General features: G+C 70.6%; 28 protein-coding genes. 15 read left to right on the top strand and 13 right to left on the bottom strand.

What is annotated here, in order from left to right:
* Positions 1–197 precede the first annotated feature (197 nt).
* Positions 198–887, top strand: coding sequence for a LuxR C-terminal-related transcriptional regulator (locus tag OG302_RS42130; protein ID WP_371524643.1), 690 nt, complete (start codon positions 198–200; stop codon positions 885–887).
* Between the two features lie 21 nt (positions 888–908).
* Here the strand turns inward: OG302_RS42130 and OG302_RS42125 are convergent, their stop codons facing one another.
* Positions 909–1,916, bottom strand: coding sequence for an aldo/keto reductase (locus tag OG302_RS42125; RefSeq protein WP_371524645.1), 1,008 nt, complete (start codon positions 1,914–1,916; stop codon positions 909–911).
* 190 nt (positions 1,917–2,106) lie between these two features.
* Here OG302_RS42125 and OG302_RS42120 point away from each other — a divergent pair, with 190 nt between their 5' ends.
* From OG302_RS42120 to OG302_RS42110, 3 genes are all read left to right on the top strand, one after another.
* Positions 2,107–3,459: an ATP-grasp domain-containing protein gene (locus OG302_RS42120; protein ID WP_371524647.1), complete on the top strand. Its 1,353-nt coding sequence runs from the start codon at positions 2,107–2,109 to the stop codon at positions 3,457–3,459.
* 67 nt (positions 3,460–3,526) lie between these two features.
* Positions 3,527–4,357 carry a transketolase gene (locus tag OG302_RS42115; RefSeq protein WP_371524649.1) on the top strand — a complete coding sequence of 277 codons (831 nt, stop codon included), beginning with the start codon at positions 3,527–3,529 and terminating at the stop codon, positions 4,355–4,357.
* Complete coding sequence (locus OG302_RS42110; protein WP_371524651.1) at positions 4,354–5,343, top strand: transketolase family protein; 990 nt, start codon at positions 4,354–4,356, stop codon at positions 5,341–5,343. Before OG302_RS42115 ends, OG302_RS42110 begins: the two co-directional genes overlap by 4 nt.
* A gap of 59 nt (positions 5,344–5,402) precedes the next feature.
* On the opposite strand, the gene OG302_RS42105 is transcribed toward OG302_RS42110, so the two are convergent.
* The 6 genes from OG302_RS42105 to OG302_RS42080 all read right to left on the bottom strand — a co-directional run bounded on the left by OG302_RS42105 (position 5,403) and on the right by OG302_RS42080 (position 19,921).
* Positions 5,403–6,578: an acyltransferase family protein gene (locus tag OG302_RS42105; protein WP_371524653.1), complete on the bottom strand. Its 1,176-nt coding sequence runs from the start codon at positions 6,576–6,578 to the stop codon at positions 5,403–5,405.
* Positions 6,579–6,603: 25 nt separating this feature from the next.
* Positions 6,604–7,863, bottom strand: coding sequence for an MFS transporter (locus OG302_RS42100; RefSeq protein ID WP_371524655.1), 1,260 nt, complete (start codon positions 7,861–7,863; stop codon positions 6,604–6,606).
* On the bottom strand, positions 7,860–8,111 hold the full coding sequence (locus tag OG302_RS42095; protein ID WP_371524657.1) for an MbtH family protein: 252 nt from the start codon (positions 8,109–8,111) through the stop codon (positions 7,860–7,862). The genes OG302_RS42100 and OG302_RS42095 overlap by 4 nt, the downstream gene beginning before the upstream one ends.
* On the bottom strand, positions 8,108–9,298 hold the full coding sequence (locus OG302_RS42090) for a cytochrome P450 (RefSeq protein ID WP_371524659.1): 1,191 nt from the start codon (positions 9,296–9,298) through the stop codon (positions 8,108–8,110). The genes OG302_RS42095 and OG302_RS42090 overlap by 4 nt, the downstream gene beginning before the upstream one ends.
* Before the next feature lie 72 nt (positions 9,299–9,370).
* Positions 9,371–18,694, bottom strand: coding sequence for an amino acid adenylation domain-containing protein (locus OG302_RS42085; RefSeq protein ID WP_371524661.1), 9,324 nt, complete (start codon positions 18,692–18,694; stop codon positions 9,371–9,373).
* 549 nt (positions 18,695–19,243) lie between these two features.
* Positions 19,244–19,921, bottom strand: coding sequence for a hypothetical protein (locus tag OG302_RS42080; RefSeq protein WP_371524663.1), 678 nt, complete (start codon positions 19,919–19,921; stop codon positions 19,244–19,246).
* 1,191 nt (positions 19,922–21,112) lie between these two features.
* Here OG302_RS42080 and ccrA point away from each other — a divergent pair.
* From ccrA to OG302_RS42025, 11 genes are all read left to right on the top strand, one after another.
* Positions 21,113–22,456: a crotonyl-CoA carboxylase/reductase gene (gene ccrA / locus OG302_RS42075; RefSeq protein WP_371524665.1), complete on the top strand. Its 1,344-nt coding sequence runs from the start codon at positions 21,113–21,115 to the stop codon at positions 22,454–22,456.
* A 347-nt stretch (positions 22,457–22,803) separates the two neighbouring features.
* Positions 22,804–31,500: an SDR family NAD(P)-dependent oxidoreductase gene (locus OG302_RS42070; RefSeq protein ID WP_371524667.1), complete on the top strand. Its 8,697-nt coding sequence runs from the start codon at positions 22,804–22,806 to the stop codon at positions 31,498–31,500.
* Positions 31,497–34,787, top strand: coding sequence for a type I polyketide synthase (locus OG302_RS42065; RefSeq protein WP_371524669.1), 3,291 nt, complete (start codon positions 31,497–31,499; stop codon positions 34,785–34,787). The genes OG302_RS42070 and OG302_RS42065 overlap by 4 nt, the downstream gene beginning before the upstream one ends.
* Positions 34,784–38,110, top strand: coding sequence for an amino acid adenylation domain-containing protein (locus tag OG302_RS42060; RefSeq protein WP_371524671.1), 3,327 nt, complete (start codon positions 34,784–34,786; stop codon positions 38,108–38,110). Before OG302_RS42065 ends, OG302_RS42060 begins: the two co-directional genes overlap by 4 nt.
* A gap of 5 nt (positions 38,111–38,115) precedes the next feature.
* Positions 38,116–43,860: an SDR family NAD(P)-dependent oxidoreductase gene (locus OG302_RS42055; protein WP_371524673.1), complete on the top strand. Its 5,745-nt coding sequence runs from the start codon at positions 38,116–38,118 to the stop codon at positions 43,858–43,860.
* Positions 43,857–44,627: a 3-oxoacyl-ACP reductase FabG gene (gene fabG / locus OG302_RS42050; protein ID WP_371524675.1), complete on the top strand. Its 771-nt coding sequence runs from the start codon at positions 43,857–43,859 to the stop codon at positions 44,625–44,627. Before OG302_RS42055 ends, fabG begins: the two co-directional genes overlap by 4 nt.
* 48 nt (positions 44,628–44,675) lie before the next feature.
* Positions 44,676–45,470 carry a thioesterase II family protein gene (locus tag OG302_RS42045; RefSeq protein ID WP_371524677.1) on the top strand — a complete coding sequence of 265 codons (795 nt, stop codon included), beginning with the start codon at positions 44,676–44,678 and terminating at the stop codon, positions 45,468–45,470.
* A gap of 46 nt (positions 45,471–45,516) precedes the next feature.
* Positions 45,517–46,491: a beta-ketoacyl-ACP synthase III gene (locus OG302_RS42040; RefSeq protein ID WP_371524679.1), complete on the top strand. Its 975-nt coding sequence runs from the start codon at positions 45,517–45,519 to the stop codon at positions 46,489–46,491.
* Positions 46,492–46,661: 170 nt separating this feature from the next.
* Complete coding sequence (locus OG302_RS42035; RefSeq protein WP_371524681.1) at positions 46,662–47,888, top strand: thiolase family protein; 1,227 nt, start codon at positions 46,662–46,664, stop codon at positions 47,886–47,888.
* The gene (locus tag OG302_RS42030; RefSeq protein ID WP_371524683.1) at positions 47,888–49,444 is read left to right on the top strand and encodes a class I adenylate-forming enzyme family protein; all 1,557 of its coding nucleotides are present in this window, start codon (positions 47,888–47,890) and stop codon (positions 49,442–49,444) included. Before OG302_RS42035 ends, OG302_RS42030 begins: the two co-directional genes overlap by 1 nt.
* A gap of 15 nt (positions 49,445–49,459) precedes the next feature.
* The gene (locus OG302_RS42025) at positions 49,460–50,302 is read left to right on the top strand and encodes an SDR family NAD(P)-dependent oxidoreductase (RefSeq protein WP_371524685.1); all 843 of its coding nucleotides are present in this window, start codon (positions 49,460–49,462) and stop codon (positions 50,300–50,302) included.
* An 85-nt stretch (positions 50,303–50,387) separates the two neighbouring features.
* On the opposite strand, the gene OG302_RS42020 is transcribed toward OG302_RS42025, so the two are convergent.
* The 6 genes from OG302_RS42020 to OG302_RS41995 all read right to left on the bottom strand — a co-directional run bounded on the left by OG302_RS42020 (position 50,388) and on the right by OG302_RS41995 (position 57,655).
* Entirely contained in the window at positions 50,388–51,389 is a 1,002-nt protein-coding gene (locus OG302_RS42020) for a ScbA/BarX family gamma-butyrolactone biosynthesis protein (protein ID WP_371524687.1), read from the bottom strand.
* 250 nt (positions 51,390–51,639) lie between these two features.
* Complete coding sequence (locus OG302_RS42015; RefSeq protein ID WP_371524689.1) at positions 51,640–52,254, bottom strand: ScbR family autoregulator-binding transcription factor; 615 nt, start codon at positions 52,252–52,254, stop codon at positions 51,640–51,642.
* 192 nt (positions 52,255–52,446) lie between these two features.
* Positions 52,447–53,115, bottom strand: a complete 669-nt coding sequence (locus OG302_RS42010) for a ScbR family autoregulator-binding transcription factor (protein WP_371524691.1) — start codon at positions 53,113–53,115, stop codon at positions 52,447–52,449.
* A 199-nt stretch (positions 53,116–53,314) separates the two neighbouring features.
* Positions 53,315–54,403, bottom strand: a complete 1,089-nt coding sequence (locus OG302_RS42005; protein WP_371524693.1) for a ParB/RepB/Spo0J family partition protein — start codon at positions 54,401–54,403, stop codon at positions 53,315–53,317.
* A 99-nt stretch (positions 54,404–54,502) separates the two neighbouring features.
* Positions 54,503–56,161 (bottom strand): BTAD domain-containing putative transcriptional regulator, encoded by a 1,659-nt coding sequence (locus OG302_RS42000; RefSeq protein WP_371524695.1) that lies wholly within the window; start codon positions 56,159–56,161, stop codon positions 54,503–54,505.
* A 3-nt stretch (positions 56,162–56,164) separates the two neighbouring features.
* Complete coding sequence (locus OG302_RS41995; protein ID WP_371524697.1) at positions 56,165–57,655, bottom strand: AMP-binding protein; 1,491 nt, start codon at positions 57,653–57,655, stop codon at positions 56,165–56,167.
* Positions 57,656–57,671 lie beyond the last annotated feature (16 nt).

Genomic DNA, 57,671 nt, shown 5'->3' with positions numbered 1-57,671 from the left:
CGCACCGTTTTCAGAAACGTGGGTTCGGAAATCCACTGCTCTGGGCGAGAATTGGGTTCTACGCTGCCCGGGATCGATTTCCGAGTGCCGGCAATTTCCGTGCACCGCGAGACCGGCATGCATTCCGCTCCCATGACGTACGAAGGTCCGGCGCGCCGCCCACCCACTTGCCCGGAAACACAGGAGTACTGCCTGCCATGTCCCACGCATCCGTACGCGTTGTGATCGCAGACGAGCAGAGACTGCTGCGCGAATCTCTCTGCGCGTTGCTGGACACGGAGCCCGGCATCGAGGTCGTGGGCCAGACGGGCCAGGTGGCCGACTTGCTCACGCTGGTCGCACGGACCAGGCCCGACCTCGTGGTGCTCGATGTCCAGATGGTTCCGGCCGACGATCGCGAGGCGATCGCCACGCGTCTGCTGCACGGCATTCCGGCCTGCCGTGTGCTTGTGCTGTCCATGCTGGAGCAACCGCGCCTCGTGCAGCGGCTGTTGGACCTGGGCATCCACGGCTATCTGCACAAGAGCGTCGGCTACGGCAGCGTCGTCGACGCCGTGTGCGCGCAACGGGGGGCCCGTTCCTACCAGACGGTGACGCTGCCGCTGCACCGGCGGTCCTTGCGGGCCGCGGGCAGCGGCCCGGTGACCGGCTCGGAGCTGTCGGCGCGCGAGCTGGAGGTCCTCACCCACGCGGCAGCAGCCCTGAGCAACCGTCAGATCGCCGTGCAGCTGGGGATCGCGGAGGGCACCGTCAAACGGCACCTGAGCAACATCTTCGAGAAGCTCAGCGCGGTCAGCCGCCTGGACGCCGTCAACAAGGCCTCCTCGATGCGGCTCATCCACCCCGGCGACACGCGTGCGGCCCACGGTCTGCGCGTGGCGACATGAGCGGTCACCTGGGCCGGCGGGTCACTCCGCGGCCCGATCCACCGCGTACGGCTCGATGGCGGCCAGCTCCCGCTCGGTGAGCGGCGGCGCGTCCAGCGCCGCCACATTGGCCTCCAGCTGGGAGACACTGCTGGCCCCGATCACCGCCGAGGTGACCTCCGGCCGGCGCAACACCCAGCTGAGGGCCAGCTGGGCAAGACTCTGGCCTCGTTCGCCCGCGATCACGTTGAGCGCCTTGGCCCGCTGCAGATACGTGTCGGTGATGTCCTCGGCGGAGAGGAACATGCCGGCCGCCGCGCGAGTGCCGGGAAGCACCCGGCCACTGAGGTAGCGATCGGTCAGCAGTCCCTGTGCGAGCGGGGAGAAGACCGTGCCGCCGGTGCCGAGCCGGGCCAGTTCCGTGAAGAGCCCTCGCTCGGGCGTCCTGTCGAACATCGAGTAACGATGCTGATGGAGCGTCAGGGGCACACCGGCGTCGGTGAGCACGTCGGCGGCCTGCCGCGTCGCCTCCGGGGAGTAGTTGGAGATGCCCGCGTACAGGGCCTTGCCCTGCCGCACGGCGTCGGCGAGGGCGCTCATGGTCTCTTCGACCGGTGTGTCCGGGTCGGGCCGGTGCGAGTAGAAGACATCGACGTACTCCACGCCCAGGCGGCGCAGGGTGCGCTCGAGCGAAGCCATCAGGTACTTGCGGGAGCCGCCGATGCCGTAGGGCCCCGGCCAGCTCTCGTAGCCGGCCTTGGTGGACAGGACGATCTCGTCCCGATAGCGGCTCAGGTCACTCTTCAGCACCTCTCCGAAGCGGGTCTCGGCGTATCCGAACACCGGTCGGCCGTAGTTGTTGGCGAGGTCGAAGTGTGTGATGCCCAGATCGAAGGCCCGCAGCAGCAGAGCCCGTTGGACGTCGGCTGCGCGGTCGGGACCGAAGTTGTGCCAGAGCCCCAGGGACAAGGGCGGCAGTCGCAGCCCGCTGTGCCCGGCGCGCCGGTAGCGCAGGCGGCCGTAGCGGTCCTCGTCGGCTGAGTAAGTCATCCCGCACCTTCCTCGGGGAATCGGCAAGAGCGCCCGGGAGATCACCATGCCGACGGCGTCGGGCCCCGGTTTCGGCTGTGTGCCTTTGGGGGTGCCCCCATGTGTCTCAAGTCGTATCACCCGCTTCCCCGCGTTTCCCAGCTCCTACGTTCTGAGCTCTGACCGCGATGACCCGAGGCGGGAGAATCCGATGACTGAGCTGATGGTGGACAGGGGTATCGAGGAGCTGGGGGACCGCTCCTCCGAGGTGGTGCGCAGGTCCAGGGGCCGCTCGGTCGGTGTCCTGGTCGACGCGTACGGGACGGGCAACTACTTGCCGGCGGCGTTCAACCGGCTGGGCTTCGACGTGATCCACGTGCAGAGCAGTGCCGAGCCGATCTCCCGGATGCAGCCGTGGGACCGGTCCGCGTATCTCGACTGGCTGGTCTACGACCCGGACGGCGGCACCGAGCAGGTTCTCAAAGAGGCCGGGGTGCGTTTCGTGCTGCCCGGCCAGGAGCCGGGTGTCCTGCTCGCGGACCGGCTGAGCGAGGCGCTGGATGTCCGCACCAACGGGACCACGCACTCCGATGCGCGTCGCGACAAGTACAAGATGATCGAGACCGTTTCCGCGGCGGGGCTGCGAACCGCCCAACAGCTGCTCACCGATGACGTGGAAGAGGCCGTTGCGTGGGTCGAGGCCAACGGGCACTGGCCCTGTGTGGCGAAACCGCTGGCATCCGCGTCCACCGACGGCGTCACCGTCTGCCGCAACGCCGAGGCGCTGCGCTCCGCGTTCCGGTCGGTGCTGTCCAGCACCACCGTGTTCAACGGCGCGAACACCGAGGTGCTCGTCCAGAGTTACCTGGAGGGCACCGAGTACATCGTCGACACCGTGAGCGTCGACGGCCATCACTACGTCTGCGGTGTCTGGCGGTACGAGAAGCGCCTGCTGGACAACGGCAAGCCCATCTACAACCGCGACATCCTGCTGCCTTCGGACACTCCGGTGGTCGCGGAACTGGCCGCCTACACCCGTACGGTCCTCGACGTCCTGCGCATTCAGCACGGTCCCGCGCACACCGAACTGATCGTGACCGATGCCGGTCCGGCGCTGGTCGAGGTCGGCGCCCGCGTCAACGGGCATCTGCATCCCGCCTTCCACGACCGGGCCATCGGCGTGAACAGCGCCGACCTGACGGCGTTGGCCTACCTCCGCCCCCAGGAGTTCCTCGCCCAGCACGCCGACGGGATCTACGAGCGGCGTCAGCCTGCCGCCGTCTACAACGCCCCGACTTCGCTGTCCGGCACCGTGGTCTCGGTCGACGAGGCCTTGGTCCAGGAGATCCGCGACCGGCCCTCGGTGGTGGACCTCGTGGTCAAGCGGGGCCCCGGTGACGTCATCGTGCCCACCCATGACCTGCTGACGAGTCCGCTGCGGGTGTTCCTGACCCATGCGGACCCGGTGACGCTGGAGATCGACTACCGGTTCATCGAGTCCGTTCGCGAATCGCTCTTCCAGGTGCGCCGGCCGGCCCCCCGGGCCGCCTGCGGCGTGGTGTGACCTTCGGGCACCGCAACCCGGCGGTCTGGTCAAGGCGCCGGCCGACTTACGGAAGGATCCATCCCCCATGCTCATACAGTCGCCTCCGCAGACCACGGCACGGCAGCTTTCCCTGCAGATCCGGCGCAAGATCATCGAGATGAGCGCCTCCCCCAACGGCGTACACATCGGCGGCAGCATCTCGATCGCCGACCTCCTGGCCGTGCTCTACGCGGAGGTTCTGCGCGACCCGGCGGGCGAGGGCACGTCGGGCGATCGTGACCATCTGATCCTGAGCAAGGGGCAGGCCTCCGCGGCGCTCTACGCGGTGCTCGCCGCCACCGGGGTCATCCCGGAGTCGGAGTGCGCCACCTACGCCGAGGAGGGCAGCCGGCTGGGCGGTCACCCGATGAAACGGCTTCCAGGGGTGGACTTCTCCACCGGTGCCCTGGGGCATGGGCTCCCCCTGGCCCTCGGTGTCGCCCTGGCCGGCCAGCGCTTCGGCCACGACAAGCGGGCTTTTGTGATCCTCGGTGACGGGGAGCTGCAGGAGGGCTCCAACTGGGAGGCGGCGATGGCGGCGGCCCATCATGGCGCCGACAACCTGATCGCGATCGTCGACCGGAACGGCTGGCAGATCAGCGGCCGCACCGACGAGTGCATGTCGCTGGAGCCCCTGGCCGACAAGTGGGGTGCCTTCGGCTGGCGCGTGCTCGGCATCGACGGGCACGACCACGACCAGATCCGTGCCGCGCTGACCGGGCCCGTCGAGCCGGGCCGGCCGACGGTCGTCATCGCCCGCACGGTCAAGGCGCGTGGAGTGCCGGGGCTGCAGGACACCAAGCAGAGCCATTCGGCGACCCTCGATGAGTCGGCACGGCGTCAGGCGCTGGCCGTCCTGGAAGGTGACCGGGCATGAGCACTGACATCGCGGTGCGTCGCACCGTGGCGGAGGTCCTCGACCACGTCTGGGAGAACCGCTCGACGATCGAGAGCCGCAACGCGTACGCCATGATGCTGCTCGCGCTCGCGCGGGAGAACCCGAACCTGGCGTGTCTGACCGCCGACATGAACTTCGAGGACCACTTCGCCGTCGAACTGCCGCGTCAGCACGTGGACCTCGGTATCGCGGAGCAGAACATGATGGGTGTGGCCGCCGGCATGACGGTGGCCGCCCGCCCGGTGTTCGCCAACGGCATGAGCCCCTTCGCCATCGCCCGTGCCTACGAACAGATCAAGATCGATGTGGCGGGTGCGAATCTGCCGGTCAAGATCGTGGGAACGCACGCGGGTCTCGCCTCGGGTCATTACGGCCCGACCCATCACTCGCTCGAGGACATCGGCATGACCCGGATGCTGCCGAACATGACGGTGGTGGTGCCCGCCGACGCCTGGGAGGCGGCGCAGGCCACCGTGGCGATCGCTGAGGACCCGGGGCCGGCGTACCTGCGGCTGGGGCGCAACGTCACGACGCCGCTGTACGAGGAGCGCGCCGCGTTCGTGCTCGGCAGGGCGAAGGTCCTGCGGGATCCCGGCCGGGTGCTGTTCGTCGCCACCGGCCCGCATCCCAACCTGGTCGCGGCCCAGGCGGCGCGGGAGCTCGCCGCACAGGGCGTGAGTGCCGGGCACCTGAACATGCACACGGTCAAGCCGCTCGACCGGGAGGCCGTGCTGCACGCGAGTGCCAACGCGGAGGTGGTGGTGACCATCGAGGACCACCGGGCGCTGGGCGGCCTTGGGGCGGCGGTGTGCGAGGTGGTGGCGGAGGTCGGCGGGCCCCCGGTGCGGCGGATCGGCGTGCCGGACATCCACTACGACCTGGTCGGCGGGGAGGAGTACCTGCTGCACCACGCCGGGATCACGGTGAGCAACGCCGTCGCCGAGGCGCTGGACGCTCTGGTGTGAGGCGAACCGCCCGCCGCCGGGGCGGCGTGGCGGAACGCATCGGGTGGTTCCCCTCAGGATCAGCCGCTGTGCTCCACGAGTTGGGGCCGGTCGGGTTCCGCGGCGGTCACCGTCCTCTTGGGGCCGCCGGCCCACCGGCGCATGATCGGGCGTTCCACGCCCTCGTAGAGCAGCCAGCTGAGCAGCAGGGTCACGGCGAAGGCGAGGGCGATGACGGCGAGGGCCGTGGCTGTGTCGAACTGCCTTCCCTCCAGCAGGTCGTGGGCGATGAGCAGCACCATGAAATGCACGAGGTAGAAGGCGAACGACACCTCGCCGAGCAGGGTGAGCAGGCGGCCCCGCAGGCCGGTGCGGCGTCCGGCGATGTCCGCGTGCGCGATGGCCGCCACCAGCAGGGCCAGCGGGACGGCCAGGACCGCGTTGAATCCGTACTGCCAGGGCACGGCAAGCGCGAGAACATACCCTCCGCCGGTCAGGGCCAGCGCGGGCGTGACGCCCAGGGAGACGCGGTGCCCTTCCGCCAGGAGCCGGGCGACGAGCATGCCCAGGACGAACTCGAAGAGGCGCAGCGGCGGGAAGTTGTAGCCGAGCCAGGCCTGCATCAGGGACACCGGCCAGTCCGGAAGCCGCGGGGTCCCGGATATCCATCCGTCGATCATCAGTTGGGTGCTCAGCAGCCCGGTGGAGGTGAGACCGAACCACATCCACAGACGGCTGCTCCTGATGGTGCGAATCCAGCGCCACAGCAAGGGAAAGAGGAGATAGAAGAGGAGTTCACTGCAGAGCGACCAGCTGGGCTGGTTGAGGGAGACGGCCGTGTCCGCACGCGGTATCCAGGAATGGACGAGAAAGAGGTTGGTCAGCCACACCCCTGGGCGCACAGGGGTCATTGTCGCGAAGAAGCAGAGTGCGACGGCCCACATCACGATGTGGTTGGGATATATCTTCAGCAAACGACGGCGGTAAAAGGCCCGCAGTGTGTCCTTCGGGCGTGCCGACCAGGCCAGCACGAACCCGCTGAGGATGAAGAAGAAGGACACTCCCGCGAAACCGACGCGGCTGAACGCCTGCGCGTATCCGTCGGCGAATCCCTGGTCCTCGAATCCGCCGAGGACTTCGGGGAGCGATGCGTGGAAGAGAAAGACCAGGGCCGCGGCGAAGAACCGCAGCCCGGTGAGCGAGGGCAGTTTCTGTCTGGACAGCTGTCCGGCCCCGCTGCCATGGTGATCCGGCATGAGCGCTCCTATGGGTGAGTGGTCATCAGGTCGGCTCCGCCGACTGTCGGGCGGGCGGTGTGAGGGCCGCCTCGGGGCCCGGCTGGGTGCGGCGCGCCAAGCCGACCAGCAGCAACGCGCAGAGGCTCGCCCCCACGGCGACCGCCATGAGGACGGTGCTCACGGCGAGGTGCTCGAACAACATGCCGGCCACGCCGTAGGCGATCGGGCTGGCGACGAAGACGGCGGCGCCGAACACGGGAACCACGTGGGGGCGCAGGTGTTCCGGTGGGCGCAGCATCATCAGCGCGACCGCCGGCGCGGTCACCGCGGGCAGGAACATGCAGCCGGCCGCCACGGTCACCGCCAGCGTGGTGACCGGCTGGTCCCACGGCAGGAACCACAGCACGACCGCCGCGCCCACGCCGCCCGCGGATGCCAGCCGTACGGGGGTGAATTGGCGGGCGAGCCGGGCGACGGCGACGGTGCCCAGGGCCGTGCCGCCGCCCCAGGCCGCAAGGAGCCATCCGGCGACGTGCGGGTCGGCGTCGTAGCGGTTCTTGGCGAGCACGGGCAGCGCGAGCATCACGACGGGCATGAGCATGCCGTACCCGAGGGCGGCGAACGCGAGGGTGCGCAGCACCGGGTCCCGGAAGAGGTAGCGCACGCCTTCGGCCATGTGGTGCGAGGACGATGGCTCCGAGGCCGGGGTGTGGCGTGGCAGCCCGACCAGCAGGGCGGCCGACACCGCGAACGAGGCGGCGTCGATCCACAGGACGTTGAGTGCGCCGAACTGCGCGATCAGGAAGCCCGCGATCGCCGGCCCGACCAGGCGCGCCGTGGAGGTCGCCGTCTCGAACAGGGCGTTGCCCGCGGTGACGACCCCCTCATCGAGTCCGATGGACTCGGTCAGCAGCATGCGCTGGGCCGAGAGGTAGGCCGACGCGACACAGCCGATGAGCGCCACGATCACCAACAGCGCCCAGAACGGCAGCATGTCCGCCACGTACAGGGTGGGGACCGCCGCCGTCAGCAGCGCGCTGGACAGGTCGCCCGCGATCGTGACGCGACGGGCGCCCCAGCGGGCGACGAGCAGCCCCGCCGGCATGGCGAGCAGCGGCACCGGCAGGATCTGGATCAGGAACACCAGTCCCATCCGGGCCGGTGAGCCCGTGGTCATGAGGACGAACCACGGCAGCGCGAGCGTGGTCATCTGCGTGCCGACGGAGGAGGTGAACTCCGCGGCGATGACCCTGCGGAACTGCCAGCTCCGCAGGGGTGAACGCCCTTCTGTCACGGTCGTCATCCGGCTGTCCGTATCGAGGCCGGACGCATGTCGCTCCAGTGGGTGTCCACGTAGTCGACGCAGGCGTCCCGGGTGTCGGGCCCGAACACCGGCGACCACCCGCCCGGCGCGGGCACGTCCCGGGGCCAGAGACTGTGCTGCTGCTCTTCGTTGACCAGCACCCGGTATGCGGCGTCGGGGGCGTCGAACGGGTTCGTCATCGTGCACTCCTCGTCGTCGGTGTCGTCGGTGTCGTCGGTGCCGTTCACCACGTCACCGGCAGCCGGTGCACGCCGTAGACGGCCATGTCGGATCGCATCGGGATCTCCTGCGGGTCCCCGGCCAAGCGCAGGTCGGGGAAGCGCCGCAGCAGGGCGGTGTAGCCGATGCGCAGCTCCAGGCGGGCCAGTTGCTGCCCCAGGCACTGGTGGATGCCGTGGCTGAAGGTGAGGTGGCTGTGGCCACCTCGTGTGACGTCGAGACGGTCGGGGTCGGTGAACTGGCCCGGGTCGCGGTTGGCGCTGGGAAGGTGGATCAGCACCGTCTCCCCCTTGCGCAGGGTCACCCCGTCGATCTCCACGTCCTCGGTCGGGGTGCGCTGTACGCCCACGTGGACGATGGTCAAAAAGCGCAGCAGTTCCTCGACCGCGCTCTCGACCAGTGATTCGTCCGCGCGCAGCAGCGCCATCTGGTCAGGGTTGTTGAGCAGTGCGTACGTGCCGAGCGAGAGCATGCTGGCCGTGGTCTCGTGCCCGGCGACCAGGAGCAGCAGGGTGGCTCCGATGGACTCCTCCACGGTGATGTCGTCGCCGGACACCAGCACGCTGAGCACGTCGTCGGCCGGTTCGGCCTTCTTGCGCATGAGCAGTTCACCGGTGAGGTCGACGAGGCTCTTCAGCGCGGCCTGGGCCTGCTGCGGGGCGATGTCCAGGCGCAGCAGGTCTTCCGAGTCGGCGACGAACCGCTCCCGGTCGGCGACCGGGACCCCGAGGAGTTCGCAGATCACCTGGGAGGACACCGGCACCGCGTAGTCCGTGACCAGATCCGCGGGCGGCCCCTTGCGCAGCATCGCGTCGCCGTAGTGCGCGGTGATCTCCTCGATCCGGGCGGCGAGCTGGCGCATCCGGCGCAGGGTGAACTGGCCGGCCAGGCGCCTGCGGAACCGGGTGTGGTCCGGCGGGTCCATGTGCTCGAACAGACCGGGTATGTCCGCCTCCAGGTCCGAAGGACGGTCGGAGGGGAACGCCAGGTGCTTGTGTGAGGCGGCCGAGCTGAACCGCTTGTCGGCCAGGATCTGCCGGCCCTGCTGATATCCGGTGACGAGCCAGCCCTCGTATCCGTCGGGGAAGGTCATCCGGCCGATCGGGCCCTGTGCGCGCAGCGCGTGGGGTGGGTCCAGGGGCCGCTCCCGGAGCGTCGGCAGCCCGTTCGTGACGACAAGTGTGGTCTCAGACATGCTCTCTGCATTCCGCCGCGTTGGGACCGCGGCTGATCTGGTGATGGATGAGGGCCTGCCGGTCGGCGCCGCTCAGCGGTCGCTGTCCGTGCCGGAGGTGTCGTCCTGCTCGGCGCGCAACCGCTCGCGCAGTTGGGACACCGTCAACTCGGGGTGGTGTGCGACCAGTTCGAGTACGCGGGGCCACTGGCGGACCAGTGCGCCCATGACGGGCGGCGCGATGTAGTCCGGCGAGTACACCCACAGGCCGTGCAGTTCGCCCTCGACGTCGCGGGCCACCAGATAGAGGTCGAGGTTGTGCGGCTCGATGGCGGTGATCAGCTCGGGGAGCGGTGTCACGTCGCCGACCCGCACGTCCAGCGGTGTCACGTCCAGTCCCGGCAGGGTCAGCGTCTTGGCGGGCACGCCGAGCAGATTGAGCATGACGCGCAGGGGCAGCATGTTGCCGTCCCCGACGACGCCGTCGTGCACCAGCGCGCGTACCGGCACGTTCTGGTGCGAGTAGGCGTCGAGCTCGCCGTGCAGGACCTGCTGGACCAGCTCGTGGAACGTGGGGTCGTCCGACATGCGCGAACGGTTGAGGATGATGTTGATGAACGGGCCGGCCATCGACTCGGTCTCCGGTCGTTCGCGGCCGGCCAGCGGGTGGCTCACGGCGATGTCCGTCGCGCCCGAGTAGCTGTGCAGCAGCACGTGGAACGCCGACATCAGCATCATGAACAGGGTCACGCCCTCGCTGCGGGCGGCCTCCTTCACCGCCGACATGACATCGGCGCCGACCACGACGCTGTGGCTGAAGCCCTCGATGAAGTCGTCGAGCTGGTGGTGGGGGGCTTCGAAGTCCAGCGTGCGCGCCGCCCCGTCCAGCTCGGTGCGCCAGTGCTCGACATGCTCGTCGAGTGCGCCGCTGGCCAGCAGTCCCTGTTCCCATGCCGCGTAGTCCAGGTGCTGGACCATGACCTCGGGCAGCTGCGGCCTGCGTCCTGCCGCGTGGGCCTCGTACAGCTTCGCCAGCTCGTCGAAGACCACGAGGAAGCCCCAGTGGTCCACCAGGATGTGGTGGGCGACGAGGACCAGCGCGTGCTCCTGGTCGGCCAGCCGCACGAGCAGACCGCGTACGAGGTTGCCGTCCTCGATGCGGAACGTCTTCTTGGTCTCTTCGGTGAGCAGCGCGTGCAGTTGCTCGCGCTGGGCCTGCCCCTGGTACCCGCGCAGCTCGATGGTGTCGAGCTGCCACTGGGGCCTGCCGTCGGCGAACTGCTGTGTCGCCGAGCCTCGCTGGACGTAGCGGGTGCGCAGGATGTCGTGGCGGCGCACCAGGTCGTCCAGGGCGCGGCGCAGGGCCGCGGCATCGAGCTCGCCGCGTACCCGGAACGCGGTGATGACGGCGTGGTGGGCGTGGTTGGGGCCCACCGGCTGCAGCAGGAATTCCAGCTGTCCGAAGGAGAGGCCGGTGCCGTCGCTGCGGTCCGCCTTGGGGATCGGGGCGTTCAGCAGGTCGGCCGCCCCGATGGCCGCGGCGGGTGCGTCCTGGCGGCGGGGCAGCTTGACGGTGCCGTTCTCGACGCCGTCCGCGCACCGGGTGAGGGCGCGCAGTGCGTCGAACCAGGCGTCCGCGAGCTCGCGGACCTCGTCCTCACCGAGCAGCGAAGTGGCCCAGCTCCAGTTGGCCACCAGCCGCGGTCCCTCGGGGCCGTCCTGGGTGACCGCGTTGATCTCCAGCGGGTGGGAGAGCGGTCGGTCCCCGGCGGGGGCGGAGGCGGTGTCCTCGCGCAGCGGCAGCCAGGGCCGCTCCTCGTCGGTGACGGGCACCCGGCCGAGGTAGTTGAACAGCACCTGCGGCCTCGCCGGTGCGGCGAGCAGGGGCGCTGTCTGGGGGTCCAGGTAGCGCAGCAGGCCGAAGCCCAGGCCGTTGTCCGGGATGGCCCGCAGGTCCTCGCCGGTGCGGGCGACGGCGGCCGCGAGCTCATCGCCCGCGTCGGTGACGTGGTGCCAGGGCAGCGCCGCGGCCTCCAGGCGCACCGGGTGGACGCTGGTGAACCAGCCCACCGTGCGTGACAGGTCGGTGCCCTCGACCAGGTGCTCGTGCCGGCCGTGGCTCTCCACGTCCAGGACCACCGGGCCGGTGCCCGCCGCGGCTGAACCGTCCCGGCGGGCTCGCCACTGCCCGGCAGCGAGGCCGAAGGCGGTCAGCAGCACGTCCTGGATGCCGCGGCGGAACACGGCGGGCACCTGTGCGAACAGCGGTGCGCAGTCCTCGGCGGACAGGGTCACCGAGAGGCGTCCCTCGGTGCCGGTGACGTCCCGCTCCCTGTCCAGCTCTCCGGTGACCAGGGGCTCGGCGTCCCGCAGGATGTCCTGCCACGCCGGCAGTTCCGCGCGGTGCCGGATGACGGCGGAGCCGGTGGCCACCCGCTCCGCCCAGCCGCGCAGTGACGTCGTCACCGGTGCCAGGACCGGCTCACGGCCCGCGGACACCGCTTCCCAGGCGACGGCGATGTCGGACAGCAGGATCCGCCACGACACGCCGTCGATGGCGAAGTGGTGTACGGCGAGCAGCAGTCGGCCGGGGCGTCCTGGTCCCGCGTCGAACCACACGGGCTGCAGCATCGCGCCCGCGGCCGGGTCGAGGCGCCGCTTGGCCGCGGTCGTCTCCTGGCTGATCAGGCGGTGTGCGTCCGCGTCGTCCAGGCCGCCGATGTCCACCCGGTGCAGCACGTCGGCGATGCGCGGCGTGCCGGGTTCCGCCGCGTGCAGCGACCACTGCCCCGCGGGCTCGGTCACCAGCCGGGTGCGCAGGGCGTCGTGCTGGTCGAGGACCGCCTGGAGCGTCGCGACCAGCCGGTCCTCGTCGATGTCGAGAGGCAGGCCGACGGTGGCGGAGAGGTCGAAGCCGACGGCGGAGCCGCCCAGTTGGCGCTGGCGTTCCAGGATGGGCAACGGCGCGATGGAGCCGGTGCCGATGTCCGCGACGCCCACCGCGGCCTCCTCATCGGCCGGCCGCGCCACCTGGGCTATGCCGGCCGCCGTCTGGTGCGTGAACACGTCCCGGACGGTGAACACGAGACCGGCCGTGCGGGACTGTGCGACCAGTTGGGTGGCCTGGATGCTGTCGCCGCCCAGGTCGAAGAATCCGGCTTCGGCGCCGACCTCGGGAAGCCCGAGCACGTCGGCGAACACGGCGACCAGGATCTCCTCGACCGGCGTCCGTGCGGCGCGGGACGCGGAGCCCGCGCCCAGGTCCGGTGCGGGCAGTGCGCGGCGGTCGAGCTTGCCGTTCGTGGTCACCGGGAACGCGTCGAGCACCATCACCGCGACGGGCACCATGTACTGCGGCAGCCGTTCCGCCACGAAGGAGCGCAGCTGAGCGGGTTCAGCGGCGGCTCCGTCGGCGAGCACGACATAGCCGACGAGGTCCTTGCCGCCCGAGGCCTTGTCATGGACCACCACGGCCGCGTCCGCGACGGCCTGATGGGCACCGAGCGCGTTCTCGATCTCGCCCGGTTCGATGCGGAAGCCGCGGATCTTGACCTGGTCGTCGGTGCGGCCGAGGTACTCGATGGTGCCGTCGGCGCGCCAGCGGACCAGGTCACCGCTCCGGTACATGCGCTCGCCGGCCGCTCCGTAGGGGCAGGCGACAAAACGCTGAGCCGTCAGGCCGGGCTTGGCGAAGTAGCCGCGGGCCAGGCCCGCTCCGGCGAGGTAGAGCTCGCCGGGGACGCCGACCGGCACCGGGCGCAGCCGCTCGTCAAGGACGTAGGCACGGGTGTCGTCCATCGGTGTACCGATCGGCACGGTGCCGTCGGTCAGCTCGCTCATGCTGTGCAGCACGGCGAACGTGGTCGTCTCCGTCGGCCCGTACCCGTTGGTGAGTACGGTCCGGGGCCAGGCGGCAAGTGCCTTGGCGACCACGGGTGGTGACAGCGCCTCGCCGCCGGCCATCACCTCGCGCATGCCCGAGAGGGCCGTGGCGTCGTACTCGACGAGCAGGTTGAAGAGTGCGGCGGTGAAGAACGCCGACGTCACGCCCCGTTCGCGGATGATGCCCAGCAGCACGTCCGGGTCGAGCTCCCCGGCCGGCGCGACGACGACCTCCGCGCCGGACAGCAGGGGGACCCACAGTTCGTAGGTGGAGGCATCGAACGCGGTCGGGGCGTGCATCAGCACGCGGGTGTGGTTGGCACCGCGCCAGGTGTGGTCGGCAGCCAGGCTCGCGACATTGCGGTGGGTGACCGCCACGCCCTTGGGCCGTCCGGTGGAGCCGGAGGTGAACATGATGTAGGCCAGCCGGTCCGGGTCGCTCGGGGGCGTCAGGGTGCCGGGCTCGGCCGCGGTGTCGGCGGCGGCCAGTTCGGTGGTCACGTCGAGCACGCGCAGGCCGTCGACGGCGGGGTGCGCCGGTCCGTCTCCGTCCACGAGGAGTACGTCCGCTCCCAGCTCCTCCATGATCAGCCGCATCCGGGATTCGGGGTAGCGGGGATCCAGCGGCACGTACACACCGCCGGCCTTGAGCACGGCCAGGATCGCCACGGGCACCCGCACCGACCGCTCCATCAACAGGCACACCGCGTCCTCGGCACCGTCGGCACCCACCCCCAGCGCCCGCAGCCGTGCGGCGAGCCGGTCCGTGGTCCGGGAGAGCTCGCGGTAGGTCAGCCGCTCGTCGCCGCAGCTGATCGCGACGGCGTCAGGAGTGCGGGCGCACTGCGCCTCGAAGAGCTCGGTCAGAGCGGCGGTCGGCTCCTTGGCGCCCGTTCCGTTCCACTCCTCCAGCACGCGGTGCCGCTCGGCCGGGGTGAGCAGATCGACGCCGCCGACCGGCTGGTCCGGGTCGGTGATCATCGCGAGGACCACCTGACGCAGCCTGCCGAGCATGGTGCGCACCGTCTCCGGGTCGAAGACGTCGGCGTTGTACTCGAAGCCGCCCTCGATCCCGCCCGCGGCGCCGTCGCTCGTGAGGCGCTCGTGCAGCAGGAGGACCAGATCCATGCGCGCCGTGCCGGTGCTCATCACCAGCGGCGACGCCTCGATGCCGGGCAGGTCCAGCGTCTCGTCGGCCACGCTCTGCCAGGACAGCATGACCTGGACCAGCGGGTGGTGGGACATGGTCCGGGACGGCCGCAGGCTGTCCACGAGGGACTCGAAGGGGATGTCCTGATGCGCGAGCGCGTCCAGGGTGCGTTCCCGCACCGCGGTGAGCAGTTGCCGGAAGGTCTGCTGGTGCGAGATCCGCGTCCGCAGGACCAGGGTGTTGGCGAAGAAGCCGATCAGGTTCTCGGTGGCCTGGTCGTCGCGGCCCGCGTTCGCGACACCGATGGGGATGTCCTGGCCGGCGCCGAGGCGGCTGAGCAGCACCGCGAGGGCCGCGTCGAGGACCATGAACATGCTGACGTCGCAGCTGCGGGCCAGTCGGGCGAGTCCTTCGTGCAGGTCCGCGTCCCACTGGAAGGTGACCGTGTCTCCGGCGTGCGAGGCCTCGGCCGGGTGCGGGCGGTCGACCGGCAGGGCGATCCGTTCCGGCAGACCCTCCAGCGCGCCGCGCCAGTAGTCGAGTTGTCGTGTCCAGGTGCTGTCGGGGTCGTCGGGCTCACCGAGGTACTGCCGCTGCCACAAGGCGTAGTCGGCGTACTGCACCGGCAGTGGTTCCCAGGAGGGAGCATGGCCGGCCCGGCGCGCCCGGTAGGCGGCGGCCAGGTCGTGGCGCAGGGGCGCGAGCGACCAGCCGTCCGCGGCGATGTGGTGCACGACGACGGCCAGCACGTGGGCGTCGGGGCCGACCGTGAACAGCTCCGCGTGCAGCGGGATCTCACGGGTCAGGTCGAAGGAGTGGCGGACCGCGTTCGCCACCGCGTCGTCCAGGCCTCCTTCGGCAACCTCGGTGACCGGAAGTTCGGGGCGTGCCTGCCCCGGTTCGAGAATGAGCTGGCAGGCCGGTGAGCCGGTGTCCGGGAAGACGGTGCGCAGCGCCTCGTGACGGGCGACGACATCGGCGAGGGCAGCCCGCAGGCAGTCCACGTCCAGCGCCCCGTTCAGGCTCAGCACCACAGGAAGGTTGTACGTGGGCGATGGCCCCTCGATCTGGTGCAGGAACCACAGCCGTCGCTGGGCGAACGACAGCGGCAGCGGGTCCGGCCGGGTGGCCCGGACCAGCGCGGGCCGCGCGTCGCCGCTGCCCTGACGCACGAGCTCAGCCAGTTCGGCCACGCTCTGCTTCTCGAACAGGGCGCGTACCGGCAGCTCGACACCGAGCGTGGAGCGGATCCGCGCCACCAGGCGGGTGGCGAGCAGCGAGTGCCCGCCGAGGGCGAAGAAGCCGTCGTCGATGCCCACCGCAGGCACCGCGAGTACCTCGGCGAACAGGTCGCACAGGGCCTCCTCCTCGGCGTTGCGAGGCGCGATGTAGGCCGCCGCCGTACGGGTCTCCTGCCCGTCGGGCGCGGGCAGGGCGCCGCGGTCGGTCTTGCCGCTGGGGGTCAGCGGCAGCGCGTCGAGGAAGACGAACGCGGACGGGACCATGTAGTCGGGCAGTTTCCCGGCCAGTGCCGAGCGCAGTCGGCGGCGCAGCTCGTCGTCGGCTCCGGCGGACGCGGCGGGCACCGCGTAGGCCACCAGACGCTGATTGCCCGGCTGATCCTCGCGGACCACGACGACGGAGTCCTTCACCTGGTCCTGGCGCATGAGCACCGATTCGATCTCGCCGAGCTCGATCCGGTAGCCACGCAGCTTGACCTGGTGGTCGAGCCTGCCGAGGTAGTCGATGGTGCCGTCGACCCGGCGCCGTACCAGGTCACCGGTGCGGTACAGACGATCGGCGAGGTCGGACGGGAAGGGGTTACGGACGAACTGCTGCGCCGTCAGTTCCGGCCGGTTGATGTAGCCACGGGCGAGACCGCTGCCGCCGATGCACAGTTCGCCGGGGACGCCGGAGGGCACCGGGCGCCCCTCGGGGTCGAGGATGTGTACCTCGGTGTTGGCTATGGGCCCGCCGATGGTGATCGTCTCGTCCACGATCCGGGTGCCCAGGGAGTAGATGGTGGTCTCGCTGGGGCCGTACATGTTCCACAGTTCCACGCCGCTGTCCAGCAGGCGCCGCGCGACATCGGGGGGCAGCGCCTCGCCGCATATCAGCCCGCGCAGTCCCGGGCGGCCCTGCCATCCGGCATCGAGCAGCATCCGCCACGTGGAGGGAGTGGCCTGCATCATCGTGGCGCCGGTGGCGGCCATCTCGGCGGCCAGCAGCTTGCCGTCGGTGGCCACTTCGCGCGTGGCGAGCACCACGCGGGCGCCTTCGACGAGCGGGAGCAGCAGCTCCAGGGTGGCGATGTCGAACGACAGGGTGGTGACCGCGATCAGGCTGTCGCCGGCGTCGATGCCCGGCCACTGCTTCATCGCCCAGAAGAGGTTGCGCAGCGCGCGGTGGGGCAGTTGGACCCCCTTGGGGCGGCCGGTCGAGCCCGACGTGTAGATGACGTAGGCCAGGTCCGCGCCGTCGACCGGCGCGCCAAGGGGCTCGGCGGACTCGGCGGCGAGCTCCTGGCGCAACTCGTCCACGCACAGTGTCGCGGCCGCGGTCTGCGGCAGGCCCGGTGCCACCGAGCTCTGAGTGATCAGGACGGGCAGTTCAGCGTCCTCGATCATGAACGTGATGCGGTCCTTGGGCAGCCCCGGATCGACGGGCACGTAGGCGCCGCCGGCCTTCAGTACGGCCAGCACCGCGACGACCATGTCGAGCGAACGCTCCAGGCAGACCCCGACCATCACGTCGCGCGCGACACCATGGCTCCGCAGCCGGCGCGCCAACTGGTTGGCGGAGGCGTCGAGTTGGGCATAGGTGAGGGTCCGTCCCTGACAGTGGACCGCCTCGGCGTCGGGCCGCAGTACCGCCTGCTGCTCTATGCGCTGGTGGGTGAGCAGCTCGTCGGGCCACTCGTGGCGGGTGTCCGTCCGCTCCCGGTGCTGCGCCAGCTGCTCCGTCTCCGTGAGCAGGGCGATGTCCAGGATCGGCTGGTCCGGGTCGCGCAGCACGTTGTCGAGCAGCACCTTCAGGTGGTTGCCCATGCGATCGACCGTGGCCGCGTCGAAGAGGTCGGTGTTGTACTCGAACCAGCCGCCGAGCCTGTCGTCCTGCTCGAACACCTGCAGTTCGAGATCGAACCGTGCGGTGGTGCTGGCCACGTCCATCAGTTCCAGGCGCAGACCGGCCACGCCGAACTCCGGCACGGGGATGTTCTGGTAGACGAACGACACCTGGAAGAGGGGCGACCTCGACAGGTCCCGCTCCGGTCGCAGTTCCTCCACCAGCCGCTCGAAGGGCAGTTCCTGGTGGGCGAACGCGCCGAGGGCGGCGGAGCGCACGCGTCCGAGCAACTCGGTGAACGTCGGGTTGCCGGAGGCGTCGTTGCGGATCGCGAGCGTGTTGACGAAGTAGCCGATGAGCTGCTCGACCTGGGACTGGCCGCGGTTGGCCACCGGGACCCCGACAACGACGTCCTCCTGCCTGCTGTACCGGTGCAACAGGGCGACGTACGCGGCGAGCAGCGTCATGAACGGGGTGGTTCCCGTGCGCCTGCTCAGGTCGCGCACTCCGTCCATCACCGAGGCCGGCAGCTGGAAGGGCCGCGAACCGCCGGTGGTGCCGAGCACCGCGGGGCGGGGCCGGTCGGTGGGCAGTTCGAGGATGGGTGCGGCGCCGTCGAGGGTCGTCCTCCAGTAGTCGAGTTCGGCCGCGAAGCCCGGCCCCGCGAGCTGTTTGCGCTGCCACGCCGCATAGTCGGCGTACTGGACGGTCAGTTTCGGAAGTGTGGCCTCGGTACCGGTCAGGTAGCTCTGGTACAGGGCGACCAGCTCGCCGAACAGCACCGATGTCGACCACAGGTCGGCGACGATGTGGTGCATGGTGAGCAGCAGGACGTGCTCATCGGGCGCCAGGCGCAAGAACTTCATCCGCATGAGCGGCCCGGTGCCCAGGTCGAAGGGGCGGGCGAACTCGCGGCGCGCGAGGTCCTTGACGCCCTCTTCTCCTTCGGTTCCGTGCAGGTGCTCGCACGCCTCGACCGTCATCTCCAGCTCGCCGGTCGGGTGCACGACCTGCACGGGCTCGCCGTCGGCCTCCTCGAACGTGGTGCGCAGCGACTCGTGCCTGCGGACGATCTCGGCGAGGCTGCGGCGCCAGATCTCCAGGTCGAGCGGCCCGTGCATGCGCACGGCCGCCGGAATGTTGTAGGCGGCGCTGCCGGGGTTGAGGCGGTCCAGGAACCACATGCGCTGCTGGGGGAACGACGCGGAGAACCGGCGCTCGCGTACCGGGGGCTGTTGGGCGCTCTTGCGCTGCAACCGCTCTGCCAGCAGCGCGCGCTTCTGCTCCGGCGTGAGGCTGGTCAGGTCGATGTCGGTCATGCGCCAGTCTCCTGATCGTTGAACTCGGCGGGGAGGAGGTTCTTGCACCTGCGCTGTGGTCCTCGCGGGTTGCGGTGTCGACGTCCGGTGGTGGGCGCCCTGCGTCTCGGCGGTCGGTGCCGACCATCCGGGGTGGCGCGCCTTTGCCCGCAGCGAGCAGCGAATCCGCTCACGTCGCGAGTCGTTGCGACTCGACCCGTGCGGTCCGTCGGTGGGTTGTGGGGCGAGTGCCTCGAAAGAGTGGAGCCGAAGACGGGAACAGGCCGCCACGATCGGCCTGTTGTCCGGGCTGCAGGTGCCTGTCTATCGATCGGTGATCGGCCTGTCCATGTTCGGCACCGTCACCGCAGGAGGGGCTGGGCTCAGTGCGTGAGACGGCGGGGCCGTGCCAGAGGATGGTCACTCTCGCGGCCGTGATGAGGCAACCGTGTGCGGCGAAACACGAGGTGGCGGGGGATGCCGGTCGGCATTGGCGGACGCGGACAGCGAAGGAGGCGCGGACACGGCCTCGCCGTGTCCGCGCCTCCTTGGCGCTCTTCTGCCGGGGGGTCAGGCGGTGCGGCCCCGCGCCCGGCGCAGCGGCCGCAGGATCAGCAGCACCGAGCCGGCCAGCACGAGCAGGCCGGCGAGCAGCGACGCGACACCGATCCAGGGCAGCCATCCGATCTTCGCCGCCACGGTCACGTGGCCGGCCGGTCCGCGCGACCCGTCGGCCTTCATGGCGACCGCGGTGACGTCACCGGACTTCACCGACCAGTTCAGCGTCTGTGCTCCCGGCCCGCTGGCCTTGGCGATCCACCCGTCGGCCTTGGCCGGCGGCGTCCCGGGCGTGCCGCCGGGGTGCTTGCTCTCGGTGTCGCCCTTGTCGCTCGAGTCATGGATGGTCACGTGCTGGACACCGTCCAGGTACTGGCGCACGTGCCCCTTGTCGGCGAGGCCGATGAACACCGCGTCGGAGGACCGGTCCGGCTTGAAGGTGATGCGGAGGTCGTCGTAGAGACCTCCCAGCTCCTTGTCGGCGCGCCAGCTCTCGGTCGTCATGGCGTAGGTGTCGGTGCGGTGCATGTACTTGTCGGTGCCCAGATCGATGTAGCCGTCGTCCTGGGAGGACATGTAGAGGGCCGTACCGCCCGCGCCGACGAGTGTCAGTGCGACGAGGGCCAGGAACGCGCCGACCACGACGGCGGTGACGCGTCCGGCCGTCCAGCCTTTGGAAGAGGTACGCACGTTCGCCCCCTTCAGGAAACCTTTGGCGCCGTTGTCGGTCACAAGTTCCTCCTCGGTCTGATCACCCGGTCACGAAAATCCGGGTGAGCGATATGTTTTGTGTGCGGACGGTCGTGCAGAGCCCACGTGGCTCACCGTAAGCGGAAGAAGGGCATCCGACATCAGGGGCATCCCCTAGGCCCGCATCAGGGAGATCCCTTACGAACTCGTGATCGGTCGAGAAATACGACGGGTCGCGGTGTTCAACTGGCTGGTTCGGCCAGTTGAACGCGGTGTGAAGTCACCTCGGGACGGTCGCTCCGCTTACGTCGTTTCCCGTTCCATGGGAAGTGAATCCATGTCTTTCTATGGTCCTTTTGTTACCCGCGCCGAAGCAATGCCCGCAGAGCGACGGCGGACCGGGCCCGCACGATGGCCGCTTCGCCTCGCGGGAGCGCTTCCTGACGCCTTGACACCATCGTGACCTGGCCATCAGCCCGGATCCACGGGCGATCGAGATCGTCCGGCCGACGTCACGGAGCAGCCCCGTGAAGGGCGCATCACCAGATTTTTCAAGCCGCATGAGATTCACGGATGATCCTTTCCATGCTCCCGATCGCCCGCTTTTCCGGCCCGGAGTGCGGCGGCCGGGCCCCGCCATGGGGCTCGCGGAAATTCGCTTGAATTCTGATACGCACCGGTTTCCCCGTTGTCCAACGCGAAAACGTCCCCCACGACGTTCACCGCTGGACGACAACCCCTGTGCCGGGCAATGGCCTTGGCCCCGAGTAACACATCTCCTGCCGCTCTCAAGTGCGCCTATAGAGCGTCTCCAGTGATTCTCCAGGACGCTCTGTCTCGCGACGGTGCCGTGTTGCCGACCGAGTCGATGCGGATGCGCGGCCCGTGGTGACGACGAGGCATCGCCCGTAGAACCGGCGGCGAGTCTCACCAATTCCCGCGAAAGGGCGGGACGTTCAACTGAACGAATCAGCCAGTTGAACATGGGAGCAAGTATCCGTGGTCGAAATTATGTCGGGTGCACCGCATACGAACCCTCTCCCCCTGGACTCCGTCGCGAGCGAAGTGCCAGCATTCATCCCGCACTTGCCTCCACGACTCGGCAAGGCGGCCCTGCCTTTTATCTCGCGAGAAATGCGAATCAACCGCGTCCGTTTCTCGCGGACTGAGCCGGAAAGAGGTCCGGAAACGATGGAGAAGATCCTCGATGCGATCCTCGCGGGAGAACTCGACGAGGTGGCCCATTTGCCGGTGCCCGACTTCTACCGAGGGGTGGTGCTGCACGCCGATGAGACGGCGATGTTCGAAGGACTGGAAAGCCGGGACAAGGACCCGCGCAGCTCGCTGCATCTGGAGGAGGTGGCCACCCCCCAGCCGGCCGCGGGTGAGGTGCTTGTGGCGGTGATGGCCAGCGGGATCAACCACAACACGGTGTGGTCCTCGATCTTCGAGCCGCTGCCGACGTTCGGCTTCCTCTCCCGTTACGGCCGCACCTCGCCGCAGGCGGCCCGGCACGACCTGCCCTACCACGTGCTGGGGTCCGACCTCTCCGGTGTGGTGCTGCGCTGCGGCGAGGGGGTGACGGGCTGGCAGCCCGGGGCCGAGGTGGTCGCGCACTGTCTGTCCGTGGAACTGGACCACCCCGACGGGCACGCCGACACCATGCTCGACCCCGAACAGCGGATCTGGGGGTTCGAGACCAACTTCGGCGGGCTGGCCGAACTGGCGCTGGTCAAGGCCAATCAGCTCATGCCCAAGCCGCGCCACCTCACCTGGGAGGAGGCGGCCGCGTCGGGTCTGGTGAACTCGACCGCGTACCGGCAGCTGGTGTCCGCGAACGGCGCCCGCCTCAAGCAGGGCGACACGGTGCTGATCTGGGGCGCCTCCGGCGGCCTCGGCTCCTACGCCACCCAGCTGGTACTCAACGGCGGGGCGACACCGGTATGTGTGGTGTCCAGTCCGCAGAAGGCGGAGGCGTGCCGGCGGATGGGCGCGGAGCTCGTGATCGACCGGAGCGCCGAGGGCTACCGGTTCTGGAAGGACGAGCACACACAGGACCCGCGCGAATGGCGCAGGCTCGGAGCTCGCATCAGGGAGCTGACCGGGGGCGACGACCCCGACATCGTCTTCGAGCACCCGGGCCGTGAGACCTTCGGCGCGAGCGTGTACGTGGCCCGCCGCGGCGGCACCATCGTCACCTGCGCGTCCACCTCCGGATATGAGCACACCTTCGACAACCGGTATCTGTGGATGCACCTCAAGCGCATCGTCGGTACCCATTTCGCGAACTACCGCGAGGCGTGGGAGGCCAACCGCCTCATCGCCAAGGGACTGGTGCATCCCACGCTGTCGGACGTGGTGCCGCTCGAAGGCACGTCCCAGGCGGTCCACGACGTGCACCACAACCTGCACCAGGGCAAGGTCGGGGTGCTGTGCCTGGCCCCTGAAGAGGGGCTCGGGGTCAGCGACGCCGCGCTGCGGGACCGTCACGAGGCGGCCATCAACAGGTTCCGCTCGCGGCCTGCGGGCGTCTGACACGTCGAGAGGTAACCCGGCGCGTCACGAAAGAAGACGCGCTTCCTCCGGGCGCGGCGCCAACTGCTTTTCCCCGAACGTTTCTTGACGGGTCGACGGGACCTGTTGGATGCTGACCGACGAATAGCGGAAATCGAACGGGGATGCGGCCGAATTTCGGATCGGCTCTCCTCGCCGCCCCTCCGGATCTCCAGATCCTCAGATCTCCGGATCTCGATTCAATTTCTTGGAATGGCTCCTTCGCCGAACGTGGCGGACAGCAGCCAGAAATCCAGCTGGAATGCGCGGCCGGGCCGCCTGTTTCCGTAAGAGTTCACGCAGATTTCGAGCATGGAGAGGACGGTCGGATGTCGGGCCGGGACGCACGATCGCTTGTCGACCATTTCCGCACGGTGTTGGGCGAGCACTCGCAGGAGCAGATCTTCCGTTTTCTCGTGGACGGCGAGGGCGAGCCGCAGGCGCTCGGCAACGCCGAACTGGACCTGAGGGCCCGCACGATCGCGGCGGCGCTGCAGGAACGCTTCCCCGCCGGGGAGCGGGCGCTGATCATGTGCCCGGCCGGACTGGACTACGTCACCTCGTTCTTCGCCTGCCTCTACGCGGACGTCGTCGCCGTGCCCGTCTACCCGCCGGACCCGGCGTTCCCGATGCGCACCCTGCCGCGGCTGACCGCCATCGTGGAGGACGCGGAGCCGGCGGTGGTCCTCGCCCCTGCCGCGACCATCGCCCTGGTCGACCGCTTCGCCGAACACGCTCCGGCGCTGCGGAACATCGTCTGGATCGCCGTCGACGACATCGACACCGCGGCCGCCGACGGCTGGCGCGCCCCCGGCACCGAACGCGACGACCTGGCGTTCCTGCAGTACACCTCCGGCTCCACCAGCAGCCCCAAGGGCGTGATGGTCAGCCACGGCAACCTGATGCACAACATCTCCGAGATGAACCGGCAGTTCTTCGGGAACGACCCCGACCAGCACATGGTGAGCTGGCTGCCGCCCTTCCACGACCTCGGCCTGATCATGGGCCTGCTCACCCCCGCGTACGGCGGATACCCGGTCACCTTCATGTCCCCGTACTCGTTCCTGAAGCGGCCGCTGCGCTGGCTGCGGGCCATCTCCGACGTCCGGGCCACCGCGAGCCCCGCGCCGAACTTCGCCTACGACCTCGCGGTGGCCAAGATCACCGAGCAGGACCGGCAGACGCTGGATCTGAGCTCATGGCGCGTCGCCCTCAACGGGGCGGAGCCGGTGCGCAAGCAGACCATGGACCGCTTCTCCCGCACGTTCGCCGAGTGCGGCTACCGGCCCACCACGCACGCCCCGTCCTACGGTCTGGCCGAAGCCACCCTGGTGGTGTCCACCGGGGACCCGGCCGCCGAGCCCGTCCACCGCGACCTGCGCACCGAGGCACTCCTCGCCGGTGTGGCCGAGACCGCGGGACCGGGCGAGGCGGCACGCAACCTGCCCAGTTGCGGCATCTCGTTCCAGGACCAGCAGGTCGCCGTCGTGGACCCGCAGACCCATGCCGCGCTGCCCGCGGGGCGGGTCGGCGAACTGTGGGTGGCGGGACCGAGCGTCGCGCGCGGCTACTGGCGCCGCCCCCAGGCCACCGAGGAGACCTTCCGGGCCCACCTCGACACCGGCGAGGGGCCGTTCCTGCGCACCGGCGACCTGGGTTTCGCCGACGGTGACCAGATCTATGTCACCGGCCGTATCAAGGACGTCGTCATCGTCGCGGGCCGCAACCACTACCCCCAGGACATCGAACGCACCGTGGAGAGCGTCGATCCGGGCCTGCGGGAAGGCTGCGGCGTGGCCGGCGCGCGCGAGATCGACGGTGAGGAACGGCTCATCGTCGTCCAGGAGTACCGCGGCAGCCGCTCGCCCGAGGACCGCGCACGGGTCATCGACGCGATACGCACCGAGGTCGCCCACGAGCACGGTCTTCAGCCGTTCATCGTCGCACTCACCCGCACCGGTACGGTGCCCAAGACCTCCAGCGGCAAGCTGCAGCGCGCGGCCTGCCTCGACGCGCTCCTGGCAGGAACCGCGGAGCCGCTCGCGCTGTGGCGCGCGGACGAGGCAAAAGCGGGCCGGGTGCCCGAGGAGGCACCGGGCGCGAGCAAGGACGTGACGGAGCGTCCCGCGCCAAACGCCCGCGAGATCGAACAGTGGCTGCGCCAGTCGCTGGCTGCCGCGACCGGACGACAGGTCGCCACCATCGATCCGGACGTGCCCTTCGCCGGCTACGGACTGCGTTCCGTCGAACTGGTCTCCATCGTCGGCGAGTTGGAGCAGCATCTCGGCGTTCCCCTGCAGCCCGGCATCGTCTGGGAACACCCCACCGCGGCCAAGCTCGCCGCCCACCTGGCAGGGTCGGCCGCCGACTCCCCGGCGCCCTCGCTCGCCGAGCCCGCCACCACCCTCACGGCCCCGGTGCCTGCCGCGGCGCCCGCCGGGGCAGCGGGGCAGGGCGCGGACGAGCCGATCGCCATCATCGGGATCGGCTGCCGCTTTCCCGGCGGGGTGGACGGCCCCGACAGCTTCTGGCAGCTGTTGACCGAGGGCCGCGACGCGGTCACCGAGGTTCCCGCCGACCGGTGGAGCACCGAGGAGTTCACCGACGCCGATCCGGCGGCCCCCGGCCGCACGACCAGCCGCTGGGGCGGTTTCGTCGAGGGCGTCGACCAGTTCGACTCGGGTTTCTTCGGCATCTCGCAGCAGGAAGCCGCCCGCATGGATCCGCAGCAGCGGCTGCTCGCGGAGGTCTCCTTCGAGGCCCTGGAGAACGCGGGCGTGCCCACCGCGTCGCTGTCCGGCACGCAGACCGGGGTGTTCATCGGCATCTCCACGTTCGACTACGCCACCGGCCAGTTGAACGACCTCGACGCCATCGACGCCTACACCGGAACCGGCAGCGCGCTGAGCATCGCCGCGAACCGGCTCTCGTATCTGCTGGATCTGCGCGGTCCGAGCATGGCGGTCGACTCCGCCTGCTCCTCCTCGCTGGTGGCCGTGCTCCAGGCGTGCACCAGCCTGAGCCGGGGCGACTGCGACCTGGCCGTCGCGGGCGGCGTCAACCTGGTGCTCTCCCCCGCGTTCGCCATCAACTTCAGCAAGGCGGGCGTCATGTCCGCCGAAGGCCGGTGCAAGCCGTTCGACGCGAGTGCCGATGGCTACGTGCGTTCCGAGGGCGCCGGCGTGGTGATACTCAAACCGCTCAGCCGGGCTCTGGCCGACGGCGATCCGGTACACGCCGTGATCCGCGGCGGCGCCGTCAATCAGGACGGAGCGAGCAACGGGCTGATGGCGCCCAACCCGAAGGCCCAGCAGGCAGTGGTACGTGCTGCCCACGCCAGGGCCGGGGTGCGCGCCGCGGACATCGCCTACGTGGAGGCGCACGGCACCGGCACCATCCTCGGGGACCCCATCGAGGCCAAGGCGCTGGGAGGTGTGCTCGGCGACGGTCGTGCCGCGGACCGGCCCTGCCTGATCGGCTCGGTGAAGTCCAACCTCGGCCACATGGAGGCCGCCGCCGGAATCGGAGGGCTGATCAAGACCGCCCTCATGGTCCGCCATCGCATGGTGCCGCCGACGCTGCACTACCGCGCGCCCAACCCGCACATTCCCTTCGACGAGCTCCCGGTCCGCGTCGCCGACACCCTTCAGCCGTGGCCGGCCACGGCTGCCCCGGCTCTGGCCGGCGTCAGTTCCTTCGGTTTCGGCGGCACCAACGCCCACCTGGTGGTGGAGGAACCGCCACCGGCCGCCGCTCCCGCCCACTCCCCCTCCGAGGGCGCCGCGCTGCTGACCGTCTCCGCCCGGGACGAGCAGGCCCTGCGTGATCTCGCCGCCCGTTACGCGGACAAGCTCACCGGCGCGACGCCCGTACGTGACGTCACGGCGGCCGCCGCGGTCCGCCGCACCCACCACGAGCACCGGCTGGCCTGCGTGGGCGCCGATGCCCCCGAACTGCGCACGGCGCTGGCCGCGTTCGGCCGCGGGGAGAGTGTCACCGGGCTCAGCACCGGGGTGCGCCGGGCCGGCCAGCAGTCGAAACCGGTGTTCGTCTTCTCCGGACAGGGGCCCCGCTGGTGGCCGCTGGCCGCCGAGCTGCTCACCGGTGACCTCGCCGCGGAGCAAGCCTTCAGCGCCGTACTGGAGCGGGCGGACACGCTGCTGCGCCGGCACACCGACTGGTCGCTCCTGGACCAGCTCGCAGCCGACCCGGCACGTTCCCGGCTGCTCGACACCGCGGTCGGCCAGCCCGCTCTCACCGCCGTCCAGATCGCGCTCGCCGCTCTGTGGCGCTCCTGGGGCATCGAGCCCGCCGCCGTCGTCGGACACAGCGTGGGTGAGATCGCCGCGGCCCATGTGGCGGGTGCGATCTCCCTGGAGGACGCCCTCCTGATCGCCCTGCACCGCGGCACGGCTCTGCACGCCGCCACCGGCAAGGGCCGGATGGCTGTCGCGGGCGTCTCCCTGGACGAGGCCCGCACGCTGCTCGCCGAGCGCGCCCCGGGGCCGGTGTGGATCGCTGCCGCCAACAGTCCCGGCTCCACCGTCTTCTCCGGCGAGAACGACGCCCTGGAGACGTTCGCCAAGTCCCTGGCCGACGACGGTCTGTACTGCAAGGTCCTCGAGTCCGTGGAGTTCGCCTCCCACTGCCCCCTGATGGAGCCCGTCGCCTCCGAACTGTGGCGGGTCCTTGCCCCCTTGCGGCCCCGGCCCACCGCCATCCCGATGATCTCCACCGGCACCGGGGAGATCGTGCCCGGTGACCGGCTCGACGCCGAGTACTGGGCGTCCAACCTCACCCGGCCGGTCTTGTTCGACACCGCCGTCACCGCGCTCGCCGACACCGGCCACAACGTGTTCGTCGAGGCGTCACCTCACCCGATGCTCACCGACGCCGTCACCGAACGCCTTGCCTCGTACGACGACGGGGTCGCCGTATCGTCCCTGCGCCGGGATCAGCCGGGCCGCGCCACCGTGCTCGGCGAACTCGGCCGCCTGTACACCGCCGGCCACCAGATCGACTGGAGGCGGGTGCACGGTCCCGCCGGGCCGATGACCGATCTGCCCGCCTATCCCTGGCAGCGCACCCGCAGCTGGCGCGAGCTGCGTCCGGCAGGCCGGTCCGCGCACCGTGGCCATCCGGCGCTGCGCGAGCGCACCGTGTCGGCGCTCTCACCGCACGCCGTCCACTGGTCGGCCCCGGTGGACCTCGCCGAGTTCCCCTACTTGACGGACCATCAAGTCGGTGGCAGTCCCGTGCTGCCCGCCGCCCTGATGCTGGACGCGGCGCTCGGCGCTGCCCGCGACCACCTCGACGACGGCGCTGTTCTGCACGATGTCGCCTTCACCCGGCTCTCCGTGGTGCCCGAACAGGCCGACGGGTCCACGCTGCAGCTCACGCTGGTGCCCGCGACGGCCGACACCGCGACGGTGCGCCTGTTCACCCGGTCCGGCGCCGGGGAGGACTGGACCGAAGCCGCACGGGCGGGCGTGCGCCGAACCGCTCCCGTCGCCACGGCCGAGCCTCTCGCCCCCGTCCGCACACGCTGTGCCACGTCGGTCCCGTCCGACGAGCACTACGCCGCCCTGCGCCACGCCGGGCTGGCGTACGGGCCCGCCTTCCAGGGCATCGAAGAGCTGTGGCAGGGCCGGGCCGAGGCCGTGGCCCGGCTTCGCGAGCGGAGCGCCCTGACCACCGACCGCGGCAAGCACCCTGTGCACCCGGTCGTGCTCGACAGTGCCCTGCAGGTCCTCAGTGCCGCCCTCGACGCACAGGACCAGCCTCTGGACGCGACGTACGTGCCGGTGGCCGTCGGCGGCTTCACCCTCGTCGGCGACCAGGTCGCCCCCCGCTGGGCGCACGCCGCCGTCACGGCGCCGCAGCCCGGCGCCGACACGATCACCGGTGCTCGCGTCGTCCTGTACGACGCCGAGGGCGCCGCCGTCGGCGAGATCACCGACGTCACCCTGCAGCGTCTGGACCGCACCGAGACCGCGGACCCGCGCGACGAGGCTCTGCTCGATCTCGTCTGGCGCTCCACACCCGCGCCCGCCCCAGCCCTCCAGCAGCCGCCGGGCAGCTGGCTGCTCTTCGTCGACCAGGCCCGCACCACCGCGGGTCTCGCCGACGCGCTGCGCGCGCACGGCGCCACCTGCCGGACCGTCACCACCGGCCCGGCCTACCGCAAGGTCGGCCCGGACCACTACGAGATCGATCCGGGCAGCCGGGAGGACATCGCGGCGCTGCTGGCCGATCTCACCGCCTCGGGCACCGGCCCGGACGGCATCGTGCACGGCTGGTCCCTCGACATCGGCCTTCCCGAGGAGGGCGACGGCCGGCCACCGGCGAGCGCGGCCGGCGATGCCGGTCTGCCGGTGCTCCGTCTCGTGCAGGAACTCGCGCTGGCCGGTCAGGACCCCGCGCCCCGCCTCGTGCTGCTCACCCGGGGCGCCCAGCACGCCGCCGACGGGGACGAACTGAACGTCGGGCAGGCCCCGTTGTGGGGTCTGGCCCGGGTGATCGGACTGGAGCACACCGAACTGCGGAGCTCGGTCATCGATTTGGACCCGGCCAGGCCCGCGGAGGAAGGCGCGCTCCTGCTCGCCGAGGTGCTGGGCTCCGGCGACAACGACCAGGTCGCTCTGCGGGGCGCTGTCCGTCTGACGCCCGCACTGCAGCCCTGGGCGCCCACCGACGATCCGGGCCAGGGCCCTCGCCCCGCCTGGAACTTCGACGCCGCACGCGACGGGAACCACCACCTGCTGGCCGCCCGTCCCGGCAGTCTCACCAGCCTCCGCCCCACCTGGTGGCACCGCACTCCGCCGGGTCCGGGTCAGGTCGAGGTCGAGGTCACCGCCGCGGGCCTGAACTTCAGTGATGTGCTCAAGGCCCTCGGCTCCTACCCGGGTGCCGAAGGGGTCGTGCCGCTCGGTGCCGAATGCGCCGGCCGGGTCACCGCTGTCGGTGAGGGCGTCAGCGCGCCACAGGTCGGCGACCGGGTCATCGCCGCCGGCCCCGGCAGCATGGCGGCCTTCATCACGCTCGACGCGCAGTTGGTGGCCCCCGCTCCCCCGGCACTCGACGACGAGCAGGCCGCCGCCGTGCCCATCGCGTTCCTCACCGCCGTCCACGGCCTGGAGCGGTTGGCCCGGCTCGGCGAGGGCGAGAGCGTCCTCGTCCATTCCGCGACCGGAGGTGTCGGGCTCGCCGCACTCCAGGTCGCCCGCCGCCGCGGTGCCCGCGTGTTCGCCACGGCCGGCACTCCGGCCAAGCGGGATCTGCTGCGCGGTCTCGGTGTCGAGCACGTCATGGACTCCCGCACCCTCGACTTCGCCGAGGAGATCAGGGCGCTCACCGGCGGCCGCGGGGTCGATGTGGTCCTCAACTCCTCGTCCGGCGAGGCACTGGTCCGCTCCCTGGATCTGGTCGCGCCCGGTGGGCGCTTCGTGGAGATCGGCAAGCGCGACATCTACGACAACAGCCACATCGGCCTGGAGTTCTTCAAAGGCAACCGGGCCTTCATGGCCGTCGACCTGGAGCACACCATCCGCGAGGAGCCGGAGCGGGTCGCCGGCTTGTTCGCCGACGTCGTCGAGGGCTTCGACCGCGGGGAGTTCACGGCCCTGCCCATCACCACGCACCCCTTCGCCGACGCCCCCGCGGCCTTCACCGCGATGGCCAAGGCCCGCCACACCGGCAAGCTCGTACTGCTACCGGCTGCCAACGAATCGGTGACGACCGCTGTGGGCGCCGCACCGGTGCGCCCCTCCGGCACCTATCTGATCACCGGCGGCCTCGGCGCGCTGGGCCTGGAGACGGCCCGCTACCTCGTGGGCCAGGGCGCCCGCCATGTGGTCCTGGTCGGCCGCAATGCCCCGGGACCGCATGCCGAGGCCGTCCTCGCCGAACTGCGTACCCGGGCCGAGGTCGTCGTCACCGCCGCCGATGTGTCCCGACGCGGCGCGGTGGACGACCTGCTCGCCCGCCTGGACGGCTCCCTGCCGCCCCTGGCCGGCGTCGTGCACGCCGCGGGCATTCTCGACGACGGCCTGCTCACCGGCCTTGCCCCGGAGCGGTTCCGGTCAGTCGCGGGCCCGAAGTCGGCCGCTGCCTGGCATCTGCACCAGGCCACGTCGGACCGCGACCTCGACTTCTTCGTCCTGTACTCCTCGGCCGCCGCCGTTCTCGGCTCGGCCAGTCAGGGCAACTACGCGGCGGCGAGCGCCTTCGTCGACGCGTTGGCCCATCACCGGCGCTCCCTGGGCCTGCCCGCGCTGAGCATCGACTGGGGCCCCTGGGCACAGATCGGCCTCGCGGCCCACCCGGACCGCGGTGGGTCCCTGGCCGCCCGCGGCATCGAGAGCATCAGCCCCGATCAGGGCATCGCCGCTCTCGACCGGCTGCTGAGCAGCTCCGCCGCCCAGGTGTGCGTCCTGCCGCTGGATCACGAGCGGGTGCGCGGCCATCACGGCGGAGGCCTGCTGCGCACCCTCGTCGACGACGGGGGCCAGGACACGCAGGGTGCCGCGGGACCGCAGGACGAGATACGCCGCCTGATGCTCGCGGTCGAACCCGGCCGGCGCCGCAGGGCCGTACTGACCGAGCACGGGCGAGCGGTCGCCGCCCGCGTCATCGGAGCGGATCCGGCCAGGATCGACACCAGCGCCCCGATCACCGGCATGGGCTTCGATTCGCTGCTCTCCCTGGAGCTGCGCAAGTCCCTGGAGTCGTCGCTGGGCATCCAGTTGCCCTCCACCGTCACCTGGCGCTTCCCGACCATCGACGCCCTGGTGCCGTACCTGGCCGACCGGATGGGGATCCAGCTGGAGTCCCACCAGGAGCTGGGCGGGGACCGGGCAGACCCTCCCGCCGTTCCGGCAGGACCCGTACCGGCTTCCTCGGCCACCGAGAACGCCCACGGGATCGCCGCGGACGAATCCGTGGACCTCGACTCGATGTCCGCCGCGGAACTCGGAGCACTCCTGATGGCCAAAACCACACAGATCGACGAGGGGGCCCAGCGATGACGCCGGGACAGGACCTGACAGCGGCCGACACGCTCAAGCGCGCCTACCTGACGATGGAGCGCCTCCAGCGGCAGGTCGCGGAGTACGAGCGGGCACGCTCCGAGCCCATCGCCATCGTGGGCACCGGCTGCCGCCTCCCCGGCGGCGTGACCGACGCCGCCTCCTACTGGCGCATGCTGGCGGAGGGCACCGACACGGTGGGTCAGATACCCGCCGGGCGGTGGGACCACGAGTCGTTCTACGACGAGGAGGCCGGGAAGCCGGGGAAGGTCTACACCCGCTCCGGCGCGTTCCTCGACGACCTCGAGCACTTCGACCACGACTTCTTCGGCATCTCCCAGCGCGAGGCCGCGGCGATGGACCCGGCCCAGCGGCTGAGCCTGCGGGTGTGCTGGGAAGCCCTGGAGAACGCGGGTCACGCGCCGTCAGGACTGGCGGGCAGCCGTACCGGTGTGTTCCTGGGCGCGGCCTCCTGGGACTACATCACCGCCCAGTTGCGCCACCCCGAGGACGTCAGCGCCTACACCAGTTCCGGCGCCGCGATGTCCTTCATACCGGCCCGCATCGCCTACCTCCTCGATCTGCGCGGCCCGAACCTCACCGTCGACTCGGCCTGCTCCGCCTCGCTCCTGGCCGTCCACCAGGCGTGCCAGAGCCTGCGCCTCGGTGAATGCGACATGGCCCTGGCCGGTGGCGTCAACGTGGTGCTCTCACCGATGCTGATGATCTCCCAGTCGCAGTTCGGCTCGGTCTCCCGGCAGGGCCGCGCCATGACCTTCTCCGACAGCGCCGACGGCTATGTCCGCGGCGAGGGCTGTGGCGTGGTGGTACTCAAGCGGCTGTCCGACGCCCTGCGTGACAAGGACCGTGTGCTCGCGGTCGTGCGCGGCGGCGCGGTCAACCAGGACGGCCGGAGCGCGGGTATCACCGCGCCGAACGGCGCCGCGCAGCGCGATGTGTTCCAGCGCGCCCTGGACGCGGCGGGAGTGCGGGCCGATCAGGTCGGCTACATCGAGACCCACGGCACGGGCACCCGCCTCGGAGACCCCATCGAGGCCGAGGCACTCGCCGATGTGTATGGCCGCGAGCACGGATCTCCGGTCTATCTCGGCGCCGTCAAGACCAACATCGGCCACCTGGAGGCGGCCGCCGGCATCGCGGGGCTCATCAAGGCCGCGGTGTGCCTGGAGCGCGGCGAGATCCCGCCGAACCTGCATTTCGACCGGCTGAACTCCAACATCTCCTTCGACGGCACGACCTTCCAGGTGCCCACCTCTCTGACCCCGTGGCCGCACACCGACGGCCGCCGGACGGCCGCGGTCAGCAGTTTCGGGCTGAGCGGCACCAACGTCCACCTGATCCTGGAGCAGGCGCCGCAACCGTCGGCGCCGCCCGCCGAGGACGACCGCAGGCCCGCCTCGGTCCTGGCGCTGTCCGCCCGCAGCGAGAGCGCGCTCACCGCGCTCGCCGGCCGCTACGCCGACCGTCTTGCCGACGAGGGCACCTCACTGGCGGACGTGTGTCACGCGGCGGGCACCGGCCGCTCCCACTTCCGGCACCGTCTCGCCGCCGTCGGCTCCAGCCGCGAGGAGGTCGCCGGTCAGCTCGCCGCCTTCGCCCGCGGCGAGAGCGCGCCCGGCCTGGCGCAGGGTGAGGGGGACAACTCCGAGGTCGTGTTCGTCTTCACGGGCCAGGGAGCCCAGCGTCCCGGAATGGCCCGAAGCCTGTACGACACTCAGCCCACGTTCCGGCGGGCGGTCGACGAATGCGCCGAGATCCTGCTCCCGCTGCTCGAAAAGCCGCTGCTGTCCGTCCTGTTCCCCGACGACGCCGACGACCAGCAGATCAACGACACCGCCTATGCCCAGCCCGCCACGTTCGTCGTCGAGTACGCCATGGCCGAGCTGTGGCGGTCCTGGGGCATCACGCCCGCCGCCGTGCTCGGCCACAGTTTCGGCGAGTGTGTCGCGGCCTGTGTGGCGGGGGCCATGTCCCTGCGGGACGGGCTGACCTTCGCGGTGGAACGCGCCCGCCTCATCCAGGAGTTCTCGCTGCCCGGCACCATGGCCGCGATCTTCGCATCCGAGGAGGAGGTCGCCGCCGAGCTCGCCGCGCACCCGGGGCGGATCGCCATCGCCGCGGTCAACGGCCCCGCGAACATCGCGGTCTCCGGCGAGCGTGACCTCGTCGAGGCCGTGTGCGCCGCGTTCAGCGCCCGCGGTGTCAAGGCCAAGCGGCTGCACATCGCGTCGGCCGGACACTCCCCGCTGATGGACCCCGTGCTCGAGCCGCTGCGCCGCGCTGCCCAGCAGATCACTTTCACCGCCCCGCGCATTCCCCTGATCTCCAACGTCACCGGCGAGTTGTGGCCCTGGGACAAGGCGCCGGATCCCGACTACTGGTGCCGGCACGTCCGCGGAACCGTCCGGTTCACCGACGGTGTGCGCACCCTGCGGTCCATGGGTTATCACACCTTCGTGGAGGTCGGCCCCGCCCCCACGCTGCTGGGCGTGATCAGCGACGCCCTGCCGCCGGGCCACGACGACCTGCTGCTGCCCAGCCTGCGGCCCAAGCAGGACGACTGGGAGGTCCTGCTGGGCACGGTGGCCGAGCTGTACGCGGCCGGCGCCCCCATCGACTGGACCGGCTTCGACCGCGACTACACCCGCGCCAACGTGGCCGTGCCCACGTACCCGTTCGATCCGGTCCGCTGCTGGCAGCCCCCGCGCCCGTGGGACGGCACCGCGGCGGCGCCCGCCGAGGACAGGGGCGACGCGCCGGCCGTGAACGGCTCCGGTGACCGCCGCTCCCGCTCCAGCCGCCGGTCCTCGCGCGGCCGGCGCCGCGCGAGCCGTATCTCCACGGCCGCCGAGCTGCTGGCGCTGGGTGAGACCGAGCGTCTCGACACCCTCTGCGCCCAGTTCGTGCTCAGCGTCAAGGACGTCCTGGGCTCCGCTTCCACCGATGTCGGCGTGGACGATCCGCTGACCGGCTTCGGCCTGGACTCCCTGATGGCCGTCGAACTGCGCAACGAGATCCAGAGCAGGCTCGGCCTGACCCTGCAGATCACCGACTTCCTGGGCGGCGCGACCATCGCAAGCGTCGCCAGGAGCATCGTCAAGGAGCTTGCCGTGATCGGTGGCAGCGGCTTGGCGGGCACAGGGCACGACGGCTCCGGGGCACCCGCTGCGATCCAGCGAATGCCCCGGGCCGTCGATGCCGCAACGGCACTACTCGACGAACTGACCAGCTCCGCTTCCGCGTCCGGCCAGGAGAAGCACTCGTGACCGATGACCTCGCCGGGCGCCTCGCCGCCCTGACTCCCGAAGAGCGGGCCCGGTTCGACGCCCTGCTCGCCGAACACTCGGCCGAGGTGACGTTCCCGCTGGCCGTACTGCAGCGCGGCACGTGGTTCCTCGAACAGCTCCGGCCCCGCAACCCCGGCTACATCGTTCCGGGCGCCGTGCGCGTCGAAGGCCCCATCGACACCGGCCTGCTGCGTACCGCCGTCGCCGAGATCGTGCGGCGGCACGAGGCCCTGCGCACCACCTTCCAGTCGCGGGACGGCGCGCCGGTCCAGGTCGTCCACCATCACCTCGCGATCGATGTCCCGGAGACCGACCTCAGCGACCCGCACCACACCGATGCCGACCGCCAGAAGTGGATCGACGACGCCCTCGCCGAACCCTTCGACATCGACACCGGCCCGCTGCTGCGGGTGCGCCTGCTGCGTACCGGGCCCGACCGGTCGGTGCTGGTCGTCGCGATGCATCATCTCGTCTCGGACCGCTGGTCCCTCGCGGTCTTTCTGAACGAACTGTCCGAGCTGTACGAGGCGTTCGCCGCCGGCTCCACTCCACAGCTGGGTGAACTCGCCATCCAGTACGGGGACTTCGCCTCCTGGCAGCAGCAGCAGATCGGCGGTGACGGCTGGCGGCAGGGCCTGGCCTACTGGCGCGAGCATCTCGCCGGCGCGCCGGCCGTACTCGACCTGCCCACCGACCGGCCCCGCCCGGCCGTGCAGGGCTTCAACGGCGGCTCCGTGCCCGTCGATCTGCCGCCCGCTCTGATCGGTGAACTGGCCGCGCTGGCCGGGCGGCATGGGGCGACGCCGTACATGGCGCTGCTCACCGTCTTCAAGATTCTGCTGCACCGCTATACCGGCCAGGACGACCTCGTCGTCGGTGTGCCCACCGCGCTGCGTGGGCACGCCGAGGTCGAACCGCTCATCGGCTACTTCGTCAACACCTTGCCCATCAGGGCGGACCTGTCCGGCGGCCCCAGCTTCGAAGCGGTCCTCACCCGCGTCCGCGACGCCTGTTTCGGCGCGTACGCCCACCAGGACATTCCTTTCGAACTGATCGTCGCCGACCTCAACACCGCCCGGGATCTCAGCCGTCCTCCGGTGTACCAGGTCAGCTTCAGCTACGGCCGGGAACCGGTGCCGACGCTCGCCATGGCCGGCGCCCGCCTCACCCGGCTGCCGGTCCGGAGCGAAGGTGCCCGCTTCGATCTGGAACTGCAGGCGTTCGACACGGACGGGGGTGTCACCGGCTGGTTCGAGTACGACCGCGACCTCTTCGACGAGGAGACCGTCGTGCGCCTCGCGGGTCACTTCCGTCGCCTGATCGAGCAGATCGTGGCCCGCCCCGACGCTCCCGTCGCCGACCTGGACCTCCTCGACGCGGCGGAACACCACCGCGTCGTCAGCGAGCTCAACGCCACCGACCGGCAGTGGCCCGACGGGCTGGTGCACGAACGCATCGAGGAGCAGGCGCGCCGCACCCCTGACGCCGAAGCCGTCCGCTACGCGGGTACGTCGCTGACCTACGCCGAGCTGAACGAGCGGGCCAACCGTCTCGCTCACCTGCTGTGCGGACGCGGCGTGGGCCGGGACGTCCTCGTCGGCGTGGCCGCGGAACGCTCCCTGCAGCTCGTGGTCGCCCTGCTGGCCGTCCTCAAGGCGGGCGGGGCGTACGTCCCCCTCGACACCGGGCTGCCGCCCGCCCGGCTGGCCGCCATCGTCGAGGACGCCCGGCCCCCCGTGGTGCTCACCCACGGCGGTTCGGCCGGCCGGCTGCCCGAACTCGACTGCCCCGTGCTGCGCATGGAGGATCTCGACGCCGAACTGGCCGCGCAGTCCCCGGAGAATCCGGACGCGGCCGTGGACGGCGAGGACCTGGCGTACGTCATCTTCACCTCCGGGTCGACGGGTCGGCCCAAAGGCGTGATGAATGTGCACGCCGCCCTGCGCAACCGGCTGCTGTGGATGCAGGACGCCTACGGCCTGGACGCCTCCGACCGGGTGCTGCAGAAGACGCCGTTCTCCTTCGACGTGTCGGTGTGGGAGTTCTTCTGGCCCCTGATGACCGGTGCCGCCCTCGTGATGGCCCGGCCCGACGGGCACCGTGACAGCTCCTACCTCGCCGAGACGATCGCCGCGGAGCAGATCACCACGATCCACTTCGTTCCGTCCATGCTGCAGCTCTTCCTGTCCGAGCCGCCGGATCGCTCGGCGGGTCTGCGGCGCGTCTTCTGCAGCGGCGAGGAACTGTCCCGCGACCTCCACGACCGCTTCCTCGGCCTGCACACGGCCGAGCTGCACAATCTGTACGGCCCCACCGAGGCCGCGATCGACGTCACCGCCTGGCACTGCCGGCCGCAGGACGACCCCCGCCCGGTCCCCATCGGCCACCCCATCGCCAACACCCGCATGTACGTGCTCGACCGCCACGACCGGCCTGTTCCGGCCGGAGTCGCCGGTGAGCTGTGCATCGGCGGACGGGGGCTGGCCCGCGGCTACCTGAACCGCCCGGAACTGACCGCCGAGCGCTTCACGGACGACCCGTTCGTCCCCGGGGCCCGTATCTACCGCACCGGCGACCTGGCACGGCACCGCGCGGACGGCGCGCTGGAGTTCCTGGGCCGTCTCGACCACCAGGTCAAGCTCCGTGGCCAGCGCATTGAACTGGGTGAGATCGAGGCCGTGCTGACGCGGCATGGCGCCGTGCGCGAAGCAGTGGTGGTCGCCCACGAGCACTCCCCCGGCGATGTCCGGCTGGCCGCCTATGTCACCCCCGCGCGCGCCGACAGGCCCGGAGCCGGTGATCTCGCCTCCCATCTGCGCGAGCAGCTGCCGGAGTACATGGTCCCTGCCTCCTTCACCGTGCTCGACGCTCTGCCACTGACGCCCAGCGGCAAGACGGACCGCAAGGCTCTGCCTGTGCCGCAGACCGACCGGCCCGACCTCAGGACCCGGTTCGTCGCCCCCAAGGACGGCCTGGAGCAGACGCTTGCCGACATGTGGCGCGGTCTGCTGGGTGTCGAGCGCGTAGGGCTGCGCGACAACTTCTTCGACCTCGGCGGGCACTCCCTGCTCATGGCCGAGTTCCGGACCGCTCTTGCCTCAGCGCTCGGCCACGAACTGACCATGGTCGAACTGTTCCAGCACCCCACCATCGAATCCCTCGCCGGCCGCCTCGGCGGCACGCGCGGCACGCCCGGGGCCGCCGGCCAGGGCGCCAGGCAACGCGCACAGAACCGACGTCAGTCCCGTAACCGGCGGCAACAGGCGGCCGAACGCCGGGCTTCCTCTCGCGGAGACAGGTGATCCACGTGGCACAGCAACACCAGGAGCAGGGCCAGGAGCAGGGCCAGGACCTCGATCGCATTGCCATCATCGGCATGGCGGGCCGCTTCCCCGGCTCGGGCGACGTGGAGGCCCTGTGGACCAATCTCGAACAGGGCCGCGAGGGCATCACCGTCTTCACCGACGAGGAACTTGCCGAAGCCGGCGTGGACCCCGAACTGCTGGCCCGGGACGACTACGTACGGGCCAAGGGCGCGCTGGATGACGCCGACCTGTTCGACGAGGGCTTCTTCGGCTACAGCCCACGCGAGGCCGAGCTCCTCGACCCCCAGCACCGCGTCTTCCTCGAATGCGCCTGGCACGCACTGGAGTCCGCCGGTGTCGACCCGGCCCGCTTCGACGGCCGCATCGGCGTCTTCGCGGGCGCGGGCCTCAACACGTATCTGTTGTTCAACCTCATGAACAACCAGCAGGTCCTGGACGCCTCCGGCATGTACCAGGTGATGCTCGCCTCCGACAAGGACTTCCTGGCCACGCGTGCCGCGTACAAGCTGGGCCTCACGGGTCCGGCGATCACCGTCCAGACGGCCTGCTCCACCTCTCTGACCGCGGTGCATCTCGCCTCCCAGAGCCTGCTCAACGGCGAGTGCGACATCGCCCTGGCCGGCGGCGTGTCCGTGAGCTCCCCGCTGCACGGCGGCTACACGTACGAGCCCGGCGGCATCCTCTCCCCGGAAGGCACCTGCCGGGCCTTCGACGCCGATGCCGAGGGGACGGTGCCCGGCAACGGAGTCGGCATCGTCGTCATGCGGCGCCTCGCCGACGCCCGAGCCGACGGGGACAGCATCGACGCGGTCGTCCTGGCCAGCGCCGTCAACAACGACGGTTCGCTGAAGGCCGGTTACACGGCGCCCGGCGTCGACGGCCAGGCCGAGGTCGTCGCCGAGGCGCTGGCCCTGGCCGACATCGACCCCGCCACCGTCGGCTACGTCGAGACCCACGGCACCGGTACGCCGATCGGCGACCCCATCGAGCTGGCCGCTCTCACGCGTGCCTACGGCACGGGCGCCGACGACCGGGACCGCTGTGCCATCGGCTCGGTCAAGAGCAACGTCGGTCATCTCGACGCCGCCGCCGGTGTGACCGGACTGATCAAAGCGGCTCTCGCCCTCAAGCACGAGGCCATCCCGCCGACCCTGCACTGGGAGCGGCCCAACCCCGGCCTTGAGCTGGAGTCCGGCCCGTTCTACGTGAACACCGCGTTGCGTGCCTGGCCGCGCGAGGACGAGCCGCGCCGGGCCGGAGTCAGCTCCTTCGGCATCGGCGGCACGAACGTCCATGTCGTCCTGGAAGAGGCCCCGGCCGAGCAGCCGCGACAGCGCGCCGACGGAGCGGGCGACGCCACGGCGCAGGTCCGTCCCCAGCTGCTGCCGCTGTCGGCGAAGTCGGCGCCCGCGCTCGCCGAGGCCGCCGGGCGCCTGGCCGATCATCTGGAGGCAGCTCCGGACGTCGCCCTGGACGCCGCCGCCCATACCCTGGCCCACCGGCGAGCCCAGTTCGCCCACCGGGGCGCCGTCGTCGCCTCCACGACCGGCGAGGCGGTCTCCGCGCTGCGGCGGCTGGCACAGGCCCCGCCCCCGGTCGCCTCCTCGGACGACGCTCCGGTCGCGTTCCTCTTCCCCGGGCAGGGCGCGCAGTACCCCGGGATGGCCCGCGGCCTGTACGACCGGCAGGGCGTCTTCGCCTCCGAGTTCGACCGCTGCGCGGAGCTGTTCACCCCGTACCTGGGTGAGGACCTGCGTGCCTTGGTGCTCGGCTCGGACGACCCGCGGAACGCCGAACGGCTGCGGCAGACGCGGCTGGCCCAACCGGCTCTGTTCTGCGTGGAGTTCGCCCTGGCCCGGCAATGGCAGTCGATGGGTGTCGAGCCCCGCGCCATGGCCGGTCACAGCATCGGGGAGTACGCCGCCGCCTGTCTGGCGGGCGTGTTCTCGCTGGAGGACGCCGTGCGTCTGGTCGCGGCCCGCGGCCGGCTCGTCCAGGAGATGCCGCGCGGCGCCATGCTCAGCGTCTTCCTTTCCGAGGACGAGACCGTCGCCCGGCTGGGAGAGGGACTGGCCCTCGCCGCCGTCAACTCCACGGCGCTCACCGTGGTCTCCGGCACCCCGCAGGCCGTCGATGCCTTCGAGCAACGGCTCAAGGACGAGGGCGTGGGATGCCGTCGCCTGCACACGTCGCATGCTTTCCACTCCCCTGACATGGACGGTGCTGTGGCCCCGTTCGTCGACGAGGTCCGTGCCGTCACCTTGCGTCCGCCGGAGATTCCCTTCCTGTCGAACGTGACGGGCACCTGGATCACCACCGAGGAGGCGACCAGCCCCGACTACTGGGGCACGCATCTGCGCCTGCCGGTCCGGTTCGGTGACGCGCTCGATGTGCTGCTCGCCGACCCCTTCCTCGTCCCGGTGGAGATCGGCCCCGGCCAGAACCTGGCCAACTTCGTGCGTGCCCACCGGTCCTGGACGCCGGATCGCACCGTCGTGGGTTCCCTGCCCCGTCCCGGTGAGCGCGCCGCCGACGACGCCGCCCATCTGCTCAGCGGCCTGGGGGCAGCGTGGAGCGCCGGTGTCCGCGTTGCCTGGGAGTCCGTCCTGGGCCCCGACGGCCACCGCCCCGTATCCCTGCCCGGCTATCCCTTCCAGCGGCGGCGCTACTGGGTCGAGCCCTCCGGCCGGCCTCGCGCGTTGCGGGGCGCGGAGCCTGCCCGCGCCACCGCGGACAACTGGTTCTACGCTCCCGTCTGGCAGCGCCTGGCCCTGCCCGTCCGGAACGCGGCCGCTGCCACGGGCGACACCTGGATCGTCCTGGGCGCGGGGCTCGACCTCGGTGACGCCGTCGCCGACCATCTGGCCGCCTCCGGCGACCGCGTCGTGCGCGTCACCGCGGGCACCACCCTGGAACACACCGGCGAGGATGCCTGGATCCTGGATCCCGCCGAACGAGACCACCTGGCGGCGCTCGCCTCGTCCCTGGCCGTGCCCCCCGTCGCGGCCGGGGACGGGCAGCGCATTCGCTTCATCCACCTGTGGAGTACCGCTGAAGGGCCCGCGAACGGCGCGGCCCTGGCCCGCGCGCGGCTGGACGCCTCGCGCCGCACCGGCTTCGACAGCCTCTTGGCGCTGGCCCAGGCCCTGGGCTCCGAGCGGCTGCCCGCACCGGTCACCCTCGATGTGCTGTGCGACGGGGTGTACGACGTCACGGGTGATGAAGCGTTGAAGCCCGAGCACGCTCTGCTGCTCGGTGCGGCCACGGTGATCCCCCAGGAGACCGCGGGCATCACCTGCCGTGTCCTGGACATCACGGGCGCCGCCACGGACGAGCAGGCTGTGGACACCGTGCTCAGCGCTTTCCACAGCACCACCAGCACTGAACTCGCCGTGCGCGGACGCCACGTGTGGGCCCGTGCCTTCGACCGGGTGGATTGGATCGCCGACGGCGACGAAGAGCGCACCGCCCTGCGCGAGGGCGGCGTCTACCTCATCACCGGCGGCCTCGGCGGCCTGGGACTGGCGCTCGCCGAGCAGGTGGCGAGCGCTGTCGACCGGCCCGTTCTCGGTCTGCTGGGCCGTTCCAAGTTCCCGGCGCCCGCCGCCTGGGACGCCCACCTCGCCGCGCACGAGGACAGCGATGCCACCAGCATCCGTATCAAGCGGCTGCGGCACCTCGAATCGCTCGGCGCTCGCCTGGTTCTGCTGCGCGCCGATGTCACCGACGAGAAGGAGATGCGCCGGGCCGTCGGCGAGTTGCGGGCCCTCGCAGGCCCCCTCAACGGCGTCGTGCACGCCGCGGGCCTGCCCTCTCAGGGCATGATCGTCACCAAGTCACCGGCCGACGCGGGGCAGGTGCTCGCCGCCAAGACGCACGGGGTGCTCGTCCTGGACGAGGTCTGCCAGGAGGACGGCCTCGACTTCATGTTGCTCTGCTCGTCGGTGACCGCCGTCCTCGGCGGCCCCGGCCAGAGCGACTACGCGGCTGCCAACGCCTTCCTCGACGCGTGGGCCCAGTACAAGCGCCGCGAGAGCGGGCTTCCCGTCACCGCGGTGGGCTGGGACACCTGGCGGGGCGTCGGTATGGCCGCCGGTCTTGACTCCCGGTTCGGCCTGGACTCCGGCACCCCGCTCGACAGCCATCCTCTGCTGCGGCGCCTGGTGCGCTCCACCCCCACGTCCCGCACCTACGCCACGGTCCTCAGTACCGAGGACAGCTGGATCGTCGCCGATCACCGCATCCAGGATTACGGCCTCGTCCCGGGTACCGCCTACCTCGAACTGGTCCGGGCCGCCGTCGCCGAACAAGCGGCCGGGCGGGACATCGAGATCGGCGACGTGCAGTACATGATCCCTGTCGTCGTTCCCGACGGGCAGAGCCGCGAGGTCTTCACCACCATCGAAGAACGCGAGGGCCGGTGGCACTTCGCGGTGCAGAGCCGCACCGGCGCACCCGGAGCGGTGGCCTGGACCGATCACGCACGCGGCACGGTCGCCTTCCCGGAACCCGTGGAGGAGACCGTGCGGGACCTGGACGAGCTGCGCGCCGGCTGCGCGGTGACGGAGGTCCTGGACACCGACGAGTCCATCAAGCTGGGGCTCCGCCTGGACCGGTTCGAGAAGGGCGGGCCGATCGAGTTCTCGTTCGGGCCCCGTTGGCGGTGCATGCGGGAGATCCAGGTCGGACCCGAGCGGGTGATGGCGACCTTGCGACTCGACGAGGAGTACCACGGTGACCTCGACCACTACCTGCTGCACCCGGCCCTGCTCGACGCGGCCGGCGGCACCGCGCGCGTCCACGCCCCCGACACGTACTATCTGCCGTTCAGCTATCGCAGCCTGCGCTTTCACCACGGCCTGACCAGCACCGTCCACGCCTATGTGGAGGTGAAGGGCGCCGGGGACACCGCGGGCGAGACCAGTACGTGCGACATCGAGATCCTCGACCCGGACGGGCGGCTGCTGGTCCGGATCGGTGACTTCACCATCAAGCGGATCAACGACCTGGAGGGTCTGCGCGAGCAGATCACGCGTGCCGCCCAGGCTCCGGCGGCCGAGGTGGACGACGCGCCTTCCGCGGATGCGGGCTCCGGGGTCCTGCGCACCCTCGCCGAGGGGATCACCGAGGGCCAGGGCAAGGACGTCTTCGCCCGGCTCCTCGCCGCTCCCGGGCTGCCGAGCCATCTCCTCGTCTCGCACCGCGACTTCACCGCCGTGCGCGAGCTGGCCAGGTCCTTGACCCCCGAGCTGCTGCAGCAGGAAATGGAGCAGCTCGCTCCGCCCGGCGCCAGCCATCCCCGCCCGGACCTGGAAACGCCGTACGTGGCTCCCCGCTCGGCCCGTGAGCGGGAGGTCGCCGAGGTCTGGCAGGAGATCCTGGGCGTGAACGGGGTCGGCGTCGACGACGACTTCTTCGCCCTCGGTGGCCACTCCTTGGCCGCGGTCCAGATCGGCACCCTTCTGAGGAACCGGCTCGGAGCCGAGCTCGACCTGCGGGCCTTCTTCGAACAGCCCACGGTCGCGCACACCGCCGACCTGCTGGAGGCGGGCCCCCGGCCGGCTGCCGACCGCTTGGAGAACCCCATCGAGGTGCTCAGCCGCGACGAGCCGTCAACGGACCTGGACGCGCTGGCCGAGCTGTCCGACGACGAAGTGGAAGAGGAGCTGCGCCGCCTGCTGACAGGGGAGGACCTGGCCACGGAAGACCAGGAGGGCCGGGCATGAGCACCGCACCCGACCCGGCCGGGACACCGCAGGGCGCCCCGGTGGCGCTGGTGGCGGGCGGCTCCCGCGGAATCGGCCGCGCCGTGGCGCTGCGACTCGCCGAGGACGGCTTCGACGTGGCGGTGTGCTACGCCTCCGACACGGCCGCCGCGGAGAGCCTGGAGAAGGAGATCGGCGCGCTGGGCCGGCGCACGTATGTGCGGCGGACCGATGTCGGCGACAGCCTCGCGGTGGAGGAACTCATCGACGGCATCGAGCGGAATCTCGGGCCGGTCTCCGCGGTGGTCACCTCGGCTGCCGTGCTGCGTGACGGTCCGCTGGCGGCGATGGAGGACGACGACTGGAGCGACGTCCAGCGCGTCAACCTCGACGGGACGTACTACGTCTGCCGGACCGTCATCAACGGAATGATCGAGCGCCGGCGCGGTGCGATCGTGACGATGTCCTCCATCGCCGGTCTGTACGGCAACGCCGGACAGACCAACTACGCCGCGTCCAAGGCCGGGATCATCGGGTTCACCAAGTCCCTGGCCCGCGAGGTCGGCCGGTACGGGATCCGGGCGAACGTGGTCGTGCCCGGCTTCGTCGCGACCGACCCGGTCATGGAGCTGCCGGGCGACCTGCGGGAGCAGTTCCGCCAGCGCATTCCGCTGGGCCGGTTCGGTGAGCCGCACGAGGTGGCCGACCTGGTCTCGTTCCTGCTTTCGGACCGGGCCGCGTACATCACCGGCACGACGTTCCAGATCGACGGCGGCGTGGCTGTCTGACCTGCGCGGACCCACTGCGCACGGAACACGACCAAGGAGAAGCACACCATGCGCAACCCGTGGTTTGCCCAGTCGGAGCCGAGGGACGAGGCGGGGGTCCGCCTCTTCTGCCTCCCGTACGCGGGCGGCAACGCTTCGGCATACCGGACCTGGCACGACCTGACCCCCGATCACGTGCACGTGCACGCGCTGGAGCTGCCCGGCCGCGGTGCCCGCTGGAGCGAGTCCCCGGTGAGCAGGATGCCGTTGCTGACCGAGCTGCTGGCCGACGTCCTGGCGGAGCATCTGGACCGGCCCTACGCCCTGTTCGGCCACAGCATGGGCGGTCTGATCGCCTTCGAACTCGCCAGGACCTTGCGCGAGCGGGGCCTGCCTCAGCCGGCGCATCTCTTCGTCTCCGGATCAGCCGCCCCCGACCTGCCGCGCACCCGGGAGCCGATCCACGCGGCGCCGGAGGCCGATGTGATCGAGGAGCTGCGTTTCCTCGGCGGCACGCCGCCCGAGCTCCTGGACGACGCCGGGCTCATGGAGCTGATCCTGCCCGCGCTGCGTGCCGACTTCTCGGTCCTGGAGACGTACCGCTATCAGCCGCAGCCGCCGCTGACGGTGCCCATGACCGTGTTCGGCGGCGAGGCGGACCCGCTCGTGGCGCGCGAGAAGCTGCACCGGTGGCTGCGGCAGACCCAGGCCCGCTCCGAGCTGGTCGTCCTTCCCGGCGAGCACTTCTTCCTGCACTCGGCGGTCTCCGACGTACTGGCGACGGTCGCCGACGCCCTGGCCTGCACGGCGCCCGTCGCGCCGTCGTCCAGCACTTCCCGCTCGGTCCTTGCCGCGCGTCCCTGAACCGCGCGGCGCTTCGCATCCCGGAACGTGACCCCATGGAGGACTCGTGACCGCCACGACCGCAGGCAGCCGGATACTGTCACTCGCCCATCACCAGCCCACGCGCGTACTCACCAACGACGAACTCGCCGTCATGGTCGACACGTCGGACGAGTGGATCAGGTCCCGCGTCGGCATCGCCACCCGCCACATAGCCGCGCAGGACGAGAGTGTCGCCGACATGGCGATCGGCGCCGCCGCCAAGGCCGTCGCCCGTGCGGGGGTGGATGCCGCCGACATCGATCTGGTGATCGTCGCGACCTGCACGGCGGTGGACCGGATGCCGAGCATCGCCGCCCGGGTCGCCCATCACCTGGGTGTTCCCGAAGCGGCCGTCTTCGACCTGAACGCCGCCTGCGCCGGGTTCACTTACGCACTGGCCACCGCCGACATGACCATCCGGGGCGGCGGCAGCAGTACCGCACTCGTCATCGGTGCGGACAAGATGAGCGATTTCCTCGACTGGCAGGACCGCACCAGCTGCGTCATCTTCGGTGACGGGGCCGGCGCCGCGGTCGTCACCAGGACCGATGACGCTCGGTCCGACGGCATCGGCCCGGTGGTATGGGGTTCTCAGCCCCAGCGCGGGTCCGCCATCGTTCTCGGCACCACGGGGCCGGAGGGTCCGCCCGCGCTGTTCCGACAGGATGGGCACGTCGTCTACCGCTGGGCGGTGACCTCCCTCGCTCCGGTGGCTCGGCAGGCCTGTGAGCGAGCCGGTGTCGCACCGGCCGAGCTGGCCGCCGTGGTCACGCACCAAGCCAATCTGCGGATCATCGAGGCGGTGGCCAAGGGCCTCGGGGCCACCAACGCCGTCGTCGCGCGCGATGTCGTCGACTCCGGCAACACGTCGGCGGCCAGCGTTCCGCTTGCCCTGTCCAAGCTGGTGGAACGCGGCGAGATCTCCAGCGGCGCTCCGGTACTCCTGCTCGGCTTCGGCGCCGGCCTGTCCTACGCGGCCCAAGTGGTGGGCTGCCCCTGAGGATCCGCTCAGGCTCGCAGCGCGGACCGCGATCAGCAATATGAATTCCGCATCTTGCTGATGAATAACGAATATTGACGGCGGTTCTACAGGTGGGACATCTTCTTTTCCATACCGTCACCACCAGGTCAGCCGGCTGACGGGACGCTCTCAGACAAAGGAGTCGGTCCGTGGCGGAACAGGTGTGGATCGCCGGGGTGGGGATGACGAGATTCGCCCATCACGCCGATCGTGAGGTGGCGGACCTGGCCGCCGAAGCAGTCCACGAAGCGCTGGCCGACGCGGGGTTGGAGCGACGTCACGTGGAAGCGGCCTTCTTCGGGAACACCACCCAGGGGGCCCTGCAGGGCCAGCTCATGGTGGGCGGCCAGATCGCCCTGCGTGGCATGGGATTCGAACGGATTCCGATGTACAACGTGGAGAATGCCTGCGCCACGGGTGCCACGGCCTTGCATCTGGCGGTCGATCAGGTCCGCGCCGGTGCCGTGGACATCGCGCTTGCGGTGGGCGCCGAGAAGATGAACGTCGCCGATTCCGACAGGACCATGGCGGTCTTCAACGGCGCGTACGACGTATCGGATCCGGCGGGGCTCACGGCGGCGTTGACCGACATGGGCGGCGAGAGCGATGACGCGCACGTCGGCAGGCGCAGTATTTTCATGGATATCTACGCGTCCATGGCCCGTGCGCATATGAAGCGCTTCGGCACGACACAGCGGCAGATCGCCGCGGTCGCGGCCAAGAACCATCGGCATTCCGTGCACAACGACAAGGCGCAGCATCGAAAGGAATTCAGCGTCGAGGACGTTCTTTCCGCTCGCGCCTTGTCTTTTCCGCTGACCGTGCCGATGTGCGCACCGGTCACCGACGGCGCGGCGGCCGTGGTGGTGTGCGGGCAGCGCGGGCTGCGGCGGATGGCTGCCCGCGGCCGCCTGGTGCGTGTGCTGGCGCATGTGGTCGGTACCGGTGCCGTCCACCCGCGGGATGCGTGGGACCAGCACATCAGCAAGTTGCTGTCCGTGCGTGCCTACGAACGGGCCGGGGTGGGCCCGCAGGACATCGATGTGGCCGAACTGCACGACGCCACGGCCTTCGGTGAGATCCAGCAGACCGAACTCCTCGGCCTGTGCGAACCCGGTGGTGGCGGTGCGGCCGCCGAGGCCGGGGTGACGACGCTGGGCGGGCGCGTGCCGGTCAACCCGTCCGGCGGGCTGGAATCGAAGGGGCACCCTCTCGGGGCGACCGGCCTGGCCCAGGTGTACGAGCTCGTCCAGCAGTTGCGCGGAGAGGCCGGTGTTCGCCAGGTGGCGGGCGCCCGGGTCGCGCTCGCGGAGAACAGCGGCGGCTTCTACGGCGGCGAGGAAGCAGTCGCCGCCATCACGGTCTTGGGGGCGTAGTGGCGATCATCGATTTCTTCGACCGCGGCTGGCGGCACGCTCCGGACTCGGTCGCCTATGTGTGCGGCGAGCGGAGCTGGACGTTCGACGAGGCGGGGGCACTGTCGTGCCGGGTCTCACACGCCCTGTTGCGGGCGGGGTGCGCTCAAGGGACCAAGGTCGGTGTCCTGTCACCCAACGATGCGCGTGCCTGGATCGGCGTGCTGGGCATCTGGCGGGCCGGTGCGGCCTGGGTGCCGCTGAACCCCACCACTCCCCCGGCAGACCTGCGGCGGGTGATCGAGACGTTCGACTGTGAAGTGCTGTTCTTCCACAGTTCGATGGCGTCGGCCGTGGCTGGGCTGGCTCCCTCCCTGGCGAAGGTCACGCAGTACGTGTGTATCGACGACGCGGCGGCCGGTGCCCCCTCGCTGTCGCAGTGGACCGCGGGCTTGCCCGCGACGCCACCGGACGTGCGATACGCGATGGACGACGTGGTGGCCATCTCCTCGACCGGCGGTACGACCGGTGCGCCCAAGGGCGTGATGAACACTCACCGGTCCCTGTCCACCTGTCTCGCACATCTGATGATGGCGTTCCAGTACGGCGCCGACGACCCGATCGTCGATCTCGCGGCGCTGCCCATCAGCCATGCCTCCGGCGTGATCAGCCTCGCCGCCACGGCGCGCGGCGGCACGGTGGTCTTCCTGCCCGGGGCCGAGCCGACGGCGATCCTCGACGCGATCGAGCGGCACCGGGTCACCGAGCTCTTCCTCGCCCCCACGGTCGTCTACCGGCTGATGGAGGCGCCGGGGCTCACGGGTCGGGACCTGACCTCGCTTCGTTATCTGCTGTACGCCGCGGCTCCGATGTCCGCGGAGAAGCTGCGGCGGGCCATCGATCTGTTCGGGCCGGTCCTGATGGAGTGTTACGGCCAGGTGGAGGCGTTCGCGGGGGTCTCTTTCATGCGCCCCGACGAGCACTTCGCCGCCGGGGCCATAGCGCCGGAGGGGCGGCTGGCATCCTGCGGCCGGCCCTACCCCCTGGTCGCCGTCGAGATCCAGGACAACAGCGGACGGCGGGTCCCCGCGGGCGAGTCCGGGGAGATCTGTGTCCGCGGGGATCTCGTCATGAAGGGTTACTACGCGGCGCCTGAGAAGACGGCCGAGACCATCGTCGACGGCTGGCTGCACACCGGCGACATCGGTCACTTCGACGCGGACGGCTATCTGTTCATCACCGACCGCAAGAAGGACATGATCATTTCTGGTGGGCTGAACATCTACCCGAGTGAGATCGAGCAGGTGATCTGGAGTCACCCGGCAGTGCAGGACTGCGCCGTGATCGGTGTTCCGCACGAGGACTGGGGAGAGGCCGTCACCGCGGTGGTCGAGCCCAATCCGGGCGACCGGGTCTCCGCCGACGAGCTGATCGCGTTGTGCAGGAAGACGCTGGGCGGTATCCGCGCGCCCAAGCGGGTGGACTTCGTCACCTCGCTGCCGCGCAGCGCGAACGGCAAGGTCCTCAAGCGGGCCGTGCGCGAGACCTATTGGGCCGGCCGTAGCCGGCAGGTCTGAGAAGGGCAGGACGGTATGGCCATTGATTTCGGTCTTGAGGGTTCGGTTGCGATCGTCACCGGCGGCGGCTCGCGTGCGTCGGGCGTCGGAAACGGCAGGGCGGCCGCGGTGCTGCTCGCGGAGGCCGGGGCGCACGTGGTCGTGGTCGACTCCGCCGCGCGGAACATGGCCGAGACGCGGAGCCTGATGGCGGAGCGGGGCAAGGACGCCCTTCTGGTGACCGCGGATGTGACCAGCCCGCAGGAGTGCGCCGATGTGGTCGCGCGGACGTGGGACACCTTCGGCAGACTCGACATCCTGGTGAACAACGTCGGCGTCGCGGGCCCGCCCGGAACCGTCGTCGACCTGGACCTGCATGCCTGGGACCAGTGTCTTGGCCTCAACCTGACGTCGATGATGCTGATGTCCCGGGCCGCCATCCCCCGCATGCGCACGGGCGGCGGGGGATCGATCGTCAACATGTCCTCCGCGGTCGCTCTCGTCGGCGGCCACCCGGAGGTGGCCTACCCCACGACGAAAGCAGCGGTCATCGGACTCACCAAGACCATGGCCGCGCACCACGGTCCCGAGGGGATCCGTGTGAACGCGATCGCTCCCGGTTACGTCTACACCCCGATGGTCCACTCCCAGGGAGTGGACGACGGCGCCCGCGAACAGCGACGGCAGGCGGCGCCGCTGGGGATCGAGGGCACGGGCTGGGACGTCGGTGACGCCGTGCTGTTCCTGGCCGGCCCGCGGTCGCGATGGATCACGGGTGCCGTGCTTCCCGTCGATGCCGGACTCACCGCGACGCTCGGCTTAGGTGGCGCCCCCTCGGTGACCTCGGTGCCCGGCCCGCTCACGGCGCCCGAGGTGTGATCCCGCTCCGGCGCGGCCCCGCGGATCGCGCCGCGGTGACACGCCGCCAGGGGCCTGCCGCCGCGCGTCTGTCATGGCGCGTCTGTCATGGCGCGTCGTTCCCGGCCAAGCGGTCGCCCGGTGCGTCGCTTTCACGGCGATAGCCGGTCAGCCGGGCGCTGAAGACGAGGTTGTCCCCCTGATGTCCGGTGACGTGGACGCTGCGCATGCCCGCTCGTGCGGGCGCCACCGTCACCGCCTCTATCCAGCACGGTGAGTCGAATTCAGCGTACTGGTGGAACTCGGTGCTGACCTGGACAGGCTCGAACGTGTCGCCCTTCAGCTCGCAGGCCGCCTGCCGTGCCGCCTCGATCAACACCATTCCCGGTACGTGATCGCCACCGTGCTCGAACAGGATGGGGTGGCTCCGGTCCGGGCTGAGCAGCCAGCGGCCGTCCTGGTCGGTGGGTGACAGGACGACATCGACGGCGGCCGAGCGGCCCACCCGTCGCGGGTCGACGATGCGGGGGCGGGGTGTCGGCGCGGTGCCGGTATCGACGCGTCCCGCTCCGCGCAGCCGGTTGTAGGCGGCAGGGGCGATGCAGGTGAAGTGCCCGCTGCCGGAGGCCGCGGGGCGTCCGTCGCGCTCGATGGTGATCGCCATGGCGAACTGCGTGACGCGGCTGCCCCTCCACTTCACGTCGGTGCAGATGGCCTGGAGTGTCAGTTCACTGGGGCCGGTGCCTATGTCCAGGTTGTCGGGGGACACGGAGTACTCCATGTCGCGCAGCAGGAACTGGTGCCCCAGGGGCACGCCGAACTCCGAGTGAGCCAGCAGCAGCCCGACTTGGCGTATGGTCTCCGCCGCCTGCGTGGGGTCGTGGCGCTTGCCCTCCGCGTCGGTGAAGAAGGTGTGGGCACGCGGCCACTGCCCCGTGAGTGCGAAGCGGTCGCCGTCCAGGCGGCGGCATCCGGTGAGGAACACCTCGGCGTGCGCGGCACGGTGCACGTACTCCCGGGGCACCGTGGTGGTGAGTTTCGGCAGGTCCTGGGCGGCCCGCAGAACGGGAGTGTCGGTGTGCTCTTGCTGGCGGACGAGCAGGGCCATGGATTTCCCTCTTCTCGGCAGAATGGGCACGGTGAGCTTGGTGCGAAAGGGTGGCACAAAATATACGGGTCCACCGGTTTATTTATCGAACCCTTAGTGTGGTTGAACGCTCACCGTCACATTTCCCCGATACTGCTCCCTGCATATGCCATGCAATTTGCTTGTTTCCAAGTTGCTTGCACTGTTTGTCATGGGTCGTTTTCGGTCGTGCGGGATTCCGTACGACACCGCGAGCGCCCACTCGATCGGTTCAGGAGCCCGCAGCGCTCAGGCCTTGCCGGCTGACCGCGATCCGCGGGAGCATCACGGACCAGAAGCGCGTCTGCACACGTCGCGAGACCCAGGTCGGATCCCGTCTGCTGAGTATCTGGAAACCAACCGTGCACGCGAACACGACGCTCGCCACCTGGTCGGCCGACACCTCCTGCCGCAGCTCCCCCGCCTCGTCCGCCTTTTCGAGCGTCGCGCTGATCCACACGTGCCAGAGACGGCGCACCTCTCCGATGTCCTTCGGGGACCCGGGGTCGCCCTCGAGGTCGAATCCGGCCCGCAACACCACGTCTTCTCTCAGCTGCAGTGTCAGTTCATGCCCCGCGTCGACCAGAAGCTGCAGCGCGTCGCCGGACCGCATCCGCGTCTCGCACAGCTCCACGAGCTCGTGAAGTCGCTGCGCCGCGGCTGTCATGACCGCGGAGGCGAGCGCCGCTTTGGTCGGGAAATGGAAGTGCAGAGCTCCGCTGGTGACGCCGGCGTGGCGGCTGATGTCCAGCAGTGAGGCAGGACCGTAGCCCGCCCGGCTGAAGCCGTCCGCGGCAGCGGTGACCAGCGCTCTGCGGGTACGCACGGCACGTTCCTGCTTGACCATCGGGGCACTCCGTAGTTCCGAGCCGCACCATGGCCCGCACACGCGGAACACGGGCATGGCATCACCACCAGAGCGGCTCCGTCCCTGATGCAGAACTCGCTCACCAGCAAGTTCCCAGGTTACAAACCGCATTGGCGGTTTACTAATGAGTGCGAAGTGCGTGGCCGCGTGCCGGTGGGCGGGCCGATTCCCTCACGCCGACTGGGAGCGCACGGAAGGGTGCAGAGCCCGGATGGCCTTCTCCACACGGGCGCCGCGGCACTCGGTGACGTCCAGTTCGGCCATGACGCCCGGGGCGGCGATTCCCGCCAGCAGAACGCGGTAGAGGGCGACCACGCGTTCATTCAGGTCCGCTCGCCCCGACAGCGCGTGGGACATGAGCTGCGTCCCGGCGAATGCCCCGACGAACACCTCGGAGAGCTCACCTGGATCGATGTGAGGCTGCAACTCTCCAGCGGACTTGGCCAGTTGGAGCAGCCGCAGACTCTCCTCGGCCCAGTCCAGGAACGGCACGTTGCGTTCCAGTCTGTCCTGTCCGACCTGTTCGAGGGCGAGCCGGACACCACCCCGGAGCACGGGGTCACGCACCATCAGATAGGCGAGCAACAAGCCCCGGTCGGCGGCCTCCTGCAGCTTCAGCCTCTGCGGCGGAACAGCGGGGACCTGCGCATTCTCGTGCAGCACCTCACTCGCGAGCTGCTCCTTGGAGGTGAAGTGGAAGTACAGTGCGCCCTTGGTGACGCCGGCACGCCGCAGGATCTGCGACATCGTCGCGGCCTCGTAGCCGAAGTCGTCGAATACCTCGGCCGCGGCGGTCAGGATCGCGCGTCGGGTCCGGAGTGCCCGCTCCTGTTGCGCCAAGGCACATCTCCCTCTTAGGTCTCCGCCCCCGAACAAACAAACCGTCGAGTTCGTATGCTAACAGCGTTCCGTGCCCGCGCCGGTGACCTCGGGCAGCAGAGACCGCTCGGATTCGACGCGACCGAAAGACGCGTCCGCCGAAGAGTTCCCTCCTGGACGCCGGACGCGTGGGTGTGTGGGGTGGCAGGGGCCGGCTGGTTCACACCGCCCGGCCCCGGCGTACGCCGCCGCCGTGCTCGAGCCCGTCGGCGAAGGTGAGCCAGCGCTCCCCGCAGCGTCGTGCGGCCCGCGCGATGTCGGCGTGCCGGTGTTCTGGCACCGCGCTCACCAGCCACCGCCACTTCTCGTTGTCGAGCGCGTTGGTCGAAAGGAGCTGCAGAAGCACCCTGCCCGCCTCGGAGAAGCGCAGCGAGGGGTCCTTGCGGAGCTTCGCGAAGCGTTCCGCGTCCGAGACTTCGGCCGGCTCCAGCCGGGCGCGTCCGCCACGCTCCGCCTCGTCCGCCTCCGCCCGTCCGCGCACGGTGCGCTGCTCCGGAAGTACGTTGTCCTTCGCGGCATCACGCAGCTTCGGCAGCACCGGGTCCTTGCCGTCACGGATGCGCAGCCGGACGTCCCGGGCGGTGGCCAGAGCGATGCCCGCCTCATGGGCGATCTCACGCAGCGAGGCGTTCGGGCGTTCGGCGATGATCTGGCCCGCACGCTGCCGGCCTGCAGCGCTGTTGACCGGGCGGGAACGGCCATCACGTCCGGTTCGCGTGTTCAATTGATCGCCTTGCCCGGTTGAACGCCTGCGCAGCGTGGAGACGGTGGCGGGCGCGAGGCCGGTCACTTCCGCTATGCGCCGGTCCGACCAGTGCGCGTGGGTGCCGATGATGCGCTCGGCGGCCGCGACCCGGTCCCTGCGCGACAACGGCATGCCGTGCTCGGCATTGAGCTGGACGGCCAGTATGAAGGCGTCCTCGGTCGAGCCCTCCACGTACCGGACCTCGATGTGGTCCTCGCCCCGCTGAACTGCCGCCTGGAGTCGGTGCAGGCCGTCGATGAGCCGCATGGTCGGCCGGTGGACCACGATGGGCGGCAGCGCCTTCTCCGTCTGCGCCAGCACCTCGACGTGCTCCGCGTCCTTCCCCGCGACACGTGGCGAGTCCGTGGTCACCAGGTTTGCGATGGGCACCAGTTCCGTCATCGGCAGGCGAGTGGCGCCAGATGCTGGTGATGCGGGTTGGGCTGCTGCCGTCAACACGTCGAGCATGAGCGCCTCCTGGGGCATCTCCAGTTCCGGGTTCACGGCAAGACGATACCCACAAAGAAACCGACCGCCCTGTTTTTACTAGTCGGGCTCAAGCGGCACTGGAGCGGAACTCGTCCAACCGCTTCGCGGGTCGGATCACGACGCCTCGACGACACGGGACAGGTCCACCACCGCGCCGTCCACCACCGCGCCGTCCATCGCCGCACCGTTCAAGGCCGAGACCGGTTCGACGCGGCCAAGTACGTCGGTATACCGCTCGATCAGTGCGCTCAGCGGGGCACCGGGATGGGCCGCGAGCCACTGGGCGACGATGCGCAGCGGCAGCGGGAGCCCCCCGCACAGCGCCACCAGCCGCTCGGCGGCCGGGTTCCGCTCTTCCAGCCGCCCCCCGCTGAGCAGGGCCAGCAGCCGCGCGCCCTCCCCGACGGTCAGCGGCCCGATCGTGTCCAGGTACGCGCCCTCGTCCGTCGCGAGCCCGCCGAGGTGCTGCCGGCTCGTGGCCAGGACACCGGACGAACCTCGCGGGATGAGCGGCCGCACCTGCTCGGCACTGTGCGCGTCGTCCAGCACCACCAGCATCCGCTGGCCGTGCAGCAGACTCCGGTAGAGGGCAGTGCGGGCGGCCGAATCCGGCGGCACCCGTGCGCCGTCCACGCCCAGGCTGCCCAGGAGTTGCGCCAGGGCGTCCGCGGCGCTCGCCGGGCCCCCCTCCAGGTCGGCGCCCCGAAGGTCCACGTACAACTGTCCGTCGGGGAAGCAGTCGACCAGGCGGTGTGCCAGTTGCAGCACGAGCGCCGTCTTGCCCACGCCTGGCGCGCCGCCGACCACCACGGCCGGCGTCGTCGGGCCACCGCGGGCGCTCTCGCCCCGCACTGCCTGCTCCAGCCGCGCCAGTTCCTCGGTGCGGCCGACGAACCCGCGTGGCAGGGACGGGAGTTGGACCGGTCTGGGTGTGCCGCGCAGCAGCCGCCCGGGGTGCGCGGCACGCGGAGAGCCGGTGTCGCCGCCGGGCGCGAGGAGTTCGGGGTGCCCGGACAGGATCTGCTCGTGGAGCGTGCGCAGGTCGACACCGGGCTCTATGCCGAGTTCCCGGATCAGCAGATCCCGGATCTCCTCGTACATCCACAGCGCGTGGGCCCGGCGCCCGCTGCGGTAGAGCGCGAGGATCAGCAGCCAGCGCAGCCTCTCGCGCAGCGGTTCCTCGGACACCGTTCCCGGCAGTTCGGTGACCAGCTCGGCGTGGTGACCGGCCGCCAGCATGTCGGCGGCCCGCTCCTCCACGGCCGTCAGCCGCAGGTCCCGCAGCCGGTCGCGCTCCACCGCGGCGAAGGGGCCGGGGATCCTGAACAGCGCCTCGCCGTGCCAGTACGCCAGGGTCTGCTCGTACAGCCGCAGCGTGGCATCGACGTCACCCCGACCGCGTGATCTGCGCGCTTCACCCAGAGTCCGGGTGAAGCGCGTGACATCCACGTCCGCGGGGTCCACCCGCAGGCAGTACCCGCCGGACTCGGAGGTGAGCACCGTGCCGCCCGCCCGCCCGGCCCGTCCGGGCTCCAGCACCCGGCGCAGCCCTGCCACATAGGTGTGCACACCGTTCACGGCCGTCTGCGGGACGTCGCTGCCCCACACCGCGTCCACGATGTTCTCCACGCCCATGATGTCGCCCGGCCGACTCGCCAGCAGGCTCAGTACCGCCCGCTGCTTGGGCGGACCCAGCGCCATCTCCGCCCCGTCGCGCCAGGCACGTACCGGCCCGAGGAGCTGAATGCGCAAGGCCGCTCCCGTGGTCGCCATGGATCACCGCCTCCTGACGTACCAGTCCGCACGGTTGCGGGCCGGCTCCGGGAGCTGATCCGTGCCGGCGACGACGTTGGTGCCGTCACCGGTTCCCGGGGTCAACGTGGTACTGCCGAGCCGGGGGTTGATGGTGCCCGGCCGGTCGGCGAGCAGTGGGCCGGACCCGTTCCGAAAGGCGGGGTTGCCGGTGAGGGCCGCCTGGTGGTCCATGCGCCCGAGAAGTTCCAGGGACCCGTTGCGGTGGCGCTGCACCAGGTCGCCGGTGCGGTACATGCGCTCGCCGCGGCGGAAGGGGTGCGGCACGAACACGCGCCCGGTCTCCGCGGGCCGGTTCAGATAGCCGCGCGCCAACGCCACCCCGGACACGCACAGCTCGCCCGGGACGCCGGCCGGCGCGAGGGCGCCGTCCTCGTCCAGGACGTGGAGGGTGACGCCTGCGATCGGGGCGCCCAGGGGGACGGTGTGCACCGCGGCGAGGTCGACGAGGGACAGGTCCTGCGCCGAGACACAGATCGTCGTCTCCGCGGGACCGTACAGATGGATGCCTGTGGTGCAGCGGTCGCGGATCCAGGCGGCCAGGTCGGCGGGCAGTGCCTGGCCGCCGCTCAGGGCGGTGAAGGCGCCGGACGGACACCACTCGCCCTCCCGCAGGATCTGCCAGGTGACGGGCGGGGCCTGCAGGACGGTGGTGCCGCTGTCCTCGATGATCCGGCCCAGTCGCCCCGCGTCGGCCAGGGCGTCCTGGGGCGCCAGGCAGATGCCGGCGCCGCTCAGCAGGGGCACCAGATAGTCGGTCAACGACGCGCCGAGCGCCGGGCTGACGACGTTGGTGACCACGTCTCCGGGGCCGAGCCGCAGCATCTCCGCGATCCGCAGGGTGCAGTTGAGCAGCGACCGGTGGGTGACCTGAACGCCTTTGGGGCGGCCGGGCGAACCCGGCGTATAGACGATGTACGCGAGGTCACCGACGGCCGGACGCACCGACGCGGCACGGGGGCGGCGGCCCGTGTGCCGCAGCGGTGCGTCCAGTGCGATGACGTGAGGGCCCATCGGACCCATTCGACCGATTCGACCCATTGCGGCGAAAGGCTCGCCGAGACCGGAGTGGGTCAGCAGGACGGTGCTGCCGCAGTCGCGCAGGATGTACTCGGTCCGCTCGGCGGGAAACGCCGGATCCAGCGGTACGTAGACGGCCCCGGCCAGCCAGACGCCGAGCAGCGCGGCGACCGTGTCGGTCGTCCGGGGCAGCAGGACGGACACGACGTGCCCGCGCCGCACCCCGGCGTCCGCCAGTTCCCCGGCTATCGCTTCGGCGCGCTCCCACAGCGCGGTGCAGGAAAGTCCCTCCGCGCCACCGCGGTTGACCGCCTCGGTGCCGCGATACGACGCAAGCCGGTCGCCGATGACGTCGAGGACCGTCGCGGCGATGCCGGCACCGCTCCCGCCGCACCGGGACGTCCTGCCTTCACTCACCTTGACCGAGGTAGCCATGTCGAACCCAATCCTG

Origin of the sequence: Streptomyces sp. NBC_01283 (assembly GCF_041435335.1) — a bacterium.
GTDB lineage: Bacteria > Actinomycetota > Actinomycetes > Streptomycetales > Streptomycetaceae > Streptomyces.
Note: the sequence above shows the minus strand (reverse complement) of the source record. Positions and strands in the feature narration are given on the sequence as shown.

Bases quoted from the DNA above. Each gene is read 5' to 3' on its own strand.
- OG302_RS42130 (WP_371524643.1), top strand. From the start codon at position 198: ATGTCCCACGCATCCGTACGCGTTGTGATCGCAGACGAGCAGAGACTG.
- OG302_RS42125 (WP_371524645.1), bottom strand. From the start codon at position 1,916: ATGACTTACTCAGCCGACGAGGACCGCTACGGCCGCCTGCGCTACCGG.
- OG302_RS42120 (WP_371524647.1), top strand. From the start codon at position 2,107: ATGACTGAGCTGATGGTGGACAGGGGTATCGAGGAGCTGGGGGACCGC.
- OG302_RS42115 (WP_371524649.1), top strand. From the start codon at position 3,527: ATGCTCATACAGTCGCCTCCGCAGACCACGGCACGGCAGCTTTCCCTG.
- OG302_RS42110 (WP_371524651.1), top strand. From the start codon at position 4,354: ATGAGCACTGACATCGCGGTGCGTCGCACCGTGGCGGAGGTCCTCGAC.
- OG302_RS42105 (WP_371524653.1), bottom strand. From the start codon at position 6,578: ATGCCGGATCACCATGGCAGCGGGGCCGGACAGCTGTCCAGACAGAAA.
- OG302_RS42100 (WP_371524655.1), bottom strand. From the start codon at position 7,863: ATGACGACCGTGACAGAAGGGCGTTCACCCCTGCGGAGCTGGCAGTTC.
- OG302_RS42090 (WP_371524659.1), bottom strand. From the start codon at position 9,298: ATGTCTGAGACCACACTTGTCGTCACGAACGGGCTGCCGACGCTCCGG.
- OG302_RS42085 (WP_371524661.1), bottom strand. From the start codon at position 18,694: ATGACCGACATCGACCTGACCAGCCTCACGCCGGAGCAGAAGCGCGCG.
- ccrA (WP_371524665.1), top strand. From the start codon at position 21,113: ATGGAGAAGATCCTCGATGCGATCCTCGCGGGAGAACTCGACGAGGTG.
- OG302_RS42070 (WP_371524667.1), top strand. From the start codon at position 22,804: ATGTCGGGCCGGGACGCACGATCGCTTGTCGACCATTTCCGCACGGTG.
- OG302_RS42065 (WP_371524669.1), top strand. From the start codon at position 31,497: ATGACGCCGGGACAGGACCTGACAGCGGCCGACACGCTCAAGCGCGCC.
- fabG (WP_371524675.1), top strand. From the start codon at position 43,857: ATGAGCACCGCACCCGACCCGGCCGGGACACCGCAGGGCGCCCCGGTG.
- OG302_RS42045 (WP_371524677.1), top strand. From the start codon at position 44,676: ATGCGCAACCCGTGGTTTGCCCAGTCGGAGCCGAGGGACGAGGCGGGG.
- OG302_RS42025 (WP_371524685.1), top strand. From the start codon at position 49,460: ATGGCCATTGATTTCGGTCTTGAGGGTTCGGTTGCGATCGTCACCGGC.
- OG302_RS42020 (WP_371524687.1), bottom strand. From the start codon at position 51,389: ATGGCCCTGCTCGTCCGCCAGCAAGAGCACACCGACACTCCCGTTCTG.
- OG302_RS42015 (WP_371524689.1), bottom strand. From the start codon at position 52,254: ATGGTCAAGCAGGAACGTGCCGTGCGTACCCGCAGAGCGCTGGTCACC.
- OG302_RS42000 (WP_371524695.1), bottom strand. From the start codon at position 56,161: ATGGCGACCACGGGAGCGGCCTTGCGCATTCAGCTCCTCGGGCCGGTA.
- OG302_RS41995 (WP_371524697.1), bottom strand. From the start codon at position 57,655: ATGGCTACCTCGGTCAAGGTGAGTGAAGGCAGGACGTCCCGGTGCGGC.